The organism is Streptomyces sp. NPDC059866 (assembly GCF_042731325.1).
Lineage (GTDB): Bacteria > Actinomycetota > Actinomycetes > Streptomycetales > Streptomycetaceae > Streptomyces > Streptomyces flavusporus.
This window is the reverse complement of record NZ_JBHWJT010000039.1, coordinates 1-55,656: the sequence shown is the minus strand read 5'-3', so window position 1 is coordinate 55,656 and position 55,656 is coordinate 1. Positions and strand designations below refer to the sequence as shown.

The window sequence follows — 55,656 nt, the reverse complement described above, 5'->3', positions numbered from 1 at the left end:
AGCCCGCCGCGAAGTCGGGCACCCCACTGGTGGCGGCGATGGTGGCGGCCCGCCCGTCCGGACTGACTCCCAGTGCGGCGGCGCGTTCGGCCACCGTGTCGGCGTAGTCGCGAGCGGTGGTGACCACCTCGTCGAGCTGCAGGTGGATGGAGCGGAAGCGCGGCCCGTAGAGGTTCCAGTGCGCCTGCTTGGCCACCAGGGACAGGTCGAGCAGGTCGACCAGGGTCGCCTGCAGGGCGCTGCCCGCGATCTCGCGCTCTTTGTCCGGCAGTGGGCTGTTGATGACCGTCATGGGTGTGCGGTTCCTTTCCGGATTGTCGCCAGCGTCCCCATTGTCGGAGCCACCGGTCTGTCATGGATCAGTCGTTTGACTGCCGGTCGGACGACAGCAACAAGCACACGTGGGCGAGGTGGGCCACCGACACGTGTGCCGTGCCGACTTGTGCGGTCAGGCCCGGATCTGCAAGAGGATCGGGTTGGTCAGCGCCGCCGTCGGGCCTCACTGCAGGTCCGGAGCCATGGTGTTGCCCTTGCCGAGGGTGCCGTCCGCCTTGGGGTGGCGGACCTCGGCGCGCACGTACGCGGCGAGCGAGGCGGTGGTGCGCCACACGACCGTGCCGGTGCCGGAGGCGCCCAGCGACTCCTGGTGCGTCTGGCCCTCGTCGGTGATGAACCGCACCGTGCCGTTGGGCACTCCGGACACCTCCAGGCGCACGTCGACGGGTGTGTCCGCGGCCAACCGAAGCGTCTCGGCGATGCCGGCCGCCGCCGGCCGCGCTGAAGGCGACGGTGACGGCGGAGCACGACATGATGGCCGTCCTCCCGGCCACCGCCAACATGCTCTCCGCCACCGCCACGGGCGCCGTGCCGAACATGCCGGCCGCGACGATCGCCGCCGCCGACTTCCCCGTGGTCTTCTTCCCGGTGATGACCGGCGTGATGTGGGCCAAGCCCGCTGTCCAGCGCAACGTGGACCAGCTCCGCCTCGACGGCCACCACGTCGTCGACCCGCAGTGGGGGCAGCGCTACGACGTCGGCCTCGGCGAGTTCGTCAAGGCGCCCATGCCGCCGGCTCCGCCCCAGTTCATCGAGGTGGTCAGGGAGTTCATGCCGAAGAGCGGGCCCGTGGTCGTCTGACCGTCACCGGGAACGGTAGGCGCCGGGCGTCATGCCCGTGACCGTTCTGAACGCCCGGTACAGCTGTGCCTCGCCGCCGAACCCGCACTCGCGGGCCACGGCGGCGAGCGGGCGTTCGGGGTGCGCCAGGACCAGCCGCTGCGCGTGTGACCCCCGAACCCTGCGGATCAGCCGCGTGAGCGATTCGCCGCCCTCGGCCAGAGCGCGGTACATCGTGCGCCGGGAGACACCGCAGCCCGCGGCCACCGCGGCGGCGTCCAGGCGAGGGTCCGTGGCGTGCCGGCGTACGAACCGGTCGACACGCTCCCGCGTCAACGCCGTCGCCGACGTCTGGGGCAGCGCGCCGCCCGCGGCCCATCCCAGCGCCGCGTCCAGCAGGTCGACGGCGTGCGGCAGCAGGGCCGCCGCCGCTCCCGGGTCGTGGCCCTGCAGACGGTCGAGCCCGACGAGGAAGTCGGCGACCACCCGGCCGGGGCCCGAGGCACCCAGTTCCACGGCGGTCGCCCCGTTCAGGGAGCGGTGCGGCAGCCGGGCCCTGGCCACCTTGACCACCAGCTGGGAGAAGTCGTCCGCGAAATCCAGCGCGTAGGGGCGGGCGCTGTCGACGAAGGCCATCGCCCCGGGGGTGAGCACGGCCACGTGTCCGTTCTGCTCCAGCCTGGCCCGGCCGTGGAGCTGGATGTTGGCGAGGAGGACGTCCTCGTGGTCGCGCGCGATCAGCCGGCGCGTCCGTGCCACCTTCTGGGGGCTCGCGGTCAGCGCGGCGAACCCCACCGCGTCCAGGACGGACGTCTCGATCCGGCCCTCGAAGGCCCCGTCCGGCTCAGGACGCACCGCCACCCCGACGAACGTGTCGCAGACGACGTCGGCCCAGTAGGCGAACGTGTCGGAGGGCTCGACGTCGGCGCTGGACCACCGGGTGCGTGAACAGGCCACCGCCGGGCCCCGGTCAGAAGAGGGGGACACCGGGATCGAACCCGAAGCGGACGCGCCCGGCGGCCTCCAGGAAGGGGGCGAAGCGGTTGGCGTGCTGGAGCGCCACCATGCCGTCGCGGAAGAGCCGCTCGACGGGGTTGCCGCGGTCGATCGAGGCAGAGCCGCCGAGTTCGTACATGGCCACGAGCACCTCACGACTGACCTCTGTCGCGTGGCACATCGCGGCATGCAGGGCAGCCCGCTGGTCGAGGGTTGCGGGCTCGCCCTTCTCCCCGGCGGCGTCCACGGTCGCCGCCGCGGACAGCAACAGCAGTCGCGCCGCATGGAGGGCCGCCTCCGACCGCGCGACGGTCGCCTGGGCGCGAGCGGATTCCGCGAGCGTGCCACCGGTGAACGTGCTCTTGGACGTGGCGAGGGCGACGATCTCGTCGACGGCGCTCTGCGCGACACCGAGCACCACGGCGGAGCAGCCAGGGAAGACGAGCGCGGGGACGAAACCATGGTGGAGGGGCCGTTGGGTACGAGTCGGCACGTCGAACCGGGCGACCAGCTCGTGGGGGACCAGGACGTCGTCGACGACCACCGTGTTGCTGCCGGTGCCCAGCATGCCGCTGACGCCCCGGGTGTCCAGGACCGAGAGCTGGTCCCGGCTCAGGGCGAAGAGCCGTACGTCCGGTGCGCCCGCCTGCGTCAGTCGGGGGCTGCCGTCCTCCGCGACGACGGCGACCACGACGAGCCAGTCCGCCCGGTCGACGCCGCTGACGCGCTTCCAGGTGCCCGAGAGACGGTAGCCGCCCTCGGTCACCACCGCAGTGCCAGGCTGGTCGGCGTTTGCAAAGTTCGGATCGGGGCCGTCCGCCCAGATCCGGGCGGTGCCGGCCTCGCCGAGCAGCGCGGCGAGGAACCCCCCAGTTGGTGTTCCACACCACCCACGCCACCGAGGCGTCGAGACGTCCGAAGCCCTCGTACACCTTCAGCACTGTCTCCAGAGGTGCCTCGAACCCCCCAGCTCGCGCGGGGTGAGCAGCCGGAAGGCACCGCTGTCGCGCAGCTCCTGTATCAGCTTCCCGGGCAGATCACGACCGGCCTCCATCTCCTCGGCGGCGGCCTTGACGGAGGCCGAGAGCAGCTCGGGGAGACGCAACGGGCCGGACTCATATGTGCTCATGGGTTCTCCAACGTGGGGAATCGGCAAGGGTGAATGCCCGCATACGCTGAAGACACGTGTTTTGATCGCCGTGAGGTTCAGCGGCAGCCGCGACCGCCATGGGGAGATGAACAGATCCGAAGGCCACGTGTGCCGGCTCAGATCAGTCCCCGGGCTGCGGCCCTGACCCCCGCCTGGAAACGGGTGTCGGCTCCCAGCCTGGTCAGGACGGCGGCGATGCGCCGGGTGGCGGTCCGGGTGCTGCACCCCAGCTGGCGGGCGATGGCCTGGTCCTTCAGGCCGGCCTTGAGCATGCCGAGGAGCAGGATGTCGTCCGCGTCGAAGGTGCCGTCCGCGGCGGGCGCTGTGCCGGAGATCGGCTCGGCGCGGGCCCAGTAGGCCTCGTAGAGCTCCACCAGGGCGTCGAGCATGCCGGATGGGTGGATGACGACGAGGTCGTCGTAGACCGGGCCGGACAGCGGGACCAGGGCGACTCGCTTGTCGATGATGTGCAGTTTGAACGGCAGGGACGGCAGCAGTCTGGACTGCTCGCCCAGTTCGGCGAGTCTGAGCAGCGTGGCGAACCGTCCGGGGCGCTCCATCGACTGCGGGCAGTAGATCGAGCGCACCTCGATGCCCCGCCCCAGCCAGGCCGCCGTGATGGCGAACTCGTCCTCGTTGCTGTGGTGTCGGCCATCGGGGCGGCCCACGTAGGGCGGACGGTCGAGAGCCCACATGTGGCTCGTCGCGGAGTTGCTCAGTTCCTCGACCCGTTCCCGGATCAGCTCGCGCTCCGACAGGACCTCCACCAGATTGCGCGGATCGGCCCGCAGCCTTCCGTCGCGGTAGCGCTCGGCGATCCGGTCGATCTCCGTCCGCGCCGAGGCCAGCGCCGTCTCCACCTCGAACTGCCGCCTGGCCAGCAGGGGCAGCAGCGCGGCCTCGGGGTTCGTCGCCTGGTAGCAGCCTCCGCCGGTGGCGCGCAGGAGTCCGAGTTCCGTGAGACGGGCGACGGACCGGTGAACGTGGTCCGCCGATGTTCCCAGCGATACGGCGAGGTCCGAGACGAGCACAGGTCCCTGGTCCAGGAAGCACCGGTAGATTCGTTCATCGGGCTCGGACATGCCCAGTGCCGTAAGCACCTGTACATACCTCCGTCGGGTCGGCATCCGTTCAGGACGTGGACCACTTCTGGTTGACACCGCCGGAGCAGGACCACAGCTGGAGCCGAGTGCCGTTCGCCGTCTGGTTGTCCCGTACGTCCGTGCACTTGTCGGCCGGCGTGTTGACCAGGTCATGGCTGGAGTTCAGCACGAACCGCTGCGCCGAACTCCCGTTGCAGGTAGCCAGTTCGAGGTCCGCCCCGTCGGCCGTCGAGCCGTCCGCGAGCTGTACGCACATGCCGAGCGCGCGCATGGTCCCGCCCGTGAACGTCCAGTGCTGCGAGGCGGATTCCGAGCAGTCCCAGATCATCAGTTTCGCGCCCTGCACGGCCTTGCCGCCCACGATGTCGATGCAGCGCTGCGAGGCGTGGCTGAACACGTTCACACCCGGCACTGCGGCCGGGGCGGTCGTCTCGGTTCCGGTGGGCTCCTGCGCCGGGGCGGTGGCGCGTCGGTCGGACGGGGCGTCCTTGCTCGACGCACTGCTCTTGGGCGAGGTGGACGTGGGCTTCGCGGAACTATCGGGCTCCTTGCCGGTGCCGGTGCCGGTGCCGGTACCGGACGCGCTCACCGCGGGTGCCGGCACATCGCCGAGCCCGTCGACGACGTCTGTGCCGTAGTCACCGGAGTCGACGGCGACCGGCGCCCCGTCGCGCCTGTCGTCGTGCCCGCCGACCAGGCCCAGGGTCAGCAGGACGCCGCCCACCGCGAGCAGTCCCACGATGCCCACGACGCCGAGGGCACCACGGAATCCCTCGCGCCGGGCCTTGTCGCCGGTACGTGCGACGTCGTCGCCGGGTTTGTTCGGGGCGGCGCCGGGATCGTCGGCACCGCGGCCGGCGTTCCCCCGCGACCCGAGGGAGGAGATCTGGGCGAGCCGGGGCAGGGAGGCGCCTCTCCCGGCCGCGTCCGGCGTACGGCCGACGCTCCCCGGCGCGGCCGGCTCCGCGACACCGGCCGTGTCGCCGTCCTGGACGGGCCCGGAACCGACCGACCTGGCGCTGCCCGGGACCCTCTTGGGGAGGCCTCCCGGCGAAGGGGGCGTGTGTGGAGGCTTCATGGGTTCCTTTCCAGCGGAGCCGGAGCATGGGCGGCAGTGTCGCGGAGGGCCCGGCGGCGGGCCGCTGTATGTGAGACAGGACCGGTGCCACGCACACGAACGCCGTCCGACCTCGCGGTCGGGCGGCGTCCCGGTGGGCGGTACCCGGCTGCCGGACCTGGCTAGGCCCAGCAGCCGTTCACGGTCGCGGCGAGGCCGTCCATCGCGTCCTTGATGTCGTTCGGAGCGGCCGTGGAGCCGTTCTCGATGAAGGAGAACACCCGCCATTCGCCGTCGTCGGTCCGGGTCAGACCGCTCAGGGCGATGGCACCGGTGAGAGTGCCGGTCTTCGCCTGCACCTTGCCGACCGCGCACTGGGAGTTCGGGTCGTCGAACCGGCCCCACTCCGGGCCGAGGGTGGAGCCCGCCTCACCGGCGACCGGCAGGCCGTCCAGGACGGCGCCCAGGGTGTGCGCGTAGCGGGGCTCCGTGAGCAGTTCGAGGATCTGGGCGAGGGTGGCGGCCGGGATGCGGTCGGCCCGGGACAGGCCGCTGCCGTCGTGGATCTCGAAGTGGTCGAGAGAGACGCCGTAGCGGTGGCTGAGCACCTGGCGCACGACCTCGGTGCCGCCCTCGAAGGTGACGGGGCGTCCCGCGCCCAGGGCGGTCATCCGCAGCAGGGTCTCGGCGATGTTGTTGTCGCTGGTCTTGAGCATCTTCTTGACGATGTCCCCCAGCGGGGCCGACTTGTGGCGTGCGACGGGCACGTCGGTGCGGGCTGCCGTACGACGTGTGACGTCGCCGTCGACGGTGATGCCGTTCTCGGCGAGCAGCTCGGCGAAGGTCTGCCCGGCGTCGATGGAGGTGTCCTGGACGCCGCGTCCGTCGACGACCAGGGCGCGAACCGGGGCGACGGAGTCCGGGTAGTAGCCCTCGTTCCAGCCGTCGGCGAGGGTCGGTTCGGGGAACAGGCTGTCGTCCACGGCGATCTTCACCGAGGTCAGGCCCGCCTTCTGCAGTCCGGCGACCGCGGTCTGCGCCAGCTCGGCGAGGTCGGCGCTGGTGAGGGTGCGGTCGCCGCCGCCGACGAGGGTCAGGGTGCCGTCGCCGTAGACCACCTTGGTGGTGAAGCGGTGCTCCGGGCCGAGCACCGTCAGGGCGGCGGTCGACGTGGCCAGCTTGACGTTCGAGGCCGGCATCAGCGCGGTGGAGCCGTTGTGGTCCCACAGGGTGCTGTCGGAGTCCGCGTCGAGCACCACACCGCTCACGTCGGAGCCCAGCCGCTGGTCGAGCACCCGGGTGTCCAGGTTCGCGGCCATCTGCTGGTCGTCGGCGTCGACACCCTCGGTCGCGCCGGCCGCCGTGCCCGTCGCGCTGTTGCCGGACGCGGCGAAGGCCGAGGGTCCCGCCAGCGCGGCCGAGGCCATGGGCACCGTGATCGCGAGCACGACGGCACGCCGGACTCCCGAGCCGCCCTGTCTCATCTTGCGGTGCCGACGCCGGCCGCCCGGGACGAAGGCATTCATCTGCTGTGTTTCCTCTGCCGAGTTACTCATGGAATCCCAAGGTCCGAGTGCAGAAACGTGTGAGAAGAAGATCGGCGCGCACCCTACCACTCGTCATGTGTGGTGTCGGGTACGGTCGCAGAGGCCGACGAGCATCGCACATGTGTGCCTGGACTCACGCAGGTGTCCTGATCGGTGTGACAGGTGAAGGGTGCCGCCGATGAAGTCCGCGTGCCGGAAGACGGCCCTGTGGCGGGCGACATGGTCCGCCGTGACGGCGTTGGCCGCCGCGAATTGCTGGTTCCCCGGCGGGGCGCAGAGCGGCCGAGCGGCGCCGACCGCGTGACCGCGGACCGCGTCTGCTCCGCGGGGAGCCATGACGCCCGAGAGGGACCGAGCAGCCTGGAGGCGGTCGGAGTGCGATGACGCCGCGGCCCGCGGACACCTGGCGGCAAGTGCACGAGTGAACCCTTCTGCGCACTTGCTCCGTGTCCTGCATGACGGCTGTTGCACGGGCAGGGTCTTACGGATCGAGGACACATGTATGGACACGTACCAGCAGGCCCTGTCGGCCGGTGAACCGGGCGAACTGGTCATCATGGGCCCGGAGTTCAAGGCGGACGCCCATCGGCAGTACGCACGGCTGCGCGCGGAGGGCCCCATTCATCCGGCGCAGTTCTTCCCCGGCATCACGGGCTGGGTGGTCGTCGACTACGACCTGGCCCGCGAGGCGCTGACCCATCCGGCGCTGCTCAAGGACCCGCAGCCGGCCGTGGAGATGCTGGAGGCGGCGGGCTTCCTGGGGCACAAGCGCGGCACCGGGTTCGGCGGGCAGATGCTGGAGGCGGACCCGCCCGAGCACACCCGGCTGCGCCGTCTGGTGTCAGGCGCCTTCTCCCCGAAGCGGTCCGCCGAACTGGAGCCGCGCGTCACCCAGATCGCCAACGAACTCATCGACGCCATGCCGCCGTCCGGTGAACTCGACCTCGTGGAGGCCTTCACCGCGCCGCTGCCGGTCGCGGTGATCGCCGAACTGCTCGGCATCCCCGAGGCCCACCACCAGGACTTCCGCCGCTGGACGACCCTCGCCTTCCAGGTGAGCCACCCCGAGTACGCCGCGGCGGTGGCCAGCCTGCACACGTTCCTGCGCGAACTGGTCGAGGACAAGCGCCGCACCCCCGGCGACGACCTGATGTCCGCCCTCGTCGCCGCCCGGGACGAGGACGACGGCCGGCTCTCCCAGGAGGAACTCGCCGGCACCGCAGCCCTCCTCGTCATCGCCGGCCACGAGACCACCGTCAATCTCCTGGGCAACGCCGTGCTCGCGCTGCTCCGGCACCCCGACCAGCTGCGGCTGCTGCGGGACGACCCGGGGCTCCTGCCCAACGCGGTCGAGGAGTTCCTGCGCTACGACACCTCCGTCGAGCGCACCACGAACCGGTACGCCGCCGAGGACCTGGAGCTGGGCGGAGTGCGGATCCCCCGAGGCGGCATCGTCACCGTGGCCCTCGCCTCCGCCGGCCGCGACGCCCTCCTGCCCGACGGCGGCGACCCGGACACGCTCGACATCACCCGTCCCGCCGTCCGGCACCTCTCCTTCGGGCACGGCATCCACCACTGCCTGGGCGCCCCGCTGGCCCGCCTGGAGGCCCGCGTCGCCCTGCACACCCTGCTCACCCGCGTCCCGCACCTGGAACTGGCGGTCCCCGCCGATTCCCTCGCCTGGTTCCCGTCCGGCATGGTGCGCGGCGTGCTGTCCCTGCCGGTGCGCTACCGCACCGGGTGAGATGTGCTGGACTCCCACCCGATGGACCCGGCCGGCATCGAAGTCACGGCTGCGGACGGCGTGAACCTCCAAGCCTCAGAATCCCCGGAAGACTCCGTCCGCCTCGGCGGCGTCCACGAACTCCTCCCAGTCCATGTTGGCGAGCGAGACGTTGTTCTCGACGGACCACAACTTCGAGGCCACCACCCTGAGTTCGTCGAAGCTCTGCTCCGGCCCCTCTCGTCCTCGTCCTCCGCGTCCGTCCTCATGACGGCCGGCAGCGGTATCTCCGCCTCCGTCAAGGCCCTGCCGTCCGCCACAATCAGCAGGTCGTCCTCGGCGGGCGCGAGTGCGACGAGCCGCTCGGCGGTCAGGTCGCGGTAGGCGGGGTCGTCCATGATGCGCAGCGCCGCGAGGAAGCCGTCCTCCTCGTCAGGAGTGGTGACAACGGTACGAAGGCTCTGCCAGGCCGCCTCGTCGGAGAAGTCGATGCGGATCAGCAAGGTGTGTCCGGTGTGCGGAAGGTCTCTCATGCCTGGGCATGTCAGCCAGCCGTACAGGTCACACATATCAATGCGTCACCGTCTTGACTGGTGACGAGACTGGGTGCAAGCTGAAAGCAGTCCCGTCGACCGACAGGACTCGTCCACGATCCACGAAGTGGGGGCTGGTCATGAACCAGGAAGCCACGATGGACACCGCCGCGGCGGCACGGTGTGTGCGCTTCGGCGAGCTGCCCGAGCGCATCCGCTACGAGGACATGACCGACGTGGTGGAGTCCGGGCCGAACGGCGGGGCGAAAACCTCTCCCGAGGACACGGGCGCGTGGCGCACCTTCTCGTGCCTGGCCCTCGACCTGGGGCTGTAGCACTCAGGTGCAGGTCCGTACCGCAACCGTCGCTGAGCACCCACCGTCGACAGGACAGATCATGAACACCTACGAATACCCCCTCTTCCCGGGCCGTCTGGGCAAAGAGCAGGAGGCCATCGAGGAGCTGCTCCATCGGGTCAACTGCAACGACCGGCGGGAGCCGGACCGGGAGGCCGAGGAGTACACCAGGAGGACCCGCTGGCTGGCGGCCGTCACGTTTCTCAGCGCAGTTCTGTGACCGCCGTGTCCGCGGTGAGGGAGAGGGCGAGCAGGGCGGTCGCCGTGAAGTCGTCCGCCGGTTCGACCGTCTGCCAGGCGGCCACGTCGTCGACGTAGCCGGCACCGTGCCCGTCGAAGTCGGACCACCGGTGTCCGGACGGCTCGGCGGAGCACGGACGCATGCTGTCGAACCTCTCCAGGTCGCCCAACAGCTCCGCCTTGTTGGGGCCGTTGACCACGGCACCCCGCAGGATGTCCCCCCGCCCGGTGCGGCTCATGGCGAGGTTCGCCACCTGGTGCTCCGGGCAGTGCGGGTACGTCTCACCCGCGCCGATGACGAAGCTGGTGCCCCAGGGGTTGGCACCGAAGACCCAGCCGCGCTGCCGGGAGGCGAAGGCGTCGAAGCGGTGGTCACGCGTGACGCGCGCGTAGAGCCCGGACGTGGCCACCAGCCCGAAAGTGCGCGGTACGGCGTCGAACTCGGTGAGGACGACACCCGCGCCGAACGGGTCCCGGGCGGCCTGCCGCGTGCCCTCCGCCAACTGCCGCCTGAGATCCGCTTCGAGCGCGTTCCTCGTGTCCCCGTCCAGTCCGGGCGAGGACAGCAGATCCGCGTGGGCGAGGGCGCTGACATCCGACACGTCCAGGGTGCCGCGCTCGCCGGACTGGAGATACGCCTTCGCCCAGCCGACCGCCTCCCGCTGCCACCGCACGCTTCGGCCGTCCCCCAACTTGCGGGCGGCGCGGGCGAGTTCCACGGCCGCCCACTCCATGTCGTCCCGCCACGAGTCCTCCCGGTAGTAGCTCGCCGGGACGGTGGTGAACAGGCGCCCGTGCGGGTCGGTGTCGGCGCGCGCGTACACCTCCGCCGCCTTGTCGAGCCACCGCCGCGCCGCCTCCGGGTCTTCTTCGGCCCGTACCTGCGCGGCCAGCGCGAAGGCGGCGGCCACCCGGCCCGCCAGGTTGGGACTGACGGGGTCGCCAGGGGTGTTGGCGCGGAACACGGGGCGGTGCTTCACCAAGTAGTCGGGGTCGCCCGGCCGTACGGAAAGAGCATCGTCCTCCTCCGGCAGGCGCCACATGTCGTGGTCGCCGCGCAGCCGCGCGTTGCCGCTGCCGAGGCCCACCTGGGCGTACAGGACGCCGTCCGGGCCGTCCCACATCCTGTCCAGCCAGTCCAGCCCGTGGTCCGCCTCCGCCGGAAGCCCGGGCACCGGAGATGTGTCGCGCACGGCGGTCAGCAGCTGCCCGACGACGTACGACGTGGTGTGCGTGAACTTGAGGAAGTCACCGGCGTCGAACCAGCCCCCGGACACGTCGACGGGCCCCGCCACCTCGGTCAGCGCGGTGGCGGCCGTCCGCTCGCCGCCGGCCGTGTAGCGCGGGGGCGCGTAGACGACGGCCCGCTCGTCGGTCAGGTGGGAGGCGACGCGGCCGGTCTGCTCCGGCAGTACGTCGCCGCCGTCCCGCTGGGTGCGGAAGAAGCGCACGCTGTCCGCGCGCAGCGCGTCCGTCAGCTGCCCCGCCGAGGCGACCCGGAAGCGCGGTGACCGGCCCTCCGCCGAGCCCGTCAGCCGCAGCCGGTAGGTGCCGGTCCGGCGGAGCGCCGACAGATCGACGGTGCGGACGGTGTCGTAGGCGGCGTTCCAGGAACCGGTCGAGGGGCCCAGCCTGCCGCGCAGGACGGTGCGGCCGCGCTCGTCGACCACCGTGAAGCCGGCGTCGGCCAGGTCGTCGCCGTTTCCCATGACGTAGGCGTACTTCTTCTCACCGGTCACATATCCGGCCTGGTTGACACGTATCTCCGCGGGCTCGGCGGCGTCGTCCGCCGAGCAGGAGACGAGGCCGCCCGCCGCCACGAACGAGGCGACCGTGACCGTGACTGCCGGAACGAACCGGGACAAGGGTTTCATGGCACACAGTGTGTCCTACGAGGCATGTTGGGGCCGGCATCCGACAGTCGTCCGACCGAGAAGCCGAAGGTGTCCCGGCGCCGATGACGCAGTCATTCGACGGATGTGTGCGCAATGTCCGTTCCCGGAGCCTGATCAGGCGCTCATCAAACGCGGCGAGCCGTGATCCAGGCGCGCCCCTGCCCCGCCGGATGCGCTCACGACCGATGAAAGGCAACCGCATGCCCGCCTTCGCCGACCACGTCATCGCCTCGCTCAAGGCCTCCGGGGCGCGCCGTCTGTACGGCCTGCCCGGTGACTCGCTCAACGGCCTGACGGATGCGATACGCCGGGACGGCGTCGACCGGGTGCATGTGCGGCACGAGGAGAGCGCCGCGTTCGCGGCGGCGGCCGAGGCCGGGCTGACCGGCGAGCTCAGTGTGTGCGTCGGCAGCTGCGGTCCGGGCAACCTGCACCTGATCAACGGGCTCTTCGACGCTCAGCGCAGCCGTGTGCCGGTCCTCGCCATCGCCGCCCGGATCCCCGGCAGTGAGATCGGCTCCGGCTACTTCCAGGAGCCCCGCCCGCAGGAGCTGTTCGCCGAGTGCAGCGTCTACGCGGAGGTGGTCACCAGCCCCGAGTCCGGGCCGCGCATCCTGGAGATGGCGATGCGGGCAGCCGTCGAACGCAGGGAGTGGCGGTCGTGGTCGTACCTGGCGAGCCCTGCAGGTCCAGATAGAGCCACCCGTCAGGGAAGCGGTGCGCCCACCGCACGGTCAGCGTCGTGTTGCCACTCCGGACATGCCGTCGAACGCGATGAGAGCCGTGGTGCGCGGCTCCGTTGTGCTGTCCTCCGGCAAGGCGTCCAGCTGCGCCAGTTCCTCCGCGCGCCCGGTGAAGACCGGGAGCATGGGCACAGGTTGGGAGGGACTCGTCCAGGAGCACGACAGCGCGAGCCCCTGACGCAGCACCGCCACCGCCCGCTGCGGATCTCTCTGTGCCGCCAGGTTCCTGGCGCGGGACACACAGACGCGGAACTCGTCCAGGTTCAGGCGGACGGCCGACAGGGCGCAACCGCGGCGAGGGGAGGCCGGTCCCCGGCACCGGCCCTCGACATGTGCACACGTATTCAGGTTGGCCGACTTACGCCCTTGTGTGTCTACTGAGACACATGGTTGCTTTGTGTTGGAAGAACTTTCTGCCTGCCTGGTCGGCTTTGATGCCTACCGATCGAAAGGACCTGTGATGATCGATCGCCGCTCTCTTCTCCGTACCAGCGGGGCCGCGGCGGCCGGCGCGCTCGGCGTAGCCGCTCTGTCGTCGACCGCCGCAGCTGCGGACTCCGATCCGACTGCAGGCGTCACACGCACCCTGCTTCAGGAACACCCCTCGCCCGCCGAGGGCTGGGAGGCCGTGCAGACGCTCGTGCAGATTCCCCGGCACAAGGAGTCGGGCCGTCACAGCCATCCCGGTGTCGAGGTCGGATACATCGTCCGCGGCGACGTCCTGATGGAGTTCGACGACCGGCCGCCGCTCCGGCTGCGCACGGGTGACCCGTTCTTCATCCCGAACGGTGTCATCCACAACGCTCGCAACGTCGGCACGGTGACCACGATGATGCTCTCCACATACGTGGTCGACGAGACGAAGCCCCTGGTGACCAACTACTAGGACTCCTCCTTTCCTCCAGCGACGAGCCGGGCCCGACCCACGCGCTGCCTCAGTCCAGGACCTTCAGGGCCGTGGACACGGCCGACTCCAGGAACGACCGGTCCGCGCGTGCGTTGCCCATGACATGCAGGCCCTGAATGAACGTGGTCAGGAAGCGGGCCAGTTCCACCGGGCTCTGTGCGGTGCCCAGGTCGCCCCGCACCCGAGCGCGTTCCAACGCCCCGGTCAGCACGGACTCCACGGCGGCCATGGTCGACCTCACCTGTTCGACCGTGCTGCCGTGGGCGGCGCGCTCTGTCGTCGCGTTGACCAGCAGACAGCCGCGTTCAGGGTCCGACACGTCGGCCAGGGCCAGCGCGAGCAGCACACTGCGCAGCGTCGTGCGAATGTCGAGGGCGAAATCCATCTGCCCCTCGAGATCCGCGACCAGCCCGTCGCAGTAGCGTTTCAGGGCCTGTGCATACAGGCCCTCCTTGGACCCGAACGCCGCGTACAGGCTGCCACTGCCGATTCCTAGCCGGGCTGTCAGATGCGGCAGTGGCGTGGCGCTGTACCCCTGCTTCCAGAACAGCTCCATGGCCCTTTCCAGTGCCAGGTCGGTGTCGAACGCACGAGGACGTGCCATACGTGGGCCCCTTTCTCGGAGTCTTCAGCGCGTGCAGGTCAGGGCACGGCTCCCACCTTGGCGGGGCATCCGTCCGGAGGCATGAGTCGACTGACTGCCGACTGCAGTGGTCGGAGAGAGCAACATCTCCTGGCCGAAGGGTGCGAAGCATGTGCGCACCTTGGCCGTATGGTGTCTGTTGGTCGGGGCAGGCCAGTGCCAAATGCTTATGCTCGGGGGCATGCCTGGCGGATGTTCTCCGGCTAGCCTCGACGGCATCGACGGCAACGGTCCGAGGACAAACATGCAGCTGCACTTGAACTACCCCCTGGAGCCCGACAGCGCGCCTCTCCACGCAGCTGCCATCGTCGAGGCCGCGGCCGACATCAGTGACGCCGAGCTGGACTACAGCCCCGGGAGCATCGGCCTGGTGGAGGACATAGTCGACGGCTTCCGGACCGACGGTGCCACCGGCCAGGAGATGGCCGACTCCCTCGTCGCCTTCGGCTGTTACGTCGGCGAAATACTGACGCGTCACGCAGGCGCGGTCTGGCGCCTCACGCCGGACCCTCAGCACACCGTCCCCCTGGTCATGGAACTCCCCGACACACGCGAGTGCCACCCGATCGACTGGGTTTTCCGCCGCCTCAAGCACGGAGCGGACGTCAGCATCCGCGGTCTTTATGCCGAGGTCGCCCCGGACAGCGGTCCCGCTGCAGGGAGTACGCACGGCTGAGGCCCGTCGGTGAGCCCGGCCGGCCTCGCAGCCACCCGGCGGAGACGAAGTCGGGTGTTAAAATGTCCGTTATCTTTTTCAGCGTCGGGCGGAGTGCAACCCACTGTCGTGTACCGGCGCTTGGGTGAGACACATCCTGGCCGGGGCAATCCCCCGTGCCGCTCGGATCGGTCCTTCGCGAACGCACCTCGTCTCGTGGACACACCCGCTGCTGGTCGGAGGGGCCTCGGGGAGGGCACAAGGTGAGCGCACATGTGTGGTCGGACGGCATGTCCCTGGTCGGCCGCGAGCACGAACAGAAGCTGGTGGCCACGCTGCTGGCCGGCCTGTCCGGCGGCGGGCGCGTCCTTCACCTGAGCGGGGCCGAGGGTATCGGCAAGACGGCCGTCCTACGGTTCGCGGAATCGGAAGCGGCGCGGCGGGGCATGCCCGTGCTGTCCACTGCCTGGGCTCCGGCCGAGCGAGGAGTGCGGCATGCCGCGCTGCACGCCTTGCTCCACCCTCGTCTGGTCCGGCTCACCGATTTGCCGGCCGCGGAACGCGCGATGCTGGAAGAGGCGTTCACGGGCGCCGTCGAGTCGGCACCCGAAGACCTGGCCGCGGCCGCGCTGCGCCTGCTATCGGTGACACCTGGGCCGGTCCTCGTGTGCGTGGACGACCTCGACCGGCTCGATGCCGCGAGCCGGGACACCGTACGCGAGATGGCCCGGCTCTGCGGCGAGACACAGGTGGGCATGGTCATAGCCGAGCGGGGGGCACCCGAGGAACGGCGCGTGATGGACGCGCTCGCCGTCACGCTGAAGCCGCTCTCCGACCAGGACGCCCGCGCGCTCGTCGAACGTTCCGGGCACGCCACGGCCCACGCCGAAAGGGAACTCGTCCTCACTGTGGCGCGAGGAAACCCGCTCGCGCTCACCGAGCTGTCGCTGAACGGCAGCGCTCTCCTGGACGCCGCCGGCCTCGGCATGCTGCCGGCGACACCGCGTCTGGCCGAGGCGTATGCGGAGAACCTGGAGGGCCTGTCGGCACACGCGCGCGGTGTACTGCTCACCGCGGCGTTGAGCATGTCGCCGGTGGCACAGGACGTTCTCGGCGCGAGCACGCGGGTGCTGGGGAGCGAAGTCGCGGCGCGGGCCGGTCTGGACGAGGTCGTGGAGCGCGGGCTGGTGAACGAGAGCGACCACCGCCTGCACTTTCCTCAGCCGTTGCTTCGTGTGGCGGTCCTCCACCTCGAGAGCGCGGCCCGGCGCATGACCGCTCACGCGGCGTTGGGGCAGAGCATCACGGACCGCGGCCACGCGGCCTGGCACGCGGCTCAGTGCGCGGCCGGTGCCCAGGAGGAGCTCGCCGAGCGTTTGGAGGCACTGGCGGCCGGCCCCCGTCCGGGCACGGCGATCCTCATGTCCCTGGCCGCACTGGAGTGTGCGGCCCGTCTCTCCGCGGCCCCGGAGCGCCGTGCGAGCCGGTTGGCGTACGCCGCGGAACTGGCGTGCCAGCACGGTCTGGAAGCGCAGGCTCATCGGTACGCCCGTGAGATCGCCGTCGCCGAGCTCGGAGACTACGGTCGTGCCGTGCAGCTCTGGCTGCACGATCTGATGCCCGGCAACTCCGCGGTCGGCCGGGACCGGATCCCCGAACTCTGCGCGATGGCGCGCGCCGTCGCCACCGGGCATCCCGTCCTCGCGCAGAAACTGCTGTACGCCGCGGCGGGCCGATGCTGGTGGCAACAGGCCGGGGCCGCGGAACGCCGCCTTGTCGTCCAGGCGGTCGAGGACCTGCGGCCCCCGCCATGGAACGCACGTGATCTCGTCGTCATGGCCCTGATGGAGCCGTTGTCGGCGAGCCGCCTCCCGCTGCACGGCACCACGGACCGATCCGATATCGACGACCGGATCCTGCTCGGCCAGGCGGCACACCTCACGGGCGACCTCAGCCGGGCGGCGCTGCTGCTCCAGGAGGCGGAGGCGGCCGTCCGCGTCGACGGACGGCACCGACAGCTGCCGCACATCCTGGTGGCGAGGGCAGTGGGGGAGATCTGGCTGGGCAGCCAGTGGCGCACCGCGGAGGCGATGGCCGAGGAAGGCCGGGTGACCGCCACCAGAACGGGACAGCCCAACTGGGCCGCGCGAGCCACCGGAGTCCAGGGTGTCATCGAGGCGCTGCGCGGCCATCACGACAGAGCGCTGGAGTGCGCCGCGGCGGTCGAGGACGCGTCACTGCACCTCGGCCACGGCAAACAGCTGAGTCTGGCCTCCCTCACACGCGCGCTGGCAGCGTCCGGTACGGGGCGATACGCCGAGGCCTACGCCCATCTGCGTTCGATGTTCACCGAGCTGACGACGCCGTACTCCTTCGAGCAGTTCTGGGCACTGGCCTTCCTCGTGGAAGCGGCCTTGCCCGCGAGGAAGTCGACCGACGCCGAGGCCGTCGTCGAGCGCGTCGAGAGCCAGACACAGACCGGGCGGTCGCCGCTGCTCCGGCGGGTTCTGGCCTATGCCAGAGCGGCCCTCGCCCCGGACGAGGAGGCCGAGGCGCGCTACGGCGAGGCACTTGGGGACGCGGCCGAGGAGTGTCCCCTGCTGTACGCGATGACCCAGTTCAGCTACGGTGCGTGGCTCAGGCGCGGGCGCCGCGTCGTCGAGTCGCGGGAGCCGCTCGCCACGGCCGAGCGCGTCTTCAGGACTCTCGGCGCCAGTACCCGCGCGGATTTGGCGGCCTTGGAGCTGAGGGCGACCGGCAGGGCGGGCGAGGAGCTCGTCGAGGACGAGCTCTCCCGAGTGCTGTCGCCGCAGCAACTCACCATCGCCCGCCTCGCCGCCCGCGGTCTGACCAACCCGGCCATCGGGGAACAACTCCGCCTGTCCCCCCGTACGGTGGCCTCGCACCTCTACCAGATCTTCCCGAAGCTGGACGTCACCTCACGCGCGCAACTGGCCGAGAAGCTGAAAGATTACTGAGCCGAACTTCCGTTACAGCAGCGGGAGCCGGCGATCGCCCGTACGCTGCAGCAGCGCGATGAGATCGCACTCGCCCTCACCGAACTGTCCTGGCTCTTCACCTCACTCGGCGATCACCACCAGGTCATTGCGTTGTGCGAGGAAGCGCTCCCCACTCTGCAAGAGATCGGGGACCGTTTTAACGAGGGGGTGGTTTGGGCGAATACCGGCCTCGCCCAGCAGGGCTTGGGCGAACTCGATGCCGCTGTCGCCAGCTACCGGAAGGCGCTGTGGCTCAACCAGGGAATCCACTCCGACCACGGTCAGGCCGAGGTGCTGGACTTCCTCGCATCCGCCCAGCTGGAACAGGGTGAACCTGAACAGGCGCGCGCGAGCTGGACCCGGGCAGCCGAGCTCTTCGGTGCCCTGCGCGTCGCACGCGCCGCGGAGATGCGCGTCAAGGCGGAGTCCGTCAGGTGACAGGAACCTGAGCCTCCCTCAGGACCTCGGACAGCTGTGCCCGTGCCGTCACCCCGAGCCGGGGAAAGATCCGATAGAGGTAGGAGCCGATGGTCCGGGGCGAGAGACCGAGGACTTCACCGATCTGACGGTTCGAAAGTCCACGGCCGGCCAGTTGGGCGATCCGTAGTTCTTGCGGGCTGAGAAGATCACGGGGCTGGGTCGGCCCGGGTGCGCCTGGGGTGTTCACCTCAGCTCTCCCGCCCGACGCCCGGAGTTCTGCGGTGATCCGCGCGACACGCGCCTCGGCGCCCATCGTGGTGAAGGCGGCCGCCGCCTGACGCAGGGTTACACGGGAGTCGGTGAACTCGTGCCGGCGCCGGAGCAGGCGCCCGTGGGCCAGGCGCAGGGACGCCTCCAGGAAGGGCCGGTGTGACAGGTCGGCGGCGAAGGCGTGTTCGAACAGGGATTCTGCGTCCTGGTCGTCCGCCAGGACGGCACGGGCCACCGCGAGCCCGACCGAGACGAGAGGCGCGCACTCCGCGCCCAGCTCGTGTTCGAGTCGGCGCAGCGTCCTTCGTGCCTGGTCGCCCGCGTTAACGGCGTTGGCGGCCTCGGCGAAGGGAACCAGAACGAACAGGGCCGCGGCGCAACGGGCGGGATCGGCGAGAAGAGACGAGAGCGCCGCGAATCCGGCGGCGAAGTCCCCGTTCTCCACCTGAGCCCATGCGGTGCCGACCGCGAGAATCTCGTCGATCGAGCGCACCGAACGGCGCGCGGTTTCCCGATCGCGCGCGTGGACCGCGGACCCCGTACCGGTGCGCAGACCGCGTACGAGATCCCCCAGGAGCGCCGCGGCGGTCGCGTGGTGACCCCGGCCGTGTTCCGCCGCGAGTTCACCGCACCGCAGGAAGGACAGTTCGGCCTGCGCCCACGTACCCGCGAGCAGCTGCGCCAGTCCCTGCCGGAGCACGACCCGTGGCACTTGGTCGGCCTGTTCACGGAACCGGTAGCGGTACTCCGTCCGCCGGTACAGGTCCAACGCTCGCAGGGGGTCACCGGCCAGCAAGGCCGCTTCCCCCAGGCGTTCGATGTCGCGGGTGGACGCGTGTGCGAGCCTCGGCAGATCGGACACACGGGTGATGACGGTCGCGGCTCGGCGGACGGGAGCCGCAGCGGCCATGGCGTGCAGCAGCCGCGGGTCGACCGCCTTGTCCGACAACCCGTCGAGAAAGGCCAGCAGCGCGTCCGCGCATTCCGGGTCGCCCGCAACCGTGGGTGCCGTCAGCCGGGCCAGCTCGAGCGCGTTCTCCTGCTCGTCGGCGCCGACCGGCGTGGGCCAGGTGGCGGGGTCCGTCGGCCACTGCCGGTCGCTCTCGTCTCCCAGGTGCGTGAGCGCCTCCGCGCAGAGCGTGCCCAAGGGGCCCAGCGGGTGGCGCAGCGCGCGGCGCGCCATCGTCCGCGCCATGTGCCCCCGACCGAGGTCGTGGGCGAGCTGGGCGGCCAGGAGCGCGCAGCGTCCCCGGTCCGCGGGCGCGCCGTACAGTTCGGAGGCGCGCCGCAGCAGATGTACGGCCATCATCGGTTCGCTCCGGTCCAGCCCGTGCCGGTGCACGTCCTCGAGACGGCTGGCCAGCTCTGTGTCGGGCTCCACCGCGGCCTGCGAGAGGTGCCACAGCCTCCCCACCGAGTCCTGCGTCAGCACGGCCGCCAAAGCCGCGTGCGCGGTGCGGCGGCGATGCGGCCCGACGCCGTGGATCACGGCTCCCGCCGTGGCCGGGTGGCTGAAGCGCAGACGCCTGCCGTCGAACGCCACGAGTCCCGCGTCCTCTGCCGGTTCCAGTACTGCGAAGCCCAACTCGGCGCCCGCGATCCTCGACGCGGCAGACAGCAGCAGGGGGAGGTCGCCGGTCGGGTGCAGCGCCGCCAGGAGAAGCAGATGACGCGTCCCCGAGGGAAGCCGTGCGGCTCCGGGCGCCATGACGGAGGCCAGCCGGTCGGACGAGACGGGTCCGTACAGCAGTCGGTCCTCGGACGTGGGGAGTTCGAGGAGCGCGAGAGGGTTGCCGACCGCGGTCGCCAGCAGCTCACGTATGGACTCCGGGTCGTTGCCCGGACGCCTCACCGCCAGCAGAGCGGCGGACTGGGCGGGGGTCAGCGGCGCGAGCTTCAGTTCCGGAAGGCCGGCCAAGGACTGTAGTCGTGTGCGGTGCGGACGCGAGGTCACCAGCAGGGCCAGCGCATGGCCCCGGGTCCTTCGCGCGACGAAGGAGAGCACTTCCCTGCTGGCTTCGTCCAGCGCGTCCCAGTCGTCGATGGCGATCAGCAGGGGCTGCCTGGCGCTGACCGATTCCAGGACGCCGAGAACGGCGAAGGACAACCGGGTCCGGTCACCGCGGGCACCGTCGACCAGCAGCTGCTCCAGGACCTGGCACTGCCCGGCGTCCAGTGACCGGCGCAGACCGCCCAGAATCGACCAGACGATCTGGAGCAGACCGGAGAGCTCCGGGGGATTGCCGGTCCGGATGCCGGCGCACCTCAGCACATGCATGTCGGCGGCCGTAGCCGTCTCGACGCAGGCTTCGAGCAGCTCCGACTTCCCCGAGCCCGCCTCTCCGCACATCACCCGAGCCGCTCCGTGCGCCAGGGCCTCGCGCAGGAAGTCCCGCAGTTCCCGCAGCTCAGTCTCGCGTCCGACGAGTCCAGCGGTTCCGGACGGCCCCGAAAGGAGGGAGGCGGCGGGCGACGGCGTATCGCGACCCTCTTCCCGGACAGCGAGAGAAAGGACCTCGGTATGAGCGTTCATGGGTGACTCCCGGTTCCGGGACATCGAACGGTCCCACCGGATTCAAGGGAGCGCTCTGTTGTCGGCCTCCATCCCAACGGACAGGTGTCCGCAGCGCCAGGCAGTTCACATGCAGTTTGGGCTGTACGGGAGGAATCCGCTGGTGGCAGGCGCGGAGCCGTGTCTTCTTGGTATGTCTGCGCCGTATCGGGATTGATCGATCCACAACTGTTAGGTTTGCGGTTTGGTGGTGTGGTGTCGGGCGAGTGGGTCGGGGGCTTGTGGTGGGTGTGGATCGTCGGGTGTTCGGTGGGTTGTTGCGTGAGGCACGGCAGCGGTCGTTGTTGACGTTGGAGGAGCTTGCGGCGGCGTCGGGGGTGAGTGTGCGGGCGATCAGCGATATGGAGCGGGGGAAGAGTCTGCCGCGGCAGGCGACGCTGGGTGAGTTGATGGATGCGCTGGAGCTGGATGAGGAGGGGCGGCGGCGTCTGGTGCAGGCGTCGGTGCGGCGTGCGGGGCGGGTGCCGCAGCAGTTGCCGCCGGATCTGGCGGTGTTTCGTGGGCGTCAGGAGGCGTTGGCGGCGGTCGGCGATGTGATGGAGCGGGTTTCGGGGCGGGGTGGGCATGTGGTGATCTCGGCGATCGGGGGGATGGCCGGGGTGGGTAAGACGACGTTGGCGGTGCATTGGGCGCATCGGGTGGTGGAGCGGTTTCCGGATGGGCAGCTGTATGTGAATCTGCGGGGGTTTGAGGATTCGGGGCGGCCGTTGGATCCGGGGGAGGCGCTCGGGGGGTTCTTGCGGGCGCTGGGGGTGGCGAGTACCGAGTTGCCCTCGGGGGTGGGGGAGCGGTCGGTGTTGTTCCGGGAGTTGACGGCGTCTCGGCGGCTGGTGGTGGTGCTGGACAACGCGCGGGATGCGGAGCAGGTCCGCCCGCTGCTGCCGGCCGCGGCGGGGTGTCTGACGATCGTGACGTCGCGCAGTCAGCTGGCGGCTCTGGCTGCGACCGAGGGCGCGTCGTTGTTCAGTCTGGATGTGTGGACGAAGGAGGAGGCGGTTGCCGCGTTGGCGGCCCGGATCGGTGAGGAGCGGTGCCGGGTGGAGCCGGAGGCCGCGGCCGAGCTGGTCGAGTTGTGCGGGTGTCTGCCGTTGGCCATCGCCGTCGTCGGCGCCCAACTGAGCGCCGAGCCCCAGGTACCGATGCGCCTGGCCGTGCGCGAGCTGCGGGAGGCAGAGCCGAGGCTGGACGCCCTGGCGGCCGACGACCGGCGCGTGGACGTGCGGGCCGTGTTCTCCTGGTCGTACCGTGCGCTCACCCCCGAGACGGCCCGGTTCTTCCGGTACCTGACGGCCCACCCCGGGCCGGCGGTGTCCGCCCAGGCCGCCGCCTCCCTCGCCGGAGTGGAGATGCCCACGGCCCGGCGACACCTGCGCGAACTGACCTCCGCCAGCCTGCTGTCCCGTGACTCCGAAGGCCGGTACGTCCTGCACGACCTGGTCCGCGCCTACGGCACCGAACTCCTCGGGCAGGAGAACGACGACCGCCTTGGCGCCGAGATCCGCCTGCTGGACTACCTGCGCCACAACGCCCAGCTGGCCAACCGGTTCGTCTCGCGCTTCCCTCCCGAGCCGTTCGACGCACCGGTACAGGGGGTGACACCTGTGGTGGTCGACAGCCGCGAGGAGGCACTCGACTGGTTCCGCCAGGAGGAGCCGACCGCAGCCGCCGCCCTGCGCGCCCTGGAGGATCCACGGCTGCTGCGCCACCGCATCGACCTCACCCTCGCATGGGCCGCTTACAACACGGTCGCGGGACGCTGGGCCGAGGAGATCACCGCCTCGCGTATCGGCCTCGACGCAGGCCTCACGCTCGATGATCCCGTCGCCATCACGCGGACCAGCACGAACCTGGCGAACGCACTGGTGGAGACCGGCCGTCTCGATGAAGCCGACGAGGCCGTCGACCACATGCTCGGCCATCTGCACCGGCTGCCCCCGTACGAGGAGCTCCTCGCCGAGCGGTACGCCAGCCGCGTACGCAGCTATCAGGGGCGCCACGCCGAGGGCATGGAGCACGGGCGCAGGAGCCTGGCGATCGCCCGGAAGCTCGCCCGGCCGTACGAGATCGCACGCTCCATCGCCATCGTGGGCTGGTTCCATGCCGTGCTAGGCGACCACCAGGAAGCGATCGCCTGGTGTGAGGAGGCGCTCCCCCTGCTGAGAAAGACCGGGAACCGTCACGACGAGGCAGGCGTACAGGGCAACATCGGCTACATCAGACAGCGCCTGGGCGATGTCGAGTCCGCGATCGCGGACTACCAGAAGTCACTACGGCTCTATGAGGAGCTTCTCGACGAGTACAAGCAGGCGGAGTTGCTCAATGACCTCGCATCCGCCCAGCTGGAACTGGGAGAAGTCGAACTGGCGCGGGCGAACTGGAACCGGGCCGCCGAACTCTTCGGCGCCCTGCGCGTCGCCCGCGCCGCGGAGATGCGCGCCAAGGCGGAGTCTCTGCCACAGCCGAAAGCCCGCCTCGCCGATTGACTGACCGGCGCCGGCCGACCTTCACATGCGATGAAGCGAGGACGCGAGTGGCATTTCCGGCATGGCATCACATGTGAAGCACACCACGCCGTGCAAGGCCCCCCCCGCAACCCTCCTCCGCGCCGTCCCGACCGGTGTCCCACCGCTCCTAGAATGAACCGCACTGGTGCGGTGAAGGGAAACAGCGATATGGCACACGTTCTGACACCCAAGGGACGGGCCACGCGCACTCGAATCGTGGTCGGGGCTGCCGAAGTCCTACGGGAGACAGGCCTCACAGCAACACTGGACGACATCCGGGAACGGACCCACGCGAGCAAGAGCCAGCTGTTCCACTACTTTCCCGGGGGCAGGGAGGAGCTCCTGCTCGCGGTCGCCCACTATGAGGCGGACCGGGTCCTGGACGATCAGCAGCCGTACCTGGGCCAACTGGATACCTGGGAGGCCTGGTACCAGTGGCGGGACACGGTCGTCGAACGGTATGCGGAGCAGGGCGATACGTGTTCCCTCGGAGCACTGCTCAAACAGGTCGGCTTCGCCTCACAAGGCACCCAGGCGGTTGTCAGTGAATTGATGCGGACGTGGCAGAACCACATCGCCGACGGAATGCGGGCGCTCCAGAACAGCGGCCGACTGCCGGACGCGTTCGATGTGGACACAGCCGCCGCCGCGTTGCTGGCCGGATTGCAGGGGGGAGTGGCGCTCCTGCTCTCCACCGGGCAGATCACGCACTTGGAAGCGGCCTTGGACTGGGCAATTGCCCAGCTACGGGCCGCTGATCAGACAGCGGTATGAGTGGACCGCCGCCCGGGCCTTGCTCTTGCGGGCTGCCAGGGCCTCGCTGAGGAGTCCGCCGAACAGCATGGGTCCTCCTTCGCAGCCGGCCCGCCGCGGACCGCTCCGCGAGCGCACTGAGTGCGCCATGGAGATCCACCACGTCATCCCCGACTCGGATGCCTGGGCGGTCATGGGTTGGAGGCACCTGTACTCGGACACGCTCGGGTGGCAGGTGAGGCCAAGCCACATGCCGTCGGCCGAATACCATCCGAGGAATTCGACCGGCCTTGATCCGGCGTCGGCACCGCGCCGCTCTTCTCGGTGTGCCTCGCGGTCGCCCCTGTCGAAGGCCAGTGACGAGAAGTCAGGATCACACCTTTCGAAGGGGACGATCATGGCTGTACTCAAGGGTCCTGTTCAGCTGGTTCACGGGTTCTTTCACGGCGCCTGGTGCTGGAGCGAGGTGTCGCTCGATCTCGCCGCGCGGGTGTGGCGTCGGTGGCCGTCGACATGCCGGGCCACGGTCTGAAGGCCAGACGGCTGGCCGCGAGCACCAGACGTCCTCATGTCCCGTCGGACTTCTCGTCCGAGAAGTCCCCGGTCGCGGACGTCGACCTCGACAGGGCGGCCACGGTGCTCGCCGAACAGGCCCGGCGGGCCGTGGCGAACCAGTCACCGCGGTCGCTCACAGCATGGGCGGCGCTGCGCTGACCCTGGCTGCCGAACGCCACCCCGAGCTCTTCGGGCGTCTGGTCTACGTGACCGCATACATGCCCGCCTCCGACACCCCTTGCATCACCTGTCCATCACTGCCGGCTCCTCGGCTGCGAGTCACCGACCGCCATGGCCACACAGCCCGTCACACTCACCGCGCAGCGCTGGGGACCGGTCCCGCGTACCTGCGTGCTGTGCACCCAGGACAACACCATTCCTGTGGCCCTCCAGCGCCTGTTCATCACCCAGGCCGACAGCGCCTTCCCGCACAACAGGACCCACGTGGTCCCGCTGGAGTCCGCACACTCACCGTTCCTGTCGATGCCCGACCGGTTGGCCGACGTCATCGCCGGGCTCGTCTGAACCAATCCGGATACGGTCGCCGAAAGCACTGTTCCTGTCGATGCCGCGCCCGCCGCGTTCGCTGGAGGCTTCGGTTCAGCCGTCGCACATTCCGCATGGATGACGGCTTGGGGCCCACTACTCACATGTATCTCGGCTGAGTGATTGCGGAGTGGCCCAGGTATTGCCCGCCGGTCGTGGCGCAGTTGGTCATCCGTCCAAACCCGCCATCGAACTGTCTGGACACCTTTCCGAGGAACAGCGTTCACTTTCTTCGCCGCGACGACGTTGCCACCTCCACCTCCGTTGCTCTGTTGTCGTCGCACTCCTTGGCCCCGCACGCGTAGCACCACTCGAAGGTGCTTGACACACCTTCCGGCTCACTCCCTCAGGAGGAACGTGTGAGTTCCACGCTTCGAAGAAAGACACTCGCATCGGGTGCGGCGGCTCTCGCTGTCGCCCTCGCCACCGTCTGTTCCGGCACACCGGCGCAGGCCACAGGCAGCCCGGGGACCCCCACCCCCTTGTCCGGGCACCTCCCGGCCGGCCGTTACATCGTCACCCTGAAGGACGCGCCCGTCGCGCTCTACGAAGGTGGCGTGGCCGGCCTGGCCGCCACCGCGCCGGAGCCGGGCGGAAAAGCCGAACCCAACAGCGGCGACGCGCACCGCTACCGGGACTACCTCAAGGACCGGCAGAACAAGGTCGCCGCCTCGGCCGGGGCCGGGATACGCAACCGCTACACGACGGTGACCAACGGTTTCACGGCGAGCCTGACGGCTGTTCAGGTCGCGAGACTGAGCCGGCAGCCGGGTGTGCTCAAGGTCAGCCCGGACGGGTGGAACAAGGTGACGGACGACTCCAGGTCGACCGACTTCCTGGGCCTGTCAGGACGGCACGGCCTGTGGTCGAAGCTCGGAGGCACCGCGAAGTCCGGAAAGGGTGTGGTGGTCGGCGTCATCGACACCGGCATCTGGCCCGAGAGCGCGTCGTTCGCCGGGCCCGCCCTGGGCACCGCGCTCCCCACGTCCAAGGACCCCTACCGCCCGTTCCTCAAGGGCGACGAGATCAAGATGAAGAAGGCCGACGGAGGCACCTTCAGCGGCCACTGCCAGACCGGTGAGGAGTTCACCGGAGCCGCCTGCAACACCAAGCTCGTCGGCGCGCGGTACTTCGGCGACGGCTGGCTGGCCGCGACGCCTCCGGAAAAGCGCAACGACTACGTGTCGCCGCGGGACGGCGGGGGCCACGGCACTCACACCGCGTCCACCGCGGCGGGCGACGCGAACGTCCATGTGACCGTGGACGGGCATGACTTCGGGAAGATCTCCGGAGTGGCGCCGGGCGCCGTCGTATCGGCGTACAAGGCGCTGTGGACGGGCAAGGACGAACAGGACTCCGGCGGCTACGACTCCGACATCGTCGCGGCGATCGACCAGGCGGTGGCCGACGGCGTGGACGTCATCAACTTCTCGGCGGGCGGCCTGGTGGAGTCGCAGCTCGATGCGCCCATCCAGCAGGCCTTCCGGGCCGCGGCCCAGGCGGGGGTCTTCGTCTCCGCGGCCGCGGGCAACCAGGGGCCCGACGCTCGGACCCTGGACAACACGGCGCCCTGGACCACCACGGTCGCGGCGAGCACGCTGGCGCTCTCCGAGGCCACCGTGAAGCTGGGCGACGGCCGGACGTTCGTCGGTGGCAGCACCACCGTGAGCGCGGTGCTCGGACCGAAGCCGCTGGTCCGGGCCGGTGACGTGAAGACCCCCGAGGCCGGGGACGAGGCGGCACGGCTGTGCCGGGACGGCTCTCTCGACCCGGCGAAGACGGCCGGGAAAGTGGTGGTGTGCGACCGCGGAGTCACCACCCGGGTCAGCAAGTCCGCCGAGGTGGCACGGGCGGGCGGCGTCGGCATGGTCCTGGTCAACACCACCGCCCTGGACACCGACGCGGACATCCACACCGTGCCCACCGTACATCTGAACGTCCCGGGAGCCATGACGGTCCGCGACTACGCGGCCACGCCGGGCGCCACCGTGACGCTCCAGCCAGGCGGTTCCTCTGGGGCGCCGTACCCGCAGATCGCGCCCTTCTCCTCCCGCGGCCCCTCGACCGTGAACCAGGGCGCGCTGATCAAGCCGGACATCGCCGCCCCCGGCGTAGGCGTGCTCGCCGCTGTCGCGCCGCCCAGCAACCTCGGTCACGACTTCGACTTCCTGTCGGGCACGTCGATGGCCGCCCCCCAGATATCCGGTCTCGCGGCCCTCTACTTCGGCGTCCACCCCACGTGGTCCCCGATGGCGGTGAAGTCCGCCATGATGACGACCGCCGTGGACACCAAGACCGCGTCCGGCGGTGCGAACACCGACCCGTACGAGCAGGGATCCGGTGAGGTCGATCCGGCCGCCATGCTCAACCCCGGCCTGGTGTACGACGCGTCGAACACCGACTGGCTCGGATACGAGGAAGGCCTCGGCATCGACACCGGGACCGGTACCGACCCCATGGATCCCAGCAACCTCAACTACCCGTCCATCTCCGTGGGCAAGTTGCTCGGTTCACGCACCATCACCCGTACGCTGACCGCGGTTCGCCCGGGCGTGTACCGGGCCTCGGTGAAGCTGCCCGGCTTCCGTGCCGAGGTCACGCCCGCCACGCTGCGCTTCACCCGCGCCGGCCAGACCGCGAAGGTGAGCATCAAGCTGACGCGCACCACCGCGGTCTCCGGCACGCCGGCCACGGGGTTCCTGACCTGGACCGGGAGCGGACAGGTCACGGTCCGCAGCCCGATCGCGGTGACCCCGTACGCGCTGCTGGCTCCCGATCGGGTCGTCGGCGCCGGGAGCGAGGGCGGCGTCTCTTACTCCCTGACGCCGGGAACCGAGAAGGTGACACTCACCGGCTACGCCCCGGTCGCGGGCCGGCCGGTGCAGGGGGAGGTCTCCGCCTCGGCGGACGGTGAGCAGGACTTCGCGTTCACGGTGCCCGAGGGCGGCAAGGCGGGTGAGTTCTTCGTCAGGACGGACAACCCAGACGCGAAGGTGGCCCTGCTGATCTGGACGGCACCGACAGACGGGCGGCCCGGGCAGATGATGGGCGACCTGAGCGCGTACGCGCACCAGGGGCGCGTCAGCCTGTCGTCCCTGCCCCCTGGCAAGTACCTCGCGTCCGTCTTCGCCTTCGACTACCTGGAGGGCACTTCCTCCACGAAGTTCACCCTCCAGTCGAACCTGGTGGGGATGGACACCCCCACGACCGGTACCTTCACCGTGTCCCCGACGCGCCCCGCCACCGAACCGGGCGTGCCGTTCACCGCCACCGGCAAGTGGTCCGGTGTGAACACGACCGCTCCGGCCACCGCGTACATCGGATACCCGGACGGCACGGGCACACTGGTCAGCATCGGCGGCTGACCGGACGGCTCCGGTGGGCCGCTCAACGGCCCGCCGGAGCTCAGGCCGTGGGCCACTTCTGGTCGACACCGCCGGAGCAGGACCACAGTTGGAGCCGGGTGCCGTTCGCCGTTCCGTTGTCGCGTACATCCGCGCCGCACTTGTCCGCAGACCGCTGACCGGATCGTGGTTGGAGTTCAGCACGAACCGCTGTGCGGAACCGCTATTGCAGTCCGCCAGTTCGAGGTCCTTCCCGTCGGAGGCCGAAGAGCTCGCGAGCTGAACGCACATGCCCAGTGCGCGCATGGTTCCGTGGGTGAACATCCCGAGTGTGACGCGTGGCTGAACACGTTCACCCCCGGCGCCGCTTCTGGAGCAGTCGTCTTGGCCCCGCTCGTGCCCTTCGTCGGGGCAGTGCCGTGCCTGCCGGGAAGCGCGGAGGCCTTGCCCGACGCGCCGCTCGTCGGTGAGCACGAACTCCTCCCAGTCCATTCCCCGGGCCGACTGGGCAAGGAGAAGGAGGCCCTCGTGTTCTCCGCCGGGTCAACTGCGACGACCGGGTCATGTACGTCGGTTCGCTCGCCCTGATACGTCTCAGGGCCTCCGGTGCGTCGGACGGGCGTTCTGATCACCTCGACCGACGGACACACCTGACTGCATATACGTGTGTGAGGGCATGTGGAGAAACATACATTGCGCAGGCCCGCATGCAACTCAACATGTATCTTGGTGACACCTTGCCCGCGCAGGCTGCTACGGAGTGGGTGAATGTCGAAAAGCGCCGACAAACCGGCAAAAGACTTCTCCGATGGCCTCGGAGCGCACTACGACATCGTCACGCGCACTCAGCGGTATGACAAATGGGTCACTCTGTATACGGACATCTTCGGACGCCATGGTGCTCCGGGAGAAAAGCTCCTGGACCTGGGATGCGGGAACCGGAAAGTCCACCTCGAACTGCGACGACGCGGTTTCCAGGTGACAGGAGTGGATCTGTCCGAGGAGATGCTTGCCGTAGCTCGAAAGAAGGACGGGGCTGACACTGTCACCTTTCTTCAGGCTGATGTACGCAGCCTTCCTGAAATCGGCCCCACCACATTGCTACGACAATGAGCGAGCCGCTCACACATCTGGCGGATGTACATGAACTTGCCGCAGCGTTCGAGGGGGTGGCCCGCACACTGGTTCCGGGCGGCCTCTTCGTCTTCGACCTCCCCACGGCCGGGTTCAATGATCGTTTGGCTACTTGGAGCATCATCGATGAAGCCGAGGACGCGGTCGTGCTCTGGCGTGGTGCGCCTTCCGGCGACCAGCTGGTCACAGTGACCCGCAGGGGGACATCGCTGCGACGCAGCACGTTGTCCCAGGCGTTCAACCACGCGAAGGAAAGGTCGCGCGAAAAGGGAGTTGGCGTCCCCGCCACGGCCACCTTCCGTGATCTGCGTGACTTTATGGACGCCGTACTGATTGCGGCAGGCGTTCCGCCCCGGAGCGTCCAGACACGGATGAGGCATGGCGCGCTCGGCGAGACGTTGGACACCTACGCCTTCGCCCTTGAGGTGGACTGGGAGAACGCACCTGCGTCCTTCGAGGAGTCGTTCGGCATCCCAGCGCCGCCTGGACTCCCCGAGGCCGCGCTGATCCCCCGCTCGCAGCGGGTGGAGCGTCGAGCTGACGCCGTGGGGTGGCCGACGGTCCACCCCACGGCGTACACGTCCATCACGCTCAGCCGTCACGGCTCAGAAAGGAGGGAAGAAGTGATGAACTCCAGGCTCACCTCATGCGCGGCTGCCACGCGGCGGCTGACCGAGCGAAATGTGCAACGGATGTGCAACGGCTCCCACAGGGGTTCCTTGCCGTGCAGGTCAGGGCAACTTTCGCGAGTTGTAGCGACGTTCCCGGCAGGACAGTTCGTTCGTGCCGGTGGGGGCATGGGCCTGAGCTGTACTCCTCTTGCCCCGGGGCGGAGCGGTGGCGACTGCGGAATACTTCCCTTCACTTCCGGTGCCGCAGGTGAGGGCTTCTGCCGGTGGGCGCACCCTCGCACCCCTCACCACGGCCCCGACTCACTCGCCTCCTGCGTGGGATGTCAGGCCTCACCGGACGGTCGATGGACCCATATCTCCACCTGGGTGACTCATCACCCCCCACCTAGACTCGTCTTCATGAAGGAGACGGCGCAGTGGTTGACCTCGGAGGAACAGCACGCGTGGCGAGGCTTCATTCGGTTGCATGAACGGCTGGGGGGCCGGTTGTCGCGTCTGTTGCAGGCCGAGTCGAAGTTGTCGGCTGCGGACTATGCGGTGTTGGTCAGTCTGACGGATGCGCCGGACGGGCGGCAGCGTTACCAGGATCTGTGCCGTGAGCTGGAGTGGGAGAAGAGCCGGATGTCCCACCACATCGCGCGGATGGCGGGCCGCGGGCTGGTGGTGCGGGAGGAGTGTTCTGAGGACGCACGGGGGGCGTTCGTGGTGATCACACCGACAGGGCGGGCGGCGATCGAGGCGGCGGCTCCGCGGCACGTGGAAGCCGTGCGGGAGCTGTTCCTGGACCATGTCACGCCGGCGGAGCTGCGGATGCTGGCCGAGATCTCCGATCGTGTGGTGAAGAAGCTGGACGAGGAGTCGTCCTGAAGGCACGCGCCCATCGCCCAGACCTTCGACGGCGGCAGGGGGCCGAGGCGCCCCAGGGCAGCCTGAAGCATCGGCGACACGACTGCGGACGGGCGAAAAGTTGATGCATCAACGATGTGCGGTTAGGCTCGGGGCGTGCCGACCGAGTCTCCCGTCGAGTCGAGCGGAATCCGATCCAGGAGGAGGGCCCATGGCGGTCGAAGTGAGCAACCGGCCCGAGGCGAAGCGCTACGAGGCCCGGGTTGACGGAAAGCTCGAGGTCGCGGGCGTCGCGGAGTACATCCGTACGGCGGAACTCATCGCGTTCGTTCACACCGAGGTCGAGCCGGAATACGAGGGCAAGGGAGTCGGGTCCGCGCTGGTCCGCACCGCTCTTGACGAAGCACGCGCCTCGGGGCTGCGGGTACTGGCCACCTGCCCCTTCTTCGCGGGCTGGATCGCTCGTCATCCCGAGTACCAGGACCTGCTGTACCAGTCCCGCAGCAAGGTCAGCGACTAGCGCAGCCGCACACGGCAGTGATGGAAGCCGGTATGAGCGACAGGCCCGCGAGGAAGGCGTACGAGGGCGAGTCGATCACCGTGACCTTCCAGGCCCGGCGCTGCCTGCACGCCACCGAATGCGTCCGTGGTCTGCCGGAGGTCTTCGACACGGCCGTGCGGCCGTGGATCCGGCCCGACGGTGCCGCGGCCGATCGTGGGAGGTGCCGGTCGCGCAGGCCAACAACGTCTACGTCTTCCCCGCCGTCGGGCCGGCCGTGGCCGGCTGCCGGGCCTCGCGGGTGACCGACCGCATGACAGGGGCAGCGGCGCGGGCCGCGGTGCAGGCGGGCTCCGACGGGATGACCCCGCTGCTGCCACCGCTGGTGGGCATGCGGGACGCGGCCCGCGAGATTGCACTGGCCGTGGCGAAGGCTGCCGTCGAGGACGGCGCCGCAGCCGGGGCCACGGAGGGCGAGCTGCGTGCCGTGATCTCGGCGGTGCAGTGGACACCGCGGTACGCGGCCTGACCACTGGGGCCGCATCAACTCACCTCCGGTGAGCACCGGTTCAATTCCGGTCGCGGCGCGTGACCGGCTCAGCCGACGGGGTGGCCGACGGCCTTGGGGGAGGGGCCGTACTGGTTGGTGTCCGGGGCGCTGTCCACCGCCATGCCCATGAGGTAGACGATCGGGCCGACGACCGGGATCAGGGCGATGAGCATCCTCCAGCCGGACTTGCCGGTGTCGTGCAACCGGCGGACGGAGACGCTCAGCATGGGCACGATGAACGGCAGCAGGAGGACGCTCAGCAGCGGGACCTCGATCGCGAAGCTGATCCCGACGAGTACGACGGTGGCACTCGTGTACAGCACCGAGAACCACCAGTACTCCGCGCGCCGGGCGCGACCGGAGAACGTGGCGTACTTGGCGGTGAGGCATGTGCGTGCCGCGTCGGCGAACGACATGGTGGTCACAGTGATCCTTTCGCAGAAACGTTATGGGAGACGGTGGGTCGGGCGGCGGGGCGCCACTGTGTCTTCACCGCCAACGGGGCTCCGGGTTCGTGCCGTTGTACGGGTATCGCGCCGCGGTTGCCGATGCGTGGGGAACCGGGTGCGTAGGTGGGACTGTTGACCCTTCGTCGGGGGTGTAGCCGTCCCAGCCGCTCTGGAAGACCTCCTTGAATAGCGGCATGACCGCCGCCGCCAGGGAGGCGCCGGTGGTCGCCTGCACCAGCTGCAGCAGATCGGTGGCCGCGTCGAGGTCCTCGACGGTCAGTTCTTCTCCGTCGCGCATGCGGACCAGGGCGTCCCTGAACGCCTCGACGATGTGTGCCGCGCGGGGGTCGAACAACTCCGGGTCGTTGTACGACGGATCGGTGGTCGACGTCATGATGGTCTGCTCCTTCGAAGGGGGTGTCTTGTGGCGGGCATCAGTACGGTCGGGGGCGTCCGATGATGGGCGAGCTTGCCGACGCCTCGGCGAGATCACCTCGCCTCCTGGATAGGCCTATCCAGTTTCTCGATCCGGATAGGCCTATCCGAATCACTGGGTCAGTGTAGCGCTGAAATCGGATAGGCCTATCCGATTGCTAGACTGGCCGACATGACTCCTGGCGCCCAGCACCCCGACGACACCGCCGCCCAGCCTCTGCGCAGTGACGCCGAGCGCAACCGGGAGCGCATCATCGCCGCCGCCCGCACGGTGTTCGCGCGCGACGGCCTGAACGCTTCCATGGCCTCCGTGGCCCGCCAGGCAGGGGTGGGAATCGCCACCATGTTCCGCCGCTTCCCCACCAAGGAGGAACTGGTCGACGCCGTCTTCGTCGACCGTATGAACGCCTACGCCGACACCGTCGCCGTTGCCCTCGACGATCCGGACCCCTGGAACGGGTTCGTCGGCTACATCGAGACCGCCTGCGCGATGCAGGCGGCCGACTCCGGCTTCGCCGACGTGTTGACCATGACCTTCCCCGCCGCCAAGGCCCTGGAGAAGCGCCGCAACGAGGCCTACGAGGGCATGGTGCGGCTCATCGACCGTGCCAAGGCCGCAGGCCGCCTGCGCGAGGACTTCGACCCCTCGGATCTGGTGCTGCTGCACATGGCCAACGCCGGCGTCGTCAGCGCCACCGGCGACGCCGCTCCCGACGCCTGGCGACGCGTCGCCGCCCTGCTGATCCAGTCCTTCGCGGCTCCCGCCCGCGGCCCGCTGCCCGCCTCGCCCGAGCACGACGCCCTCTACAAGGCCATGCTCCGCGGCAGCCCGACGGACATCACCTCGCCGGAGCCGGGAAAGAACGGCTGACCGCAGGGCCGAAACCACCGCGCCCGGCCGGGGCACGGCGGTGCCCTAGCCGAGGAGGCTGCCGCCGGTGGCGTCGATGAACGCCCCGGTGATCCAGCGCGCTTCGTCGGTGGCGATGAAGACCACCACGTCGGCGATGTCCTCCGGCTCGCCGAGGCGCTTGAACGCCGACGACTGGGCCATCTGCTCCCGGACCTCGGGGATCTTGAAGAACTCACTCCCGTTGTCCGTGGTGCCGGGGGTCACGGTGTTGACGGTGATTCCCCGGGGGGCGAGGTGGCGCGCGAAGGTCCGCGAGAGCTGTTCGAGGGCGCCCTTGGTCATCGTGTAGACGGTGTGCGCGGGTTGACGACGCGGGTCAGAGCGGAGGAGATGTTGATGATGTGTCCCCCGTCGGGGATCAGCCCGAGGGCGCGCTGGATGATGAAGAAGGGCGCCTTCGTGTTGACCGCGAACATCCTGTCGAACTCCTCGGCAGGGACCTCCCCCAGAGCGGTGCCGGGGGCCGAGGTGTCGGCGGCGTTGTTCACCAGGATGTCCAGGGTGGTCCGCCCGGTGCGCTCCTTCAGGCCCGCCTCCAGACCCTGGAACAACTGATCGACGTCGCCGGGCACGCCCAGTTCCGCGTGGACCGTGAAGGCCTGGCCGCCGTCCTTCTCGATGTGCTCGACGGTTTCCTGAGCGGCCTGCTTGTTGTGCGCGTAGTGCACGGCGACCAGGGCTCCCTCACGGGCCAGGGCGACGGCCGTGGCCCGGCCGATGCCCCGGCTGGAACTGGTGACGAGAGCGGTCCTGCCGTTGAGCTTCTTCACGATGATGTCCCTTCGAAGTCCGGTCGAACCGTGGCACGCACGATGTCGGGAAGCGCTTGACGTCGAGCGGCGTTCCGACGTGTGGATCATCGGTCGAGGTCGGGATGTGGATGTAGTGGCTGTGCGGTGAGTGATGTTCCAGCGGCCGTCTTCTGCGCGGCAGTGGCTGGTGAGTTCGGCGACGGGTCCGGCGCTTGCTGCCGGACAGTGGGCGGGCCTGATCCGGTGGCTGTGGGAGCCGGCGGCGTTCAGCCGGGCAGGCGATCAGGCCGTTGTGTCCCCGGGGTCATGCCGGCGTGGTCTTCGGCGTGATGGTGTCGGGGCTGGTGCGGGTCTTGAGGACGAAGTCGAACTCCATGGTCCTGTAGGGGCCCTGGAAACCGTGTTCGGCGATGTCCTCGGGGTCCTCGTGCAGGACGGTGTCGGCCTGCAGGGCGGGAGGGGCCAGTGTCCCCGCCGACGAAGTCGACGGGGATGACGGGGTCGCCGCGGAAGTAGATTTCGCCCCGCCAGGGGGCGATCAGGTCGGAGTGGTGGACCTCGTAGTGGATGTGGGCCGGACGGTAGAGGCTGCGGCCGACGGCCGCGACGGCTTCGGCGACCCCGTCGACCGCCGTGATGTGGGGATCGGCGTAGGCGACCGGGGTGATGGTGGTGAAGGTGTAGCGGCCGTCGGCGTCCGTGAACTGGTGCCCGCGCAGGTTGTACTTGGGCACCCCGTCGTCGTACAGCCCGGAGTAGTTGCCGTTGTTGGCTGCGTGGTAGATGTCCAGCTTGGCGCCCGCGAGCGGCCGGCCGTGGCCGTCCAGAACGCGGCCGGAGACGATCAACGGGGTTCCGGGTTCGTCCGGTTGCATCTGCAGTGTGCCTGGGTTGTCGATGCGTGGGGAACCGGGGATGAAGGTGGGGCTGTTGACGTCTTCCGACGGGGTGTAGCCGTCCCGACCGCCCTGGAAGAGCTCGCTGTACAGCGGCATGGCGACCAGCGCCAGGGGGGCGCCGGTGGCTGTCTGGGTCCGTTGCAGCAGGTCGGTGACCGCGTTGAGGTCGTCGAAGGTGAGCCCCTCCTCGTCGCGCATGCGGGCCAGAGCGTTCTTGAACGCTTCGACGAGACGTACCGCGCGGGGGTTGATCAGTGCCGGGTCGACATAGGACGGATCGGTGGTTGTGGTCATGCCGGTCTGCTCCTCGAAACAGCGGGGGATTGGCTGATGGCAGGCATCAGCAGGCCGCGGGTGTCAGGGGACGAGCTGCTCGCCGGACTCCGTGGTCCTCATGACGCCGGAGGCCGCGAACGTCGCGGTCGGCAACGTTCATCGGAGCGGAGCCCTTCTCCTTGATCGCGCCGCGGCCCGGAACACCGCGGCGCGATCAAGGTCCGGCGAAGGGCGGATCACGAAAGCCGGTGCGGTGTCAGAGGCTGAAGACGAGCTCGGCCTGGTCGCGCTTGGTGGTGTGCAGCTCCCAGTAGACGGGGGAGATCTGCTCAGGCTTGGCTGTCGGGAATCCGGGGACGACCGACATGCCGATCGACACGTCGATGCCGACATGGGCGGCCTGGATGCCGGTGCCGTCCAGCTCCTTGTGCAGGTTGATCGCCCAGTTGCGCAGCGCAGCGGCGGCGGCGTTGACGTTTCCGACCTGCGGCACGGGGTCGATGGAGCCGGCGCCGGTGGTGTAGAGCAGCGTGCCCGCGGCCGCCTCACGCATCGCGGGCAGCACCGCCTTGGTGGCGGCGATGGCCCCGTACAGCTGGAACTCGATCTCGTGCTGCACGTGAGACGGTTCGGTCTCGGCCGGAGTGGTCAGAGCGGTGGAGCCCATGGTCCCCACCGGGGAGTACTCCAGCACGTCGATGCCGCCGAACTGCGCGGCGGCGTCCTTGAGCGCCTGGGAGAGCGCGTCGCGGTCGAGTACGTCCGCAGGGAACGCAGCGGCGGTGATGCCCTCGGCGGTCAGCGTGCCGACGAGACCGTCGAGCTTCTCGCGGTTGCGGGAGATCAGGGCGACATCGAAACCCTGGGAGCCGAAGGTGCGGGCGATGGCCAGGCCCAGCTGGGGGCCGGCTCCGACGATGGCGATGCTGGTCACGGCAAGTCCTTTCGTGGATGTCATGGCAGGGAAGCCAAAATTGGATAGCCCTATCCGGTTCCTTGATTCGGATAGGGCTTTCCGGTTCACTGACGCAACGGTACCACGAAAATGGATAGGGCAATCCGATTACTCGTAGCGGCCGCAGGGGCGGGGATTTCCAGGGCCCGATGGGTGGTGGTCCGCGCCGGCTGATGCTCCTCGCCCTTGCCGGCCCCTTGACGGGGCACCGCTTCCGGCCTCGGTGACGAGGTCTTCCACCGCCTGCGCGACTCCGTCGTGCGCGGCGAACTCGTCCCCGGCGAGAAGGTCAAGGACGGTGAGCTCGCCGGGCGCCTCGGCCTCAGCCGCCCCCGGTGCGCGAGGCGCTCGCCCGGCTCGCCGACACCACCGCCGCACTCGCCGCCGACGACCGCTTCCACGCCGCCCCCATCGCGGCAGCGGACAACCCCGTGCTCAGCCGGATGGTCGATCAGCTCCACCCCCAGATCCACCGCATCCTCTACCGCAATTTCTCGACCCTGCTCGGCGGCCGCAACACCGTCGAACACCACGACCGACTCATCGACGTCTGCGCCGGCGGCGACGCCCGCACCGCCGCCGAACTGTCCGGCCGGCACTGGTCCGAACTTGGCGATCACATCAACCAGCTCTTCGGCACCAACCAGTTCGCCGAAGCGGCCACCGGTTAGGACGCCAGTCTTTGCCGATGATTGTCCAGGCTCCATACGGGCAACGCCATCCGGGAGCGTCCCCGTGCGAGGTCGCGGTCTGGGTGGACTGACGAGGTTGTGGCGACCTCGGGGCATGTGAGCCGAGGAGGGGCTTTGGTGCACTCGGGGCAACAGGCGAAGCTGTGCGTGTGCAACGTGCCCCGAGCCTGGACGAACTGGGGCTTTCCTCAAGGCGCGCCGTGCACAGCTGAGCCCCGGCGAGGTCGGGCTGCCCGACAACAGTGGGCCCCGGCGTGTCTCCGGTCTGCGACCGTCGTGCTCAGTCGGCGATCCGCAGCAGCAACTTGCCCGTTGACGTGCGCCCGCCCATGAGCCGGTGGGCCTCGGCCGCCTCCTGCAGGGGAAACTCCGCGGTGACCGGAAGGCTCACGGTGCCGTCGGTGACCGTACGGAAGGCACGCTCGGTGAGCGAACGCAGTGCCTCGGGCGCCGACTGTGCGAGTGCCAGGACGGAGAAGCCCGCGACGGAACGGCCCTGTGCGTAGAGTTCGGGCTGCCCGACGTGCCACGGCTCTGCCCCGCTTGCGTTGCCGAAGGACGCCAGGCGCCCGAAGACGGCCAGGGTGTCGAGACCGCGGCGAAGGGTGTCGCCGCCCACCGGGTCGAGCACCAGGTCGACCCCCCTGCCGCCGGTGGCGCGGCGGACGTCCTCGGAGAAGGTGTCTGTGGTGAACACCTCGTCGTAGCCGTGCTTGAGGGCGTGCCCCGTCTTGGCCGCGGAGGAGACCACGCCGTACACCGCGCCCGCGCCCGCCGCGCGAGCCAGCTGCCCGGCCACCGTGCCGATGCCGCCCGCCGCGCCGTGCACCAGCACATTCTCTCCGGCGCGCAGTCGACCCACCTCATGGAGCAGGGCGTGCGCGGTCGGCAGCACGGTGGGCAGCGTCGCAGCGGTCCGCAGGTCCAGGCCCTCGGGGAGCGGGAAAACGGTGGCGCTCTCGGCGACCACCACCTCGGCGTAGGCGCCGCTGTTGACGAGGGCCGCGACTTCCTGACCCGGGTGCAGTCCCTCGACGCCGTGGCCGACGGCCCGGATCCGTCCGGAGACTTCCAGGCCCGGGCGGAAGGGCAGCGATTCCACCCGATACCCCTCCGCGCGCGCCTTGAGGTCCGCGAAGTTCACGCCCACATACGCGGCGTCGATGGTCACCTGGCCTGGCCCGGGCTGGGGGGTTTCGGCCGTCACGAGTTGCAGCACCTCGGGACCGCCGTACTCCTGGAACTCGACTGCACGCATCAGCGGAACGCACCCTTCGGTGAAGTGTTCAATGGAAAGCGAACACCGGGACTGTAAGATGCTCATCGAACACTAAGCAAGCGGCTGGGACTCCCCGGGGTGACCCAGCGAGGATGCGCAGGGCGGGAGAGGGGCATGTCGAAGCAGGCTGCGGGCAGCAGTCACCGTGCGGCGCCGGTGCACACGGATCCCGAAGAGGTGTCCGTCCTGACCGCGCTGTCCGCGCTGGCCGACCCTGTGCGCATCCAGCTGATCCGCGAGTTGGCGGGCTCAGCCGACTGGACGCGCAGCTGTGGCAGCTTCGACGTGCCCGTCGGCAAAGCCGCACTCAGTCACCACTTCTCGGTCTTGCGCGGCGCCGGCCTGGTCGAACAGCGTGACCAGGGGCCCAAGCGAGTCAACCGACTGCGCCGCGAGGAGTTCGATGCGCGCTTCCCCGGACTGCTCGACCTGCTCCTGCGCCCCGATGGCGCCGACTGAACAGTGGCCCGTGCGCCGGCCCTGACCAGTCATGCAGCCCGCCAACCCGCCCGGCGGCAGGGCGGGTTGGGGTGGTCAGGGCTTGGATGCTGTTCTTGTCGCCACCCTGATGCCGCGTCGGTCGCGGCGTCAGGTGCACCGCCGGCTGAGCGCGGGGACCGGCGACGTGCCGGTACCCGCGCCGGCTGGCAGGCGGCCGCACCGGCGGTCAGGCTGACCGCAACTCGAACCAGTCGAAGGCCGCGCTGCCTCGCGTGGCGTACATGCCGAAGACCCGGCCGGTGAAACCGCCGGCGACCTCGGTGGTGAGGTAGCGGCCGTCGAGTTCGGCGAGGATCTCGAAGTCCCCGCTGTCCGTCTCGTAGCCCAGGCGGAGGGTGTCGGGGCCGCCGACCCGGAGGCCGGGCGGGGGAGTCGCGTCGGGGCCCGTGCCCCGGGTCGTGACCGTGGGAGGCAGGATGTCGGAGGTCGTGACGTCGATCCGCAGGGTCAACGGGCCGGATGGTACGGCTCGTTCGGCGACGGCGTGGCGCAGCGGGCCGATCCTGGCGACCGCGCGGACCATGCCGTCTGACACCTCCACCTCGTAGTGGTGTGCCTCGTCCAGCCGTACCGTGAGCCCGCCCCGGCCGCCTTCCGCGACGTCGGCCACTGTGCGCGCGGTGCAGTCGGCATCGCGCTGGCGCCGTCCCACGAAGAGTGCGCCGGGCTTGTCCAGGCTGTCCCCGCGGGCGTGCAGCACCAGGTGGCCGGGCCGTTCGTCGAGACGGGCGGCCTCCGGGTCGTGGCGTCGGAGCGACACCCAGCACGGCGCGAGGGCGGGGGAGTCGAAGTCGTCCCGGTCCGGCTCCTGGGGCCAGGGGTGCGGCGCCAGTGCCGGGGCCTGCGCACGCAACTCCAGCGGGCCGGGCAAGGGCCACTCGTCCTCCCACCGCACGGGCGCCAGGAACGTCTCCCGGCCCATGCCGTGGTACATCGGTGTGTCGCCGCGGGGCCTGGTGCCGAGCAGCACCATCCACCACGTGCCGTCGTGTGCCTGCACCAGGTCGCCGTGGCCGGTGTTCTGCACCGGGTGACTGGTACTGCGGTGGGACAGCACCGGGTTGGCGGGGTGGGGTTCGAACGGCCCGGGCAGGGCGCGGGCCCGGGCCAGCGACAGCGCGTGCCCGCGTTCGGTGCCGCCCTCCGACAGCAGCAGGTACCACCAGTCGCCGACCCGGTACAGGTGCGGGCCCTCGGGATACTGCAGCCCGCTGCCCGACCACATCGGCACCGGCTCGCCGAGCAGTTCGCCGGACTTCGGGTCGATGCGGACCCCGCGGATGCCGTCCGACGAGAACACGCACCAACACGTCCCGTCCTCTTCCCAGGCCAGGTCGGGGTCGATGCCGGGTACGCCGATCGGTACCGGGTCCGACCACGGTCCCGCGGGATCCTCGGCGGTCACCAGGATGTTGCCCGCCCCGGCGACCACGGTCGTGATCAGCCAGAACCGGCCGTCGTGGTACCGCAGTGTGGGCGCGTACACCCCTGTGGAGGACGGGGCCGTGCCGGGCAGCTCCAGCTGCGAGGGCCGGTCCAGGACGTGCCCGATCAGCCGCCAGTGCACCAGGTCACGGCTGTGCCAGATCGGCACCCCCGGTACGTACTCGAAGCTGGATGTCGCCACGTAGTAGTCGTCACCGGCCCGGCAGATGCTCGGGTCCGGGCTGAAGCCGGGGATCACGGGATTGTCGAAGAACGCCATGTCCGTCCTGAAGGGTGTGGTCGGGGGGAGTGAACACCGAGGCGGGCCGCACGGGTCGAATTGAACTGTTGAAGCGCTTCGAAAGTTCGCATGCCGGTCTGTGGCATGTCAACAGGTCAGCAAGGTGTGGACGGGTCGTTATGGCAGAGGCGATGTTGAAGCGCTTCGATCAGGCATCGTCCTGGGTCGTGGGCGACGGGCGTTCCGTCTGTGTCGGCCTGGCTGGTGACGGCTGGGAGCCGAGCATGTCGAGGAGGACCAGGGCGTCGTACTCGGGTGTGTCCCGCTCGGCGTAGTACGTGATCAGGCGGTGGCCGGGGGTGCCGTCCAGTTCCATGGACTGGTAGCCGGGAGTGAGGTCGCCGACCTCGGGGTGATGGAACGTCTTGCTGCCATGGGTGTGCCAGCGCACGTCGTACCGCTCCCACAGGTCGGTGAATTCCGGGCTCTTTCCCAGGAGTTCGTCGACGAGTTCGACCAGGTCCGGGGCGTCGGGCTCCAGGCTGTACAGCGCGCGCAGGCGGCCGACGACGGCGCGCAGCTGCTCGTCCCAGTCGTCGAACAGCGTGGTCGCGTCGGGATGGAGGAAGACGTAGCGCACCACGTTGCGCTTGTCCGGCGGCCAGTCCGCCATGCCGGCGAACAGGCGCAACCCGCCGGGGTTGCAGGCGAGGATGTCCATGGTGCGGCTGATCACATACGCCGGGAAGGGCTGGAGGTTCTCCAGCATCAGCTCGGCCCCGGCCGGGACAGCCCGGGTGGACAGCGAGCCGGACTCCACGGGGGCGCTGCCCGCAGCCAGGGCGACGAGCTCGCGCAGGTGCGTGTGCTCGGCCGGGTGCAGGCGCAGGGCCCGGGCGAGGGCGTCGACGACCGAGGGGCTGGGGTTGGTCTCCTTGCCGCGTTCCAGACGGACGTAGTAGTCGACGCTGACCCCCGCGAGCGTGGCCAGCTCCTCCCGGCGCAGCCCGGGAGTGCGCCGCAGTCCGGGGCCGGTGGGCAGTCCGGCCTCTGCGGGGGTGACCTGTGCGCGGTGGGCCCGCAGGAAGGTTCCCAGTTCGGTGTCGGCATTGCCGTTCTGCCGCTCGCGTGCCATGCGCCCAGTGTGGCAGGCCGGGCGTAATGGGGCCATGAGCTGGGCTGACGCGCGGAGAGGGGCCCTGTCACACCCCCGAACGCCGCTCCCCGGCACAACGCGGCCTGCCACCTCGCGCGCCCCGGGCGCAGGGTGGATCACGGATCACTCATCCGCCGACGGCCGCCGAGCCACCTCGTCCCCAAGCCGCGCCCACGATCACGAGCCTGCTGCTCAGGCCGGCCCCCACCGCCGCGCCCGCCGCACCTGGGAAAGACCCCGAGAAAGAGGCGAAGCCATGACCACCACGACGGCTTGGACGGACGACGAACTCGACCGCGTCGGACATGCCGAGGAACTGCAGATCGCGTCACTACGGCGCGACGGCGGGCTCAGCAGCCGACGGACCATCTGGGTCGTACGCCTCGGCGACGACATCTACGTCCGCTCGGTCAACGGCCCCGGCTCCGACTGGTACCGCGGCACCCGCGTACGCCAGGAGGGCCGCATCCAGGCCGGCGGAGTGACCAAGGCCGTCACCTTCGTCGACGCCGCCGACGACGAGGTCAACGACGCCGTCGACGCCGCCTACCGCGCCAAGTACGGCCACTACGCCGCCTACATCATCCAGGCCATCACGAGCCCCGAGGCGAGCTCCACGACCATCCGGCTCGTGCCGCGCCCGGACGGCTCCTGACCCACAGGCTTCAACGGCCACGGAGCCGTCGAGGAACCACGCACACCCCCCACGACCGGAGACAAAGTGTTCACCATCAACGCTTACGGCGCGACGTCCGCGACCGAACCGCTCGTCCCCATGACCATCGAGCGCCGGGACGTCGGCCCACGCGATGTCCTCATCGAGATCAAGTACACCGGTATCTGCCACTCCGACATCCACCACACCCGCAGCGACTGGGGCCCGGTGAGCTACCCCGTCGCCCCCGGTCATGAGATCGCCGGAGTCGTCACCGCCACCGGCTCGGAGGTCACCGAGCACGCCGTCGGCGACCGGGTCGGTGTCGGCTGCATGGTCGACTCCTGCCGCGAGTGCGACGAGTGCCGAAAGGGCAATGAGCAGTACTGCCTGAAGACACACACCTTCACCTACGGCGGCGTAGACAGGGACGGCCGACCCACCCAGGGCGGCTATGCCACACACATCGTCGTGGACCAGGACTTCGTCCTGAAGATCCCCGAGGGCATCGGACTGGACGAGGCCGCGCCGCTGCTGTGCGCCGGCATCACCACCTATTCACCGCTGACGCACTGGGGCGCCGGCCCCGGCAAGAAGGTCGCGATCGTCGGCCTGGGCGGGCTCGGCCACATGGCCGTCAAGCTCGCCCATGCCATGGGCGCCGAGGTCACCGTCCTGTCACAGTCGCTGAAGAAGCAGGACGACGGGTTGCGCCTGGGCGCGGACCACTACTACGCCATCAGTGACCCGGTCACCTTCGAGAAGCTCGCCGGCACCTTCGACCTCATCGTGAACACGGTGAGCGCGAACCTCGACCTGGACGCCTACGTGTCGTTGCTGACCGTGGACGGCACCTTTGTCAACGTCGGCGCCCCGGCGGAACCGCTGTCGATCAACGCGTGGACCCTCTTCATGGGCCGCCGTTCGGTGGCTGGTTCGGTGATCGGCAGCATCCGCGAGACCCAGGAGATGCTGGACTTCTGTGCCGAGCACCGCCTGGGCGCCGAGATCGAGGTCATCCCTGTCGAGAAGATCAACGAAGCGTATGAGCGCGTCCTGGCCTCCGACGTGCGGTACCGGTTTGTGATCGACATCTCCACGTTGGCCTGACCGCCGCCCCGGCCTCCAAGACCACCCCGTACGGGAGCAGCCCCCGTCACGTCTCCCGTACGGGGTGCCGAGGTGCTCCCCCACGCATGGTCACCGTTTGACGACCGGCCAGAAGGCGTCCCTCACATCGGACTTGGAGGTGGAGACGAACTCCTCGCTGCCCGGCCCGTAGTCGTACGTGCCGTAGTACTCGTAGTGCAGGACGCTCGGGCAGCTGCCGCCGCTGATCTGCACCTCGCGCGGGTCGACACGCTTTCCGGTGCGCAGCTCGTAGACCTTCAGCGGGATCTTGACCTTGTAGAAGGTCACTTCGTGGGTGAGGTACTCGGACAGGTCGTTCTCGTAGTGGCACGTCTCGACGGCGGCTCCGTTCTTCGCCGTGTCCGCGCAGACCACGAGCGCGGCCTTGGCCGGGTCGCCGGTGCGCCAGTCGCTGGGGAGCTGGTCGGTGTACTCGGTGTCGCCGAGGAACATCGCGCGGTTGAACCCCTTGCGGTACGGCAGGGCACCGCTGTACTTGGCGGGCGTGTCGCAGTAGCCGGTCGACGCGCCGGTCGTGTCCTCGACCAGATCGCGTACCTTCCCCAGCTCGATGGCGAGGTCGGCCTTCTTCACCCCGCTGCGTGCCTGGTCCGTGCGTGCGTCGTCCGGGTACTCGTCGAGGAGGTGCTGGTAGTGCGCCCGCGCCTGCTGCCAGTCGTCCTCGTCCATCAGGTCGTCGCCGCATCCCACCAGTGCGGCGGGTTCCATGCGCGTCGCGGCGGTGGCGGAGCGGTCCAGTACGTCCTGGGTGGACTCGCGGCCGCGGAGCCATTCTGCGATGTCGGCGGTGTCGCAGGAGTCCTTGGTGGGCAGGCCGTCGAGGAAGGTGTCCAGGACCGTCCTGACGGTCTGCTCGTTGCCGGGCTTGTTCAGGACGCCGGCGAGGATGTCGAAGCCCCGCTCCAGGTCCTCGATGCTCCCGCTCCGTCCGGCGGCCAGCCTGGACGCGGCCCGCTCCAGCCGGTGGCACGCCTCCACCACCGCGTCGCCGGGTTCGACCACCGGTGCGCCCGCCAGGCGGTGGCCCCACCACACCTCACCCTGCGCGGCCACGGCCCTCTCGCAGTCGCCGCCCTCGCGGGCCTCGTTCACCGGGATCTTCCGAGGATGCCCCGGCCTTCAGGCCGGGGAGGAATCGGACTCCTGCGGAGCAGGGCAGGGAAAGGCGAATCGCCTTCAGGGCGATTCGCCGTCTGCCTCAGCAGCGTCGCGCTCGACCTCCAGGCGGTACACGATCTCGGAGTTGAGAGACCTGCGGGCTGACTTGGCCTGAGCGACCAGCCATTCGTGGAGGTCGACGGGCAGGCGCAGCGTGATACGTGTTGTCTCATCCATGACTCCAGACTAGTTGCTTGATGGCGCCTGAGGAGTGGTAGTGTGACACCATGACGACGCGGCAGGGGGCCGAGGATGCCGGGCGCGCCCGGTACACCTACCGGCTGCGTGTGTCGTCGACCGCCCGAACCACCCTCATGGCGGAGTGGGACCGGTGCCGGTGGATCTGGAACGAGTGCGTAGCCAAGTCGAAACAGACCCACGCCCGCAATCAGGAGCGGCCCGAGGCCGCCGAGAAGCTGACCTGCGGCCCGGCGCAGCTGGACAAGATGCTGACCGAGGCCCGCACCTGTACGCCATGGCTGGCCGAGGGCTCGTCGGTGCCGCAGCAGCAGCTCATCCGGGACTTCGGCCGTTCCCGCGCGAAGGCACAGAAGGACATCAAGGACCGGCTGCCGATGCACCGCCGGGCCGGGATGCCGAAGTGCAAGAAGAAGCGCGAGGCGCTGCCCACGCTGAACTACACCAAGCGCGGGTTCCGGCTCAAGGACGGCCGCCTGCACCTGGCAGGCGGCATCGTCGTGACGGTGGTGTGGTGCCGCGAGTTGCCCGCCGACCCCACCTCGGTACGCGTGTACCAGGACAGCATCGGCCACTGGTACGCCTCGTTCGTCGTCGCCACCGAGGTGCAGCCGTTGCGCGAGACCGGCAGGGTCCTCGGCGTGGACTGGGGCGTGAAGGAGACCGCGACCACCACCTCCGACACACACGACCTTCCCCATGCCCAGCACGGGAAGAAGGCCCAGGCCACGCTGACCCGGTACGACCGGATGATGGCCCGCCGCAAACCGAAGAAAGGCCAAGCCGCCTCCAGGGGCTACCGCGAGGCGAAAAGGTGGCGTGCGAAGACCTACGCGAAGATCGCACGGCAGAGACAGGACACCGGCCGCAAGTGGGCCAAGCGCGTCGTGACCGACCACGACGCCATCGCTGTCGAGGACTTCAAGCCGAAGTTCCTCAGCCGTACCACTATGGCCCGCAAGGCCGCTGACGCCGCGATCGGCGCCACCAAGCAGGCCCTGATCGAGATGGGCCGCAAGCACGGGCGGGACGTCCGCCTCGTGCACCCCACGCACACCACGATGGACTGCGCAGCCTGCGGAGCGAGAACCAAGCACGCACTGCCGCTGTCCGAGCGCACCTACACCTGCACCGCGTGCGGTGTCGTCTCTGCCAGAGACAAGAACTCCGCACGTGTGATGCTCGTCCGGGCAGGTCTCAACCCGGCTGGTGTCGAGGGCATAAGACCTCCGGGAGCGCCGCTCCCAGAGGCAGCCTGAGCCAGGAGTCCCCTCCCTTCAGGGAGGGGAGGATTCAAGCGGTCCTCGATTCCGTACGCGTCGACGCGCAACAGCACGGCGGTCAGCAGCACCGCGACCGTGACGGCGAGTGCGGCCGCGCGCTGCCCGCGTCGTACGACCTGCTCCGCGCGCCGGCGAGCCAGGAACCAGCCGTGGGCGATGCCGGCCGCCCACCACAGGAGCAGCAGGATCTCGCACCAGGTCTCGGCGGTCGATGCGGTGAGGTTGAGAAGCCAGCCCGTGCCGACTACGGCGAACGCGGCCGGCTTCCAGCGGCCCAGCAGCAGATAACCGATGCCGAGCAGCGAGGCGTTGCCGAGTGCCACCGCCACCGGGTCGCACGGCCTCGGGGCCCTGGGCGGCTCCGGCGGCTCGGGGGCTGCCGGTACGGGTCGTGTGTGTACGTAGGGGAGTCCACGGGCCATCACCCCTGAAGCGAAGCCGGTGCCGGGCCGCGTACGGAGAAGTAGTGGCGGCCGGTCTCGCCGCACACCATCCACAGGGCCGCCACATCGATGCCGGCGATCACGAACACCGGGAGGCTGGGCGCCCCGGAGGCCAGCGAGCCGACGAAACCGAGAACCGTCCCGAACGCCACGAAGGACAGGCTCACGATGAGCACGACGCGGACCCAGGGGCGGCGCCCCCGGGCCAGTACGACGCAGACGGCCATGAGCGCCGCCAGCGCCCAGCAGAACAGCGCCACGAACCAGGCCATGCCCATCGGCAGGAGCAGTTCCTGCCCGTGCTCCTGCTTGCTCCGGTTCTCCTCGATGATCGCCCAGCCGCCGAAGACCGTGCCCACCGCGTGCGCGGTGACGATCACGAGAACGAAGACGAGGGCCCCGGGCATGCGCACCTTCTCGGGCACAACAGCCTGACCGGGCTGATACGGAGAGCTCTGCATGGCGGATCACCTCACGCTTTCGTTGTCGGGCAGGTCGTAGACCCGGGCCCAGTCCACTTCGTAGACGGCGCTCTGCAGGTCGTCCCCGTGGAAGTTGTCGAGCTGGATGGTCTGGTGCATGGAGGGGGCGCACTGGATGCAGTCGCGGTCCGCGTCGGCGCCGTCGGCGAAGCGGAACCACTCCTCGCCGTCGATGAAGCCGCGCAGATGGTCCGGGGTCCACTCGATGGCGACGTTGTGCCACTGCGACAGGTCCACGCCGCACTTCTGGGCGAACTCCTGCTGCACGGGCACGCCCTCGGGGTGCGGGTAGTGCAGGAACGCCTCGGCGCAGCTCTCGCCCGGGGCGCCGTTCTCCAGGTAGTCGTACTCGCCGTCCTCGGGGTGCTTGTTCGAGTCCGGCCACAGGATCAGCAGCGGGTGGTACTGCCGCCCGTTGTCGGGGGCGGTGGCCCGGGAGCGTACGCGGGCCTCCCACCGGCCGTACTGCCGGCCGTACGGCGAGGCGAGCCAGCCGGTGTCGCCGTTCGCCTCGCCGGTCATGCGCAGTACGTCGCCGACGACCCGGGTGTTGACGTCGCAGCGGCGGCCGTTGTCGCTGTGGCCGGGCCAGCACTTGCCGGGGCCGCCGCCCGCCAGGCGCCACTTGTCGCGGTCGGGTATGGCGGGGTCGGCCTCGGAGCCGTAGTCGAACTCGTCCGACCACTCGGGCAGCGGGGCGCCCCAGCCGTACCGTTCGGCGGCGGTCGTCGGAGTGGCGGGGGCGGCGTTCACCGCGGTCGCCGTAAGCGTCGCCGCGAGTGCCGCCGCGCCGAACCCCACGGCGAGGTGCCGGGCGCGAAGTCGTCCGTACATGACTCCCTTTCAGCTGTCGTGCCTTGCGGACAAGGGGGACGGCCCGAGCCCTCCCCTCGCGGGGCTCCGACCGCGCCGTGGCCCGTCCTGGCCACGTCCCTCGGCCAGTCGACCGCCGTACGCCGTTGTTCGGCAGGTCCTCGCCCGGCACCGAACAACCCGCGAACCGAACGCGCTGGTAGGGAGGAAGCGTGAGGATCGAGTGAACTCCCGTGTCGTGCCTGCCGATACCCGGAAGTTCGATTGCGGCCGTCCCCGCGACTCCCTACCGTGGGCGCCCGAGTGGACCCGCTGGGTAATGGCGTGTCGGCGACCAGGTGGACGAGGGGAGAGCGGGCACGTGTCGGCACCAACAGGACCGGGGCGCACCGAGGGCGAGCTGGATCCGGAGGCCGGACCGGTGCCGCGGTTCGCCGCCGAACTGCGCGCGCTGCGCGAGTCCGCGGGGAGACCCACGTACCGGGCGATGGCCCAGCGGGCGCGGTACGGGGTGACCACCCTGTCACAGGCGGCGGCAGGGAAGCAGCTGCCCACCCGCGCGGTGACGCTCGCCTACGTGAAGGCGTGCGGCGGCGACGTGATCGAGTGGGATCGGCGCTGGCGCGAGGCGTCGGCCGAGTTGGCCGCCGAGACCGCCGACGACGAGACCTCCCGGCCGCCGTACCGCGGCCTGGCCCGGTTCGAACCGGGCGACGCCGAACTGTTCTTCGGCCGCGACCAGCTCGTGGAGCGGCTGACCGAGCTGAACCGCAAGCACCGCTTCACCGCCGTCTTCGGCCCCTCCGGCAGCGGCAAGTCCTCCCTGCTGCGCGCGGGGTTGATCCCACGGCTGCGCACCCCGCGCGACGGCGAAGGCGCCGGAGACCGTGACACCACGCCCGCGGCCGTACGCATCCTCACACCCGGTGCGGACCCGCTGCGCACACACGCCGACCGGCTCCTGCCCGTACCCGGCACCGACGCCGACACCTGGCTGATCGTCGACCAGTTCGAGGAGCTGTACACCCTCGGCGCCGACCCGGCCGACCGGGACACCTTCATCGACCGCCTCGTCGCTGCCACCGACGCCGACAGCCGGCTGCGCGTCGTCATCGCGGTGCGGGCCGACTTCCTCGGCCGTTGCGCCGAACACCCCGGCCTCACCGCCGCGTTGCAGGACGCCACGCTGCTCGCCGGGCCGATGAGCCGCGCGGAGCTGCGGGAGACCATCGTCCGCCCGGCCGCCGCAGCCGGCCTGATCGTCGAACGCTCCCTGACCGACCGCCTCCTGGACGAGGTCGAGGACGCCCCGGGCGGACTGCCGCTGATGTCGCACGCCCTGCTGGAGACCTGGCGCCACCGCAGCGGCCGCGTCCTGACCGAGAGTGCTTATGTGGCGGCCGGTGAACTGCACGGTGCCGTCGTCCGTACGGCCGAGCAGGTGTACGGCGAACTCACCGCGTCACAGGCCGAGCTGGTCCGCCGTATTCTGCTCCGCCTCGTCGCCCCCGGCGACGGCACACCTGACACGCGTCGGCCCACCGAGCACGCGGAACTCGACTTCGGCAGCCCCGCCGACACCCGAGTGGTACTGGAACGCCTGGTCCGCGCCCGCCTCATCACCTTCGACGACGGCACCGTCGACCTCGCCCACGAAGCCCTCATCACCGCCTGGCCCCGACTGCGCGCATGGATCGACGCCGAACGCGACCGGCTGCGCGTCCACCGCTCGCTCTCCGAGGCGGCCCGCACCTGGGAGGCGCTCGGCCGGGAGAACGCCGCGCTCTACGCCGGCTCCCGTCTGCACGCCGCCCGCGACGCCTTCCCGCAGGACGCCGCACGGGAGAACCACCGCAGCGAGGAACTCACCCCGCTGGAGCGGCAGTTCCTCACCGCCTCGATCCGGCGCCGACGCCGCGCCGCGCGACTGCGCCGTACGGTCGTGGCCGTACTCGCCGCGCTCGTGCTGCTCGCCACCGGCACCGCCGTCGTGGCCCTCCAGGCGCGCGCCACCGCGCAGGCCGAGCGGGACGAGGCCGTCTTCGGCCGCCTCACCGCCGAGGCCGACCGTGTCCGCGAGACCGACGCCGGGCTGGCCGCCCGGCTCGACGTCGCCGCGCACCGCATGCGCTCCACCCCGGACCTGCGGACCCGGCTGGCCTCGGACGCGGGCCGCGTGCTGGCCACCCGGCTGCCCGGCCACGACGGTGTCGGCAGCTCCGTGGCGTATGCGCCCGACGGCCGCACCCTCGCCAGCGGCGGCCACGACGGCACGGTCCGGCTGTGGGACACCGGCACGGGCCGGCCGCTGGGCGAACCGCTGCACCTCCGTACGGGACCGGTCGGCGCGGCCGCCTTCGCTCCGCAGGACGGCGACCTGCTGGTGGCCACGGGGAAAGGCGGCGGCATCCGACTGTGGGACGTACGCGACCGCCGGCGGCCCCGCCCCGTCGGCCGGCCGCTGGTGAGCCACGACGAGGAGAACATCGTCTCCGTCGCGTTCGCCCCCGACGGCCGGACGCTGGCCACCGCGGGCGACGACGGGACCGTACGGCTGTGGGACCTCAGCGACCCGGCCCGCCCCGCGCCGCTCGGCGAGCCTGCCGAGGCCGACGAGTCGGAGGCGGGCAGCGTCCGCGCCGTCGCGTTCGCCCCGGACGGGGACACCCTGGCCACGGCCGGTTTCGACGGGACCGTACGGATGTGGCGGTTCAGCGCCGACGACGGCATCGCACCGCTCGGCAAGCCGCTGCGCGAACACACCGCCTCCGTCTGGGCGTTGGCCTTCTCCCCGGACGGGCGGACGCTGGCCACGGCCGGCTTCGACGAGACCGTACGGCTGTGGGACGTGTCCGACCCGGGCCGCCCGGAGCCGCTGGGTGAACCGCTGACCGAGCACACCGCGCCCGTCATGTCGGTGGCGTTCAGTCCGGACGGCGAGACCCTGGTGAGCGCGGGCGAGGACGACGCGCCGATGCTGTGGAACGTGGCCAACCCGGCCTACCCGCAGCAGCTGGGGGAGCCGCTGACCGGCCACACGGAGGCGGTGTGGGATGTGGCCTTCAGCCGCGACGGCCGTACCCTCGCCAGCACCGGTGCCGACGGCAGCGTCCGCCTCTGGCACCGGCCGCCGACCGTCCTCACCGACTTCACCAACCCCCTCACCGCCGTCGCCTACCGCCCCGACGGCCGTCTGCTCGCCGCCGCCAGTACCGACGACGCCCTGATCCGCCTGTGGGACGTGGCCGATCCGGGCAACCCGCGCCGCCTCCTGCGTACCCTCACCGGCCACGAGGACGAGGTGCTGGCCGTCGCCTTCGCGCCGGACGGCCGTACGGTGGCCAGCGGCTCGCAGGACGGCACCGTACGGCTGTGGGACGTCTCCGCGCCCGAACGTCCCGCCCCGCTCGGCACACCGCTGGACGCGCACGACGGCGGCGCCCTCGCCGTCGCCTTCGCGCCGGACGGCCGCACGCTGGCCACCGGCGGCGAGGACGCCACGGCCCGGCTGTGGGACGTACGCCGGCCGGACTACGTACGGCCGCTCGGCGCACCGCTGCACGGCCACGCCGACGCCGTCACGTCCGTGGCCTTCGCACGGGACGGCCGCACCCTGGCCACCGGCAGCGAGGACGCCACGGCCCGGCTGTGGCACGTGGGTGACGAGGCGCGGGCGCGGCCCGCGGGCTTCGCCCTCACCGGGCACGACGAACCGGTCAACGCGGTGGCCTTCGCCCCGGACGGCAAGACGCTGGCAACGGGCAGCGACGACCGTACGGTGCGGCTGTGGGACGTACAACAGGCGGACCGCTCACGGCCGTTGGGGGAGGAACTGGCCGGGCACCGCGGGCCCGTCAGGTCCGTGGCCTTCGCCCCGGATGGGAAGACGCTGGCGACGGGCAGCGGCGACCACACGGTCCGCCTGTGGGACGTGGCCGACCCGGCCCGTGCCGAGCCCTACGGCCGGCAACTCACCGGCCATGTCGACACCGTCACCTCGGTCGCGTTCAGCCCGGAAGGCGACGCCCTCACCTCCGTCGGCTACGACCTGACGGCCCGGGTGTGGACCCTGCACGCGGACCGCGCGGCGGACTACGTCTGCGCCCGCACCGGCGGCGTCCTCACCCGCGCCGAATGGGAGGAGCACCTGCCGCGCCTCGGGTACCGGGAGGTGTGCGAGGGGCGTTAGGGGCGCTCAGGGAATGGTGAACTTCAGCACGGCACCCTCCTTGTTCTGCGCGACGACGGTGGCCTTCAGATCGTCGCCCCACTTGGCCACACCGCCCTGGCCACCGAGCCGCATCACGGCGCTCGGTGTCTCGAAGGTGACGGAGCCGTCCCCCGGGGTGACATGCACGTCCATCCCGTTCGCCGTGATCCACACCGGCGAGGTCACCAGGACCTCGCATTCACCGTCCGAGCAGGCGTCGGTGTTCTTGCCGTCCGCCGCCTTGGGCAGCGGGCCGGTGGGCGTGGGCGTGGGCGTGGGCGAGGCCGCCTCCTCGTCGGGATTCCAGCCCGGGGAGCACTGCTCGGCGCGCTGGTACGCGGCCGCGAGCTGCGGATCCTTCTTCGTCAGCGCGAGCAGATCCGGCTGGGGCGGGGTGAGGGACTGGACGCGCTTGTCGACGTCCGCGACGATGCCCTCGGCGTCGACGGCGGCATCGATCAGCGGCACCTCGTCGAGGTGGTCCGCGACGCCCTTCACCTTCTTCAGCAAGGCGTTGCGCAGCCGGTCGGCCGCGGGAACGCCCGACGGGTCGAGCTCCGTCAGGGCGCTCTCCACATCGTCCACCGCCGACGGTGTCCGGGAGAGGTAGCTGACGGCGAAGAGGTGGGCGTCCGAGCCGGCCTCGTCCGGGTTCCGGATCTGCTGCAGATCCGCTGCGCTCTCCGCCCGGAGGTCTTCGAGCGCACTCGTCTGCACGCACATGTCGCCGACCCACTCGACCAGTTCCCCGGACGGCGGCCGTGTCGGCGCCGGCTGGGCCAACGCCCTGCCCGACGCGTCGGCCTTCTCGTCCGTGCCGCCGCCGCAGCCGCCGACGGCCAGTATCAGCCCGGCGGCCACGACGGCGACGCTCCCTCTCCTGAACATCCAAGGACCTCTCTCCGTGCTGTGATCCCGACGTCTTCGCGGTGCGGATGCCGGCACCGTCGGCCCAGTTCAATGCGGCACGGATTGTTCGGTCACCCGGTCCGCAGCGGTGAACAAACACTGCCGGTGAACTCGCCGAAGGGTGGTTCTCGATCAGCGGTGGGAGGGGAGCCCGCCCGCGTCCGTGGGGCCGCTGAGGTGAGCTCGGGCGGCGGTGCGGAAGACGGTGACCAGGCGGCTGCGGTCGCCGGCGCGGGTGGCGAGGACGACGTGCGCCGGCTCGAGTCCTTCGAGGGGGATCGTGGTCAGGTCCGGGCGGTGGTAGGTGGTCATGGCACCGGCGGGTGTGATGGCGTCGCCGGCGGCCACGAGTTCGAGTTTGTCCTCCACCGTCTCCACCAGCGGCCCGTCGGGTGCACGGCGGCCGTCGGGTCGGGGGTCGACGCGCCAGAAGGCGTTCCATGCGGCATCGCGCAGGCGTGGGGTGGTTCGTCGGCGATGTCGTCGAGGGTGACGGACTCCTTGCCGGCGAGGCGGTGGTCGACAGGTACCAGCAGCAGCCGCGGCTCGTCGTAGAGGACGGTGACGTGCAGCTGGTCGGTGGTGAACGGGAGGCGGGCCACGACGGCGTCCACCTGGTGATCCAACAGCGCCTGGCGCGGTTCGTCCCAGGACAGGTGGACGGTGTGCACGTCGGCGTCCGGGTGGCGCCGGCGCAGTGCCCGTACGGCAGGCGTGACGATCAGACCGGTCGTGTAGCCCACGGTCAGTCGCGTCGGTTCGGCCGCCGCCCGCGTCTGCGCCGCCGAACGCAGCAGCGCCTTGGCGCGCGGCAGGAACACCGCTCCGGCCTCGGTGAGCTCCGCTCCCCGGGGCGTACGGTCCAGCAGGCGGGCGCCGAGTTGTTCCTTCAGGCGCTGGATCTGTCGGCTCAGGGAGGGCTGGGCCAGATGCAGGGCGGCAGCGGCGCGGCCGAAGTGGCGGTGCTCGGCGACGGCGGTGAAGTAGCGCACCAGCCGAAGGTCCAGATCCGCGTGGGCCTCGGGCGTGTCGGTCATACCCCGACTGTAACGCCGGTCGGACGGGCGACGACTCGGCCGGTACGCATGCTGACCTGCAGTGATTCATATTCTGCATCGCGGTTTGCAGAACAGGTTTTGGACGGCGGTCCCGTCGTGCACGCATGGTGAATGCACCGCCCCGTGGTCACTTCGGCCAGACCGGGGCGCCCCCACAGACCTCGGAGGAAGTGCGCCATGTTCGTCATCATGGGAGCCAACGGGCAGACCGGCGGAGCGGTCGCCCGCACCCTGCTGCAGCAGAAGCAACCCGTTCGTGTGGTGCTGCGGCCGGGCCGCAGCGGGCAGGAATGGCAGAACCTCGGCGCTCAGGTGGCCCACGCCGACGTACGGGATGCTGCCGCGCTGACCGAAGCCTTCACCGGCGCCCGAGCGGTCTACGTGCTCAACCCCCCGGACTACGCATCCGACGACATGTCGGCCTCCGCGCGTGCCGTCGCCGACGCCTACCGCACGGCACTGGCCGCCGGAGGCACCCGGGCGGTGACCCTGTCCTCGATCGGTGCCCAGCACCCGGAGGGCACCGGCAACGTCGTCACGACCCACATCCTGGAGCAGGCCCTGCGCCCGCTGGGCGCGAGCTTCGTGCGAGCCGGGAACTTCATGACCAACTGGCTGCCCAGCGTGCCGGCCATGCGTGGCGGTGCGCTGCCCAGCTTCTTCGCACCGCTGGACCGGCCGATCCCGCACGTCGCCGTCGGGGACATCGCCGACACCGTCGTACGGGAGTTGCAGCGCACCGACAGCCGCACCGTCGAGCTCGCCGCTGCCGCCGACTACACGCCCTCCGAGGTCGCCGCCGCCTTCTCCGCCGCGCTGGGCCACCCGGTCGTGGCGCAGGTCATCGCACGCGACCAGTGGCAGCAGGCCCTCGAGCAGATGGGGTTGCCGCCGGCGGCGATCGGCAGCTGGGTGGAGATGCGGGAGGGCTTCAACACCGGCTCAGTCAAGATTTTCGTGATGGGGTGACCGAATGTCACTTCGGTGGCATGGTCCGCAGTGTGTGACGACTTGCTGGACATGGTGTTTCCGCA

51 protein-coding genes and 4 pseudogenes (1 of these 55 only partly in view) are annotated in these 55,656 nt (G+C 70.2%); 27 read left to right on the top strand and 28 right to left on the bottom strand.

All coding sequences use genetic code 11. The features are described from left to right. Positions 1-292, bottom strand: partial view of a DNA starvation/stationary phase protection protein gene (locus ACFV7R_RS39280; protein WP_385273087.1) — the 5' portion only. It extends 182 nt beyond the left edge of the window; 292 of the gene's 474 nt are visible here — the first part of the coding sequence; the start codon lies at positions 290-292; its stop codon lies beyond the left edge, outside the window. Positions 293-499: 207 nt separating this feature from the next. Then, positions 500-739, bottom strand: a complete 240-nt coding sequence (locus ACFV7R_RS39275; protein WP_385273084.1) for a hypothetical protein — start codon at positions 737-739, stop codon at positions 500-502. Between the two features lie 68 nt (positions 740-807). On the opposite strand from ACFV7R_RS39275, the gene ACFV7R_RS39270 reads away from it, so the two are divergent. Then, positions 808-1,137 (top strand): flavoprotein, encoded by a 330-nt coding sequence (locus ACFV7R_RS39270; RefSeq protein ID WP_385273081.1) that lies wholly within the window; start codon positions 808-810, stop codon positions 1,135-1,137. Between the two features lie 3 nt (positions 1,138-1,140). On the opposite strand, the gene ACFV7R_RS39265 is transcribed toward ACFV7R_RS39270, so the two are convergent. The 6 genes from ACFV7R_RS39265 to dacB form a co-directional block, all read right to left on the bottom strand. Then, positions 1,141-2,103 (bottom strand): AraC family transcriptional regulator, encoded by a 963-nt coding sequence (locus ACFV7R_RS39265; RefSeq protein WP_385273078.1) that lies wholly within the window; start codon positions 2,101-2,103, stop codon positions 1,141-1,143. Beyond that, positions 2,087-2,878 carry an acyl-CoA dehydrogenase family protein gene (locus ACFV7R_RS39260; protein WP_385273075.1) on the bottom strand — a complete coding sequence of 264 codons (792 nt, stop codon included), beginning with the start codon at positions 2,876-2,878 and terminating at the stop codon, positions 2,087-2,089. Before ACFV7R_RS39260 ends, ACFV7R_RS39265 begins: the two co-directional genes overlap by 17 nt. 168 nt (positions 2,879-3,046) lie before the next feature. Continuing rightward, positions 3,047-3,241 (bottom strand): hypothetical protein, encoded by a 195-nt coding sequence (locus ACFV7R_RS39255; protein WP_385273072.1) that lies wholly within the window; start codon positions 3,239-3,241, stop codon positions 3,047-3,049. Positions 3,242-3,378: 137 nt separating this feature from the next. After that, positions 3,379-4,344, bottom strand: a complete 966-nt coding sequence (locus ACFV7R_RS39250) for a transcriptional regulator (RefSeq protein ID WP_385273069.1) — start codon at positions 4,342-4,344, stop codon at positions 3,379-3,381. 49 nt (positions 4,345-4,393) lie between these two features. Then, entirely contained in the window at positions 4,394-5,443 is a 1,050-nt protein-coding gene (locus ACFV7R_RS39245) for a ricin-type beta-trefoil lectin domain protein (protein WP_385273066.1), read from the bottom strand. A gap of 161 nt (positions 5,444-5,604) precedes the next feature. Beyond that, on the bottom strand, positions 5,605-6,948 hold the full coding sequence (gene dacB / locus ACFV7R_RS39240) for a D-alanyl-D-alanine carboxypeptidase/D-alanyl-D-alanine-endopeptidase (protein ID WP_385273063.1): 1,344 nt from the start codon (positions 6,946-6,948) through the stop codon (positions 5,605-5,607). A 523-nt stretch (positions 6,949-7,471) separates the two neighbouring features. Here dacB and ACFV7R_RS39235 point away from each other — a divergent pair. Then, positions 7,472-8,713, top strand: coding sequence for a cytochrome P450 (locus tag ACFV7R_RS39235; protein ID WP_385273060.1), 1,242 nt, complete (start codon positions 7,472-7,474; stop codon positions 8,711-8,713). A 75-nt stretch (positions 8,714-8,788) separates the two neighbouring features. Here ACFV7R_RS39235 and ACFV7R_RS39230 read toward each other — a convergent pair whose 3' ends face one another. Further along, on the bottom strand, positions 8,789-8,899 hold the full coding sequence (locus ACFV7R_RS39230; RefSeq protein WP_385273057.1) for a DUF6924 domain-containing protein: 111 nt from the start codon (positions 8,897-8,899) through the stop codon (positions 8,789-8,791). A 38-nt stretch (positions 8,900-8,937) separates the two neighbouring features. Next, a pseudogene (locus ACFV7R_RS39225) lies at positions 8,938-9,225 on the bottom strand (DUF6924 domain-containing protein); the annotation flags it as partial. A 140-nt stretch (positions 9,226-9,365) separates the two neighbouring features. Between ACFV7R_RS39225 and ACFV7R_RS39220 the strand changes: the two are divergent. Then, positions 9,366-9,560, top strand: coding sequence for a hypothetical protein (locus ACFV7R_RS39220; protein WP_385273054.1), 195 nt, complete (start codon positions 9,366-9,368; stop codon positions 9,558-9,560). Positions 9,561-9,621: 61 nt separating this feature from the next. Beyond that, positions 9,622-9,801 (top strand): hypothetical protein, encoded by a 180-nt coding sequence (locus ACFV7R_RS39215; RefSeq protein ID WP_385273051.1) that lies wholly within the window; start codon positions 9,622-9,624, stop codon positions 9,799-9,801. Here the strand turns inward: ACFV7R_RS39215 and ACFV7R_RS39210 are convergent. After that, a complete protein-coding gene (locus ACFV7R_RS39210; protein ID WP_385273048.1) occupies positions 9,785-11,695 on the bottom strand; it encodes a glycoside hydrolase family 9 protein in 1,911 nt (636 codons plus the stop codon). The genes ACFV7R_RS39215 and ACFV7R_RS39210 overlap by 17 nt on opposite strands. 221 nt (positions 11,696-11,916) lie before the next feature. Here ACFV7R_RS39210 and ACFV7R_RS39205 point away from each other — a divergent pair. Next, positions 11,917-12,395 (top strand): annotated as a pseudogene (locus ACFV7R_RS39205) (thiamine pyrophosphate-binding protein); the annotation flags it as partial. Between the two features lie 55 nt (positions 12,396-12,450). On the opposite strand, the gene ACFV7R_RS39200 reads toward ACFV7R_RS39205, so the two are convergent. Then, positions 12,451-12,585 carry a hypothetical protein gene (locus ACFV7R_RS39200; protein ID WP_385273045.1) on the bottom strand — a complete coding sequence of 45 codons (135 nt, stop codon included), beginning with the start codon at positions 12,583-12,585 and terminating at the stop codon, positions 12,451-12,453. 334 nt (positions 12,586-12,919) lie between these two features. Between ACFV7R_RS39200 and ACFV7R_RS39195 the strand changes: the two genes are divergently transcribed. Next, complete coding sequence (locus tag ACFV7R_RS39195) at positions 12,920-13,345, top strand: cupin domain-containing protein (RefSeq protein ID WP_385273042.1); 426 nt, start codon at positions 12,920-12,922, stop codon at positions 13,343-13,345. Positions 13,346-13,394: 49 nt separating this feature from the next. Here the strand turns inward: ACFV7R_RS39195 and ACFV7R_RS39190 are convergent, their stop codons facing one another. Next, positions 13,395-13,970, bottom strand: a complete 576-nt coding sequence (locus ACFV7R_RS39190) for a TetR/AcrR family transcriptional regulator (protein WP_385273039.1) — start codon at positions 13,968-13,970, stop codon at positions 13,395-13,397. A gap of 283 nt (positions 13,971-14,253) precedes the next feature. Between ACFV7R_RS39190 and ACFV7R_RS39185 the strand changes: the two genes are divergently transcribed. The 3 genes from ACFV7R_RS39185 (at position 14,254) to ACFV7R_RS39175 (ending at position 18,101) form a co-directional block, all read left to right on the top strand. Then, complete coding sequence (locus ACFV7R_RS39185) at positions 14,254-14,685, top strand: DUF3806 domain-containing protein (protein WP_385273036.1); 432 nt, start codon at positions 14,254-14,256, stop codon at positions 14,683-14,685. 242 nt (positions 14,686-14,927) lie between these two features. Beyond that, positions 14,928-17,642, top strand: a complete 2,715-nt coding sequence (locus ACFV7R_RS39180; protein WP_385273033.1) for an AAA family ATPase — start codon at positions 14,928-14,930, stop codon at positions 17,640-17,642. A gap of 189 nt (positions 17,643-17,831) precedes the next feature. Further along, entirely contained in the window at positions 17,832-18,101 is a 270-nt protein-coding gene (locus ACFV7R_RS39175) for a hypothetical protein (RefSeq protein WP_385273030.1), read from the top strand. Here the strand turns inward: ACFV7R_RS39175 and ACFV7R_RS39170 are convergent. After that, on the bottom strand, positions 18,094-20,886 hold the full coding sequence (locus tag ACFV7R_RS39170; RefSeq protein WP_385273027.1) for an AAA family ATPase: 2,793 nt from the start codon (positions 20,884-20,886) through the stop codon (positions 18,094-18,096). The genes ACFV7R_RS39175 and ACFV7R_RS39170 overlap by 8 nt on opposite strands. 296 nt (positions 20,887-21,182) lie before the next feature. Between ACFV7R_RS39170 and ACFV7R_RS39165 the strand changes: the two genes are divergently transcribed. The 10 genes from ACFV7R_RS39165 (at position 21,183) to ACFV7R_RS39120 (ending at position 32,267) form a co-directional block, all read left to right on the top strand. Continuing rightward, positions 21,183-23,408, top strand: a complete 2,226-nt coding sequence (locus ACFV7R_RS39165) for an ATP-binding protein (RefSeq protein ID WP_385273024.1) — start codon at positions 21,183-21,185, stop codon at positions 23,406-23,408. Positions 23,409-23,597: 189 nt separating this feature from the next. Continuing rightward, positions 23,598-24,203, top strand: coding sequence for a TetR/AcrR family transcriptional regulator (locus tag ACFV7R_RS39160; protein ID WP_385273102.1), 606 nt, complete (start codon positions 23,598-23,600; stop codon positions 24,201-24,203). A gap of 480 nt (positions 24,204-24,683) precedes the next feature. Continuing rightward, entirely contained in the window at positions 24,684-24,896 is a 213-nt protein-coding gene (locus ACFV7R_RS39155; RefSeq protein ID WP_385273021.1) for a hypothetical protein, read from the top strand. Between the two features lie 132 nt (positions 24,897-25,028). Further along, positions 25,029-25,262, top strand: coding sequence for an alpha/beta fold hydrolase (locus tag ACFV7R_RS39150; protein WP_385273018.1), 234 nt, complete (start codon positions 25,029-25,031; stop codon positions 25,260-25,262). 380 nt (positions 25,263-25,642) lie between these two features. Continuing rightward, the gene (locus ACFV7R_RS39145; protein ID WP_385273015.1) at positions 25,643-28,648 is read left to right on the top strand and encodes a S8 family serine peptidase; all 3,006 of its coding nucleotides are present in this window, start codon (positions 25,643-25,645) and stop codon (positions 28,646-28,648) included. Positions 28,649-29,395: 747 nt separating this feature from the next. Next, positions 29,396-29,740, top strand: a complete 345-nt coding sequence (locus tag ACFV7R_RS39140) for a class I SAM-dependent methyltransferase (RefSeq protein ID WP_385273012.1) — start codon at positions 29,396-29,398, stop codon at positions 29,738-29,740. A 1,052-nt stretch (positions 29,741-30,792) separates the two neighbouring features. Then, positions 30,793-31,260: a MarR family winged helix-turn-helix transcriptional regulator gene (locus tag ACFV7R_RS39135; RefSeq protein ID WP_385273009.1), complete on the top strand. Its 468-nt coding sequence runs from the start codon at positions 30,793-30,795 to the stop codon at positions 31,258-31,260. A gap of 190 nt (positions 31,261-31,450) precedes the next feature. Further along, positions 31,451-31,759 (top strand): GNAT family N-acetyltransferase, encoded by a 309-nt coding sequence (locus ACFV7R_RS39130; RefSeq protein ID WP_385273006.1) that lies wholly within the window; start codon positions 31,451-31,453, stop codon positions 31,757-31,759. Positions 31,760-31,779: 20 nt separating this feature from the next. Further along, the gene (locus tag ACFV7R_RS39125) at positions 31,780-32,043 is read left to right on the top strand and encodes a (4Fe-4S)-binding protein (protein WP_385273003.1); all 264 of its coding nucleotides are present in this window, start codon (positions 31,780-31,782) and stop codon (positions 32,041-32,043) included. Further along, a complete protein-coding gene (locus ACFV7R_RS39120; protein WP_385273000.1) occupies positions 31,962-32,267 on the top strand; it encodes a malic enzyme-like NAD(P)-binding protein in 306 nt (101 codons plus the stop codon). The genes ACFV7R_RS39125 and ACFV7R_RS39120 overlap by 82 nt, the downstream gene beginning before the upstream one ends. A gap of 68 nt (positions 32,268-32,335) precedes the next feature. On the opposite strand, the gene ACFV7R_RS39115 is transcribed toward ACFV7R_RS39120, so the two are convergent. Then, positions 32,336-32,704, bottom strand: a complete 369-nt coding sequence (locus ACFV7R_RS39115) for a DUF805 domain-containing protein (protein WP_385273099.1) — start codon at positions 32,702-32,704, stop codon at positions 32,336-32,338. A 73-nt stretch (positions 32,705-32,777) separates the two neighbouring features. After that, on the bottom strand, positions 32,778-33,131 hold the full coding sequence (locus ACFV7R_RS39110) for a hypothetical protein (protein WP_385272998.1): 354 nt from the start codon (positions 33,129-33,131) through the stop codon (positions 32,778-32,780). Between the two features lie 213 nt (positions 33,132-33,344). On the opposite strand from ACFV7R_RS39110, the gene ACFV7R_RS39105 reads away from it, so the two are divergent. Beyond that, the gene (locus tag ACFV7R_RS39105; protein ID WP_385272996.1) at positions 33,345-34,043 is read left to right on the top strand and encodes a TetR/AcrR family transcriptional regulator; all 699 of its coding nucleotides are present in this window, start codon (positions 33,345-33,347) and stop codon (positions 34,041-34,043) included. Between the two features lie 45 nt (positions 34,044-34,088). Here the strand turns inward: ACFV7R_RS39105 and ACFV7R_RS39100 are convergent. The 3 genes and pseudogenes from ACFV7R_RS39100 to ACFV7R_RS39090 all read right to left on the bottom strand — a co-directional run bounded on the left by ACFV7R_RS39100 (position 34,089) and on the right by ACFV7R_RS39090 (position 36,946). Continuing rightward, positions 34,089-34,945, bottom strand: a pseudogene (locus ACFV7R_RS39100) (SDR family oxidoreductase). A gap of 158 nt (positions 34,946-35,103) precedes the next feature. Then, entirely contained in the window at positions 35,104-36,030 is a 927-nt protein-coding gene (locus ACFV7R_RS39095) for a hypothetical protein (protein WP_385272993.1), read from the bottom strand. 238 nt (positions 36,031-36,268) lie between these two features. After that, positions 36,269-36,946 carry an SDR family NAD(P)-dependent oxidoreductase gene (locus ACFV7R_RS39090; protein WP_385272990.1) on the bottom strand — a complete coding sequence of 226 codons (678 nt, stop codon included), beginning with the start codon at positions 36,944-36,946 and terminating at the stop codon, positions 36,269-36,271. A gap of 356 nt (positions 36,947-37,302) precedes the next feature. On the opposite strand from ACFV7R_RS39090, the gene ACFV7R_RS39085 reads away from it, so the two are divergent. Beyond that, the gene (locus ACFV7R_RS39085; RefSeq protein ID WP_385272987.1) at positions 37,303-37,638 is read left to right on the top strand and encodes an FCD domain-containing protein; all 336 of its coding nucleotides are present in this window, start codon (positions 37,303-37,305) and stop codon (positions 37,636-37,638) included. A gap of 301 nt (positions 37,639-37,939) precedes the next feature. Here ACFV7R_RS39085 and ACFV7R_RS39080 read toward each other — a convergent pair whose 3' ends face one another. Continuing rightward, positions 37,940-38,917 (bottom strand): zinc-binding alcohol dehydrogenase family protein, encoded by a 978-nt coding sequence (locus tag ACFV7R_RS39080; RefSeq protein WP_385272984.1) that lies wholly within the window; start codon positions 38,915-38,917, stop codon positions 37,940-37,942. Positions 38,918-39,052: 135 nt separating this feature from the next. Here ACFV7R_RS39080 and ACFV7R_RS39075 point away from each other — a divergent pair, with 135 nt between their 5' ends. Continuing rightward, positions 39,053-39,397, top strand: a complete 345-nt coding sequence (locus ACFV7R_RS39075) for an ArsR/SmtB family transcription factor (RefSeq protein WP_385272981.1) — start codon at positions 39,053-39,055, stop codon at positions 39,395-39,397. 208 nt (positions 39,398-39,605) lie between these two features. Here the strand turns inward: ACFV7R_RS39075 and ACFV7R_RS39070 are convergent, their stop codons facing one another. Then, positions 39,606-41,144, bottom strand: a complete 1,539-nt coding sequence (locus ACFV7R_RS39070) for a glycoside hydrolase family 43 protein (RefSeq protein WP_385272978.1) — start codon at positions 41,142-41,144, stop codon at positions 39,606-39,608. A 169-nt stretch (positions 41,145-41,313) separates the two neighbouring features. Further along, positions 41,314-42,240, bottom strand: coding sequence for a helix-turn-helix domain-containing protein (locus tag ACFV7R_RS39065; RefSeq protein ID WP_385272975.1), 927 nt, complete (start codon positions 42,238-42,240; stop codon positions 41,314-41,316). Between the two features lie 277 nt (positions 42,241-42,517). Here ACFV7R_RS39065 and ACFV7R_RS39060 point away from each other — a divergent pair, with 277 nt between their 5' ends. Together ACFV7R_RS39060 and ACFV7R_RS39055 are read left to right on the top strand one after the other, a co-directional pair. Then, positions 42,518-42,916, top strand: a complete 399-nt coding sequence (locus ACFV7R_RS39060) for a DUF2255 family protein (protein ID WP_385272972.1) — start codon at positions 42,518-42,520, stop codon at positions 42,914-42,916. A 66-nt stretch (positions 42,917-42,982) separates the two neighbouring features. Next, a complete protein-coding gene (locus ACFV7R_RS39055) occupies positions 42,983-44,026 on the top strand; it encodes an NAD(P)-dependent alcohol dehydrogenase (RefSeq protein ID WP_385272969.1) in 1,044 nt (347 codons plus the stop codon). 90 nt (positions 44,027-44,116) lie between these two features. Here the strand turns inward: ACFV7R_RS39055 and ACFV7R_RS39050 are convergent, their stop codons facing one another. Next, positions 44,117-45,160 carry a tol-pal system YbgF family protein gene (locus ACFV7R_RS39050; protein ID WP_385272966.1) on the bottom strand — a complete coding sequence of 348 codons (1,044 nt, stop codon included), beginning with the start codon at positions 45,158-45,160 and terminating at the stop codon, positions 44,117-44,119. Between the two features lie 84 nt (positions 45,161-45,244). Then, entirely contained in the window at positions 45,245-45,403 is a 159-nt protein-coding gene (locus ACFV7R_RS39045; protein ID WP_385272963.1) for an Arc family DNA-binding protein, read from the bottom strand. Positions 45,404-45,453: 50 nt separating this feature from the next. Here ACFV7R_RS39045 and ACFV7R_RS39040 point away from each other — a divergent pair, with 50 nt between their 5' ends. Further along, positions 45,454-46,683 carry an RNA-guided endonuclease InsQ/TnpB family protein gene (locus ACFV7R_RS39040; RefSeq protein WP_385272960.1) on the top strand — a complete coding sequence of 410 codons (1,230 nt, stop codon included), beginning with the start codon at positions 45,454-45,456 and terminating at the stop codon, positions 46,681-46,683. 445 nt (positions 46,684-47,128) lie between these two features. Here ACFV7R_RS39040 and ACFV7R_RS39035 read toward each other — a convergent pair whose 3' ends face one another. Continuing rightward, positions 47,129-47,611 (bottom strand): hypothetical protein, encoded by a 483-nt coding sequence (locus tag ACFV7R_RS39035; RefSeq protein WP_385272957.1) that lies wholly within the window; start codon positions 47,609-47,611, stop codon positions 47,129-47,131. A gap of 6 nt (positions 47,612-47,617) precedes the next feature. Further along, positions 47,618-48,466, bottom strand: a complete 849-nt coding sequence (locus tag ACFV7R_RS39030) for a glycoside hydrolase family 16 protein (RefSeq protein ID WP_385272954.1) — start codon at positions 48,464-48,466, stop codon at positions 47,618-47,620. A gap of 340 nt (positions 48,467-48,806) precedes the next feature. Between ACFV7R_RS39030 and ACFV7R_RS39025 the strand changes: the two genes are divergently transcribed. Continuing rightward, the gene (locus ACFV7R_RS39025) at positions 48,807-52,634 is read left to right on the top strand and encodes a WD40 repeat domain-containing protein (protein WP_385272951.1); all 3,828 of its coding nucleotides are present in this window, start codon (positions 48,807-48,809) and stop codon (positions 52,632-52,634) included. 6 nt (positions 52,635-52,640) lie between these two features. Here ACFV7R_RS39025 and ACFV7R_RS39020 read toward each other — a convergent pair whose 3' ends face one another. Together ACFV7R_RS39020 and ACFV7R_RS39015 are read right to left on the bottom strand one after the other, a co-directional pair. Next, positions 52,641-53,543, bottom strand: a complete 903-nt coding sequence (locus ACFV7R_RS39020; RefSeq protein WP_385272949.1) for a hypothetical protein — start codon at positions 53,541-53,543, stop codon at positions 52,641-52,643. A 153-nt stretch (positions 53,544-53,696) separates the two neighbouring features. Then, positions 53,697-54,601 (bottom strand): annotated as a pseudogene (locus ACFV7R_RS39015) (LysR family transcriptional regulator). Positions 54,602-54,799: 198 nt separating this feature from the next. Here ACFV7R_RS39015 and ACFV7R_RS39010 point away from each other — a divergent pair. Beyond that, positions 54,800-55,591: an NmrA family NAD(P)-binding protein gene (locus tag ACFV7R_RS39010; protein ID WP_385272946.1), complete on the top strand. Its 792-nt coding sequence runs from the start codon at positions 54,800-54,802 to the stop codon at positions 55,589-55,591. The last annotated feature ends 65 nt before the right edge of the window (positions 55,592-55,656 follow it).

Excerpts from the sequence above, each read along its gene's own strand:
- ACFV7R_RS39270 (WP_385273081.1), top strand. The coding sequence starts at position 808 with ATGATGGCCGTCCTCCCGGCCACCGCCAACATGCTCTCCGCCACCGCC.
- ACFV7R_RS39255 (WP_385273072.1), bottom strand. The coding sequence starts at position 3,241 with ATGAGCACATATGAGTCCGGCCCGTTGCGTCTCCCCGAGCTGCTCTCG.
- ACFV7R_RS39250 (WP_385273069.1), bottom strand. The coding sequence starts at position 4,344 with ATGTCCGAGCCCGATGAACGAATCTACCGGTGCTTCCTGGACCAGGGA.
- ACFV7R_RS39245 (WP_385273066.1), bottom strand. The coding sequence starts at position 5,443 with ATGAAGCCTCCACACACGCCCCCTTCGCCGGGAGGCCTCCCCAAGAGG.
- dacB (WP_385273063.1), bottom strand. The coding sequence starts at position 6,948 with ATGAATGCCTTCGTCCCGGGCGGCCGGCGTCGGCACCGCAAGATGAGA.
- ACFV7R_RS39235 (WP_385273060.1), top strand. The coding sequence starts at position 7,472 with ATGGACACGTACCAGCAGGCCCTGTCGGCCGGTGAACCGGGCGAACTG.
- ACFV7R_RS39220 (WP_385273054.1), top strand. The coding sequence starts at position 9,366 with ATGAACCAGGAAGCCACGATGGACACCGCCGCGGCGGCACGGTGTGTG.
- ACFV7R_RS39215 (WP_385273051.1), top strand. The coding sequence starts at position 9,622 with ATGAACACCTACGAATACCCCCTCTTCCCGGGCCGTCTGGGCAAAGAG.
- ACFV7R_RS39210 (WP_385273048.1), bottom strand. The coding sequence starts at position 11,695 with ATGAAACCCTTGTCCCGGTTCGTTCCGGCAGTCACGGTCACGGTCGCC.
- ACFV7R_RS39200 (WP_385273045.1), bottom strand. The coding sequence starts at position 12,585 with ATGCTCCCGGTCTTCACCGGGCGCGCGGAGGAACTGGCGCAGCTGGAC.
- ACFV7R_RS39195 (WP_385273042.1), top strand. The coding sequence starts at position 12,920 with ATGATCGATCGCCGCTCTCTTCTCCGTACCAGCGGGGCCGCGGCGGCC.
- ACFV7R_RS39190 (WP_385273039.1), bottom strand. The coding sequence starts at position 13,970 with ATGGCACGTCCTCGTGCGTTCGACACCGACCTGGCACTGGAAAGGGCC.
- ACFV7R_RS39185 (WP_385273036.1), top strand. The coding sequence starts at position 14,254 with ATGCAGCTGCACTTGAACTACCCCCTGGAGCCCGACAGCGCGCCTCTC.
- ACFV7R_RS39170 (WP_385273027.1), bottom strand. The coding sequence starts at position 20,886 with ATGAACGCTCATACCGAGGTCCTTTCTCTCGCTGTCCGGGAAGAGGGT.
- ACFV7R_RS39160 (WP_385273102.1), top strand. The coding sequence starts at position 23,598 with ATGGCACACGTTCTGACACCCAAGGGACGGGCCACGCGCACTCGAATC.
- ACFV7R_RS39150 (WP_385273018.1), top strand. The coding sequence starts at position 25,029 with ATGGCCACACAGCCCGTCACACTCACCGCGCAGCGCTGGGGACCGGTC.
- ACFV7R_RS39140 (WP_385273012.1), top strand. The coding sequence starts at position 29,396 with ATGTCGAAAAGCGCCGACAAACCGGCAAAAGACTTCTCCGATGGCCTC.
- ACFV7R_RS39135 (WP_385273009.1), top strand. The coding sequence starts at position 30,793 with ATGAAGGAGACGGCGCAGTGGTTGACCTCGGAGGAACAGCACGCGTGG.
- ACFV7R_RS39130 (WP_385273006.1), top strand. The coding sequence starts at position 31,451 with ATGGCGGTCGAAGTGAGCAACCGGCCCGAGGCGAAGCGCTACGAGGCC.
- ACFV7R_RS39125 (WP_385273003.1), top strand. The coding sequence starts at position 31,780 with ATGGAAGCCGGTATGAGCGACAGGCCCGCGAGGAAGGCGTACGAGGGC.
- ACFV7R_RS39115 (WP_385273099.1), bottom strand. The coding sequence starts at position 32,704 with ATGTCGTTCGCCGACGCGGCACGCACATGCCTCACCGCCAAGTACGCC.
- ACFV7R_RS39110 (WP_385272998.1), bottom strand. The coding sequence starts at position 33,131 with ATGACGTCGACCACCGATCCGTCGTACAACGACCCGGAGTTGTTCGAC.
- ACFV7R_RS39105 (WP_385272996.1), top strand. The coding sequence starts at position 33,345 with ATGACTCCTGGCGCCCAGCACCCCGACGACACCGCCGCCCAGCCTCTG.
- ACFV7R_RS39095 (WP_385272993.1), bottom strand. The coding sequence starts at position 36,030 with ATGACCACAACCACCGATCCGTCCTATGTCGACCCGGCACTGATCAAC.
- ACFV7R_RS39080 (WP_385272984.1), bottom strand. The coding sequence starts at position 38,917 with ATGCGTGCAGTCGAGTTCCAGGAGTACGGCGGTCCCGAGGTGCTGCAA.
- ACFV7R_RS39075 (WP_385272981.1), top strand. The coding sequence starts at position 39,053 with ATGTCGAAGCAGGCTGCGGGCAGCAGTCACCGTGCGGCGCCGGTGCAC.
- ACFV7R_RS39070 (WP_385272978.1), bottom strand. The coding sequence starts at position 41,144 with ATGGCGTTCTTCGACAATCCCGTGATCCCCGGCTTCAGCCCGGACCCG.
- ACFV7R_RS39065 (WP_385272975.1), bottom strand. The coding sequence starts at position 42,240 with ATGGCACGCGAGCGGCAGAACGGCAATGCCGACACCGAACTGGGAACC.
- ACFV7R_RS39060 (WP_385272972.1), top strand. The coding sequence starts at position 42,518 with ATGACCACCACGACGGCTTGGACGGACGACGAACTCGACCGCGTCGGA.
- ACFV7R_RS39045 (WP_385272963.1), bottom strand. The coding sequence starts at position 45,403 with ATGGATGAGACAACACGTATCACGCTGCGCCTGCCCGTCGACCTCCAC.
- ACFV7R_RS39040 (WP_385272960.1), top strand. The coding sequence starts at position 45,454 with ATGACGACGCGGCAGGGGGCCGAGGATGCCGGGCGCGCCCGGTACACC.
- ACFV7R_RS39035 (WP_385272957.1), bottom strand. The coding sequence starts at position 47,611 with ATGCAGAGCTCTCCGTATCAGCCCGGTCAGGCTGTTGTGCCCGAGAAG.
- ACFV7R_RS39030 (WP_385272954.1), bottom strand. The coding sequence starts at position 48,466 with ATGTACGGACGACTTCGCGCCCGGCACCTCGCCGTGGGGTTCGGCGCG.
- ACFV7R_RS39020 (WP_385272949.1), bottom strand. The coding sequence starts at position 53,543 with ATGTTCAGGAGAGGGAGCGTCGCCGTCGTGGCCGCCGGGCTGATACTG.
- ACFV7R_RS39010 (WP_385272946.1), top strand. The coding sequence starts at position 54,800 with ATGTTCGTCATCATGGGAGCCAACGGGCAGACCGGCGGAGCGGTCGCC.